The organism is Cytobacillus sp. MT66, from assembly GCF_058792595.1.
Genome location: NZ_JBXAFB010000004.1, coordinates 57,672 through 115,342, shown reverse-complemented (window position 1 = coordinate 115,342; position 57,671 = coordinate 57,672). Strand labels below are relative to the sequence as shown.

The following is a 57,671-nucleotide window of genomic DNA, read 5'->3' as shown; positions in this document are numbered from 1 at the left end:
TTCCGCTGTCATCCCTTTATTGAACCATTTGATTAGTTCCATGTTTAGCACTCCTTTTAATTGTTGCTATATTATACTTAGCCGTTGATTTCCACTCCAGGCGCTACGCTTTCCGCTGACGGTTCGGGAGCCTCCTCGTCGCTTCGCCCTGCGGGGTCTCCCCTGAACACGCTTCTCCCGCAGGAGTCTTCGCGCCTTCCGTTCCAATCAACTAGTTATTAAATCTACATTCCTTTAATATCGAAATGAGTCCTTTCCTGGGAAATAAGGCGAGTTTTTGTCGAATATTCCCCGGAATAGACGAAAAGCTGATGGAGCATCCACCAGCCATTCGGTTATCTTTTTTGTATTTCTTCCATTAGTAATTTGTTGGCCAGCTGAGGGTTAGCTTGTCCCTTAGTCGCTTTCATGATTTGTCCAACAAGAGAACCAGCTGCTTTTTGTTTTCCATTTTTATAATCCTCAATGATTTTCGGATTATTATCCAGCACTTCCGTTACAATTTTCAACAGTGCACCTTCATCGGAAATTTGCACTAGGCCTTTTTCTTTCACAATCTTTTCTGCGTCCCCGCCATTTTCAATAAGCTCTTTGAACACAGTCTTGGCAATTTTTGAAGAAATGGTGCCATTTTCAATAAGCTTAATCATTCCAGCAAGGCCATCAGGTGTTAACGCTGTTTCATGCAGCTCTTTTGATTCAGCTTTAAGGAAAGCTGACACTTCACCCATCATCCAGTTTGATGCCTGTTTAGCCTCTGCACCTGCAGCAACAACCGCTTCAAAGAAATCTGCCATTTCTTTGGTTACCGTTAATACTCCTGCATCATAGGCAGGCAATCCAAGGTCTTCTACATACCGCTTCTGGCGCTCATCTGGAAGCTCAGGAATTTCTGCTCTAACACGATCCTTCCACACTTCATCAATATGAATATCCAATAAATCCGGTTCAGGGAAGTAGCGATAATCATCCGAACCTTCCTTTACACGCATAAGAATAGTTGTATTAGTTGCCTCATCATAGCGAAGGGTTTCCTGTCCAATTGTACCGCCTTCAAGGACAACCTCTCTCTGGCGTTCTTGTTCATACTCAAGCCCTTTACGGACAAAGTTAAAGGAATTTAGGTTTTTCAATTCTGTTTTTGTGCCAAATTCCTTCTGCCCAACAGGACGAATGGAGATATTCGCATCACAGCGCAGAGATCCTTCTTCCATTTTACAATCAGAAACACCAGTATATTGGATAATGGACTTTAACTTTTCCAAATAGGCATAGGCTTCGTTTGGTGTACGGATGTCAGGTTCCGATACAATCTCAATTAGCGGTGTTCCCTGACGGTTATAATCCACTAATGAATAGCCTTTGCCATGTGTCAGCTTGCCTGCGTCCTCTTCTAAATGGATACGGGTAATGCCGATTTTCTTTTTATATCCATCGACCTCAATCTCAATCCATCCATGCTCGCCGATTGGCTTATCAAATTGGGATATCTGATATGCCTTAGGATTATCTGGATAAAAATAGTTTTTTCGGTCAAATTTCGTCACTGGAGCAATCTCACAGTTCAAGGCCATGGCAGCCTTCATTCCATATTCGACTACCTTTTTATTCAAAACAGGCAAAACGCCTGGGTAGCCAAGGTCAATAACAGTAGTATTTGTATTTGGCTCCGCACCAAAATGGTTTGGGCTGGCTGAAAAAATCTTTGAATCTGTTTTTAATTCCACGTGAACTTCAAGTCCAATTACCGTTTCAAATTCCATTCCTGCTCCCCCCTTAAAGTACCGGTTTTTGCTTATGATAGTCTGTTGCCTGCTCAAATGCATAAGCTGTTTTATAAATGGTGCTTTCATCAAAATACTTCCCGATGATCTGCAGTCCAAGAGGAAGGCCATTGCTGAATCCGCAAGGAATTGATATACCTGGTACACCGGCAAGGTTGACAGGGATTGTTAATACATCGTTTGCATACATAGTCAGCGGATCATCAATATTTTCGCCAATCTTGAATGCTGGTGTCGGTGTTGTTGGTCCAATGATTACGTCATATTTCTTAAATACTTCATCAAAGTCATTTTTAATTAAAGTACGAACCTTTTGCGCCTTTTTATAATAGGCATCATAATAGCCAGAGCTTAATGCAAAAGTTCCAAGCATGATGCGGCGTTTTACCTCTTCGCCAAAGCCTTCTGAACGGGTCTTTTTATACATGTCGATCAGGCTTTTCGCATCATCTGTACGGTAGCCGTAACGAACACCATCAAATCTTGCCAGGTTGGCAGAAGCCTCTGATGATGACAGCAAATAATAGGCTGCTAAAGCATATTTAGAATGTGGAAGGGAAACCTCTTCCCAAACAGCGCCTAATTTTTCAAGTACCTTAAGGGCATCAAGGACAGATTGTCTTACTTCTTCCCGAACTCCTTCCCCTAAATATTCTTTAGGAACTGCGATTTTTAGCCCCTTCACATCACCTGTCAGGGCTTGGGCAAAATTCGGAACTTCGACATTCGCAGATGTTGAATCCATTGGGTCTAAGCCGGATATTGCCTGCAATAAGTAAGCATTGTCTTCGACAGTTCTTGTCACTGGCCCAATTTGGTCAAGAGAAGAAGCGAAGGCTACAAGCCCATATCTTGATACACGTCCATAGGTTGGCTTTAATCCAACAACACCGCAAAAAGCTGCCGGCTGTCTGATAGAACCGCCCGTATCAGATCCTAATGAGAATAAGACCTCTCCAGAAGCAACTGAAGCTGCTGACCCTCCAGAAGATCCTCCAGGAACAGTTTCAAGATTCCAAGGGTTCTTCGTTTTCTTAAATGCTGAGTTTTCATTGGAAGACCCCATCGCAAATTCATCCATATTTAATTTTCCAATGGTTAAAGTTTCAGCATTATGTAATTTATTCATGACAGTTGCGTCATAAATTGGGTCAAAGTTATCTAATATTTTACTTGCACAGGTTGTCCGCAAGCCTTTTGTGACGATATTATCCTTAATTCCGATAGGCATGCCAAAAAGAAGGCCTTTGGCATCATCTGTTCCAAGACGATCATCCATCGCCTTCGCCGCGTTTCTAGCCTTTTCTTCATCTAAAGTTAAGAAGGCTTGTACCTTGTCATCAACCTCGTTTATGCGCTTATATGACTCTTCAACAAGGTCTGTAACCGATAATTCTTTTTTATGTAAAAGCTGATGCAGCTCCGATACACTGTTATCAAATAAACTCATATTTGTCCCCCCTTATTCAATAATTGCCGGTACTTTAATTTGTCCATCCTGATGGTCTGGTGCATTTTTCAGAACCTCAGACTGTGGCAATCCTTTTTCCGGCTTATCCTCTCTCATCACGTTCTTCATATCTAAGACATGTGATGTCGGTTCAACGTTTTCAGTATCTAATTCATTTAGCTGCTCAGCAAATGAAATGATAGAATCTAATTGTTTTGTAAACATTTCCGCCTCTTCTTCCGTTATTGCCAGCCTCGCCAAATTAGCAACATGCTTTACCTGATCTGCAGAAATTCTAGACATTCAAAACACCTCCATTATATTTATCTCCAATTAACAATAATATAGATGATATCAAACTTTCACGCGTTAAAGCAATACGCATCATTGATATATTGTGCCCTCTGCCATTTTACCATGAGTTGCGGAAAAATTCTCAAAGATACCCCTTTCAAAAATAAAAAAGAAGCCTTCAGCGGCTCTTAGGTTTGAAGACTTTTGAAAAAATGCTAAACAGCCCTTTTTTGTCTTTGTTTTTGGCTTTATGTCCCTTTATATTTTTCGTTTTTACAAAAATCTCTTCTTTATCTATGGCATAATCATAGGCCAGGGCTAACCCGATATCCGAGTTGTAGTCCTTATTGGTTACAATGGTATAGGCCACTTTATATTTTGAGGCTATTTTGGTGTATTTGGATAGCTCCGAATAGTTCATATTCCCGTTTAAGAAAAGATGAGCCTTACTATTTTTTTTAAGAGCCTCTTCAACCTGCGGGTAAATACCGGCTTCGCGGATTTGTGATTGTGTCAAGGCAATGACGATCCGCTCTCTTAGCGTACCAAGAAATTTCCGCCGTTCATCAGGTTTTGTCTGTTTCTCCCCATAGATGCCCTGTTGAATATAATCATCGAGACTTTTAGACACGATATAGACCTCCTCCAAGCTCCTTCGTGCTTTGAAAAAGCTATAATCACCTTATCTTTAAATAAAAGTGCTATTAATATGTATGTATGATTAAGTGAAACCGTGCTTAATCAAACGTTTGATTAATGTTTTTTTCGGCTGGTCCGGACTCTTTGGCTCGTTTCTTTTTCTTGTTGTCCCAAGTTCATCTTACTTCGGACTCTGCGTGTTCATTTTCTGGTCCAGCTGTCTCATGTTCTTCTTGCTTCGGACTCTGCGTACTCATTTTTCAGTTCAGCTGTCTCATGTTCTTCTTCCTTCGGACTCTGCGTGCGCATTTTTCAGTTCAGCTGTCCCAAGTTCTTCTTGCTTCGGACTCCGCGTTCGCATTTTTCAGTTCAGCTGTCCCAAGTTCTTCTTGCTTCGGACTCTTTGTGCTCATTTCCCTTTCCCGTTGTCCAAAGGGTATTTTACTTTAAACTAATATCCCTTCGTACTGTCAAACGATAAACGTTTGATCAGCTGCAATTATAGCAAATATATTTAATCAAACGTTTGATTAATAAAAATTAGCGGATTTTCTCTTAATCAATCATTTGATTAATAAAAATTAACAGATTTTCTCTTAATCAATCATTTAATTAATAAAAAAAATCCCCCCTTCTTTTAGAAGGGAGGCCAATTTGGAGAAAAAAATGGTCAAAAATCACGATAGAATGGTGAGCAGAGTAGGGATCTGCACGTTCCTTAAGCAAATGTTACAAATGATTGATTATTTGGATGGTACAAACTGTTCTTCCTCGGTTGAGCCTTTCAAGGCTGTAGTGGAAGAGGTACCGCCTGTAATGGTCATTGATACTTGGTCAAAGTAGCCTGTTCCGACTTCTCTTTGGTGTCTTGTTGCTGTATAACCAAATTGCTCGCTATCAAATTCAGCCTGCTGCAGTTTGGAGTACGCAGCCATTCCTTGGTCCTTGTAACCGCGTGCTAATTCAAACATGCTGTGGTTTAGTGCATGGAAGCCTGCTAGTGTGACGAATTGGAACTTGTAACCCATTTTTCCAAGCTCAATTTGGAACTTAGCAATGGTTTCATCATCAAGCTTCGCCTTCCAGTTAAATGAAGGTGAACAGTTATAGGCTAATAGCTTGCCAGGGAACTTCTCATGGATTGCCTCAGCAAATCTTCTTGCTTCCTCTAGATTTGGTTCAGCTGTTTCACACCATACAAGGTCTGCGTATGGAGCATAAGCCAAGCCTCTTGCAATCGCCTGATCAAGGCCTGCTGTTGTACGGTAGAATCCTTCTGGTGTACGCTCTCCTGTAATGAATTGTGCATCATACGGATCCACATCGCTTGTGATTAAATCAGCTGCATTTGCATCTGTTCTAGCGACTAGTACAGTTGGTACGCCCATTACGTCAGCAGCCAGTCTAGCTGCAATGAGGTTCTTAACAGCTGTCTGTGTTGGCAGAAGAACTTTTCCGCCTAAATGGCCGCATTTTTTCTCCGAAGACAGCTGATCTTCAAAGTGAACGCCAGCTGCTCCAGCTTCAATCATGGCTTTCATAAGTTCAAAAACGTTTAGCTGACCGCCAAATCCTGCTTCAGCATCGGCCACAATTGGAGCAAACCAATCAATGGATGTATCCCCTTCCATATGGTGAATTTGATCTGCACGCTGCAGGGCCTGATTAATTCTTTTAACCACACTTGGTACACTGTTGGCTGGGTATAAGCTTTGGTCAGGATACATTTGTCCGGAAAGGTTAGCATCTGCTGCTACCTGCCAGCCGCTTAAATAGATTGCCTTTAAGCCTGCTTTTACCTGCTGAACAGCCTGATTGCCTGTTAGAGCTCCAAGTGCATTGACAAAATCTTCTTCATTAATCAGCTGCCATAGCTTCTCAGCTCCTCTGCGGGCAAGTGTATATTCAATATCGATTGAACCTCTTAATTTAATAACATCTTCTGCTGTATAAGGCCTTTCAATCCCTTTCCACCGTTGATCCATTTCCCAGCTTTCCTGCAATTGATTCATTCTAGTTTCTGTCATTTCTTTATTCCTCCTTTATTTTCCCTAACATTTTTCTTAGAAATATGCAGTGAGTGATAAAGTTGAATTCTTCGTTGTTCTAATACAACACATCTCCTATGTTTTGTATTATATAACAGTGATTTTAAAAAGGGAATACCCATTTTTAAATTTTTCAAAGTTTTTTATAAATTTCGGACAATTTAATGGGGTTGGTATGAAATGATGGACTTTTATCGCGGTTTTCCCCTCGGACTTGTCCTTCATCCAGCTTATGATGGACTTTTCAAGGCAGTTTCTCCAAAGATTTGTCCTTCATCACTGAGAAAAAGCAAAAAAAGAGCGGCTAGATCCAGATCAATCGATCAGCCACTCTTTTTCCAATAATATGATTAGTACATTTCTGAAGTTGTTTTTGCTTGCATATGAAGAACTAAATAGTCAGGTCCTCCAGCTTTTGAGTCAGTACCTGACATATTGAAGCCTCCGAATGGCTGGTAGCCGACAATTGCACCAGTACAGCCGCGATTGAAGTATAGGTTACCAACGTGGAAATCTTCGCGTGCTTTTTCGATATGTTCGCGGTTATTAGTAATAACCGCACCAGTTAAGCCGTATTCTGTGTTGTTAGCAATTTCAATCGCTTGATCGAAATCTTTTGCTTTTGTGAATCCGACGACTGGTCCAAAGATTTCTTCCTTCATAATTTGTGCTTCAGGTGAAAGGTCAGCGAATATAGTCGGCTTAATGAAGTAGCCTTTAGAATCGTCCCCTTCTCCGCCAGTCATTAATTTACCTTCTTGCTTGCCAATTTCAATATAGCTCATGATTTTATTGAAAGCACTTTGGTCAATAACTGTAGCCATGTAGTTGCTATTATCAGCCGGGTCGCCTTGTGTTAATTGATTAGTTAATTCAACTGCACGATTTAACACTTGATCATAGACATCTTCTACAATAACTGCACGTGAGCAAGCAGAACATTTTTGGCCAGAGAAGCCAAATGCAGATGCCACAATGGATTGTGCTGCTAATTCAAGATCAGCTTCTTTATCAACAACAATGGTGTCCTTTCCGCCCATTTCAGCGATGACACGCTTCATCCAAAGCTGGCCATTATTTACTTTTGATGCACGTTCAAAGATGCGAAGACCCACATCACGAGAACCAGTGAAGCTGATGAAACGAGTATCTTTATGATCAACTAGATAGTCTCCAACTTCTGAACCGCTTCCTGGAACGAAGTTTAGTACACCTTTTGGAAGACCTGCCTCTTCCATAACCTCAACAAATTTTGCAGCGATAATTGGTGTGGTTGATGCAGGCTTTAGTAAAACAGTATTTCCTGCAACAATTGCAGCAACCGTAGTTCCAGCCATGATTGCTAACGGGAAGTTCCATGGAGAGATGATTATTCCCACGCCTAATGGTATATAGTCATAACGGTTAAACTCATTTGGACGGCTTTGAACTGGGAAACCATCTTTAATTCTTAACATTTGACGGCCGTAATATTCCAAGAAGTCAATTGCTTCAGCAGTATCTGCGTCTGCCTCGTTCCAAGGTTTACCTGCTTCTTTTGTCATTAATGCAGAAAACTCATGCTTGCGGCGGCGAATAATTGCCGCAGCTTTAAATAATACGTCTGCACGGAATTCCGGCTTAACTTTCCTCCAAGTTTTAAAAGCTTCAACAGCTGTTTGCATCGCTTTTTCAGCAAGCTCTTGATTAGCTTTTGATACGCGGCCAATCACTTCTGTTTTTTTAGCTGGATTGTAAGATACAATCTTATCTTCAGTAGAAATGCGCTCTCCGCCAATCACTAAATCGTAGTCTTGTCCTAAGTAGCCCTCAACTGTTTTTAATCCAGCTAAATAGGCTTCACGATTTGCCTCAACACTGAAATCTGTAAATGGTTCATGTTTATAAGGTTGAATCATAACTTCCGCCTCCTATGTATATGAATATCAGTAATTATTGGATAAGCTTATGTCCCATAATCAAAACACACTGTTAAAAGTGTTCCATGAGGATTTTTTATTATACAAAAAAAGAGATAGAAAAAATTCTATCTCCTCGTTTTATTGATAAATATGAACAAAAGGTTCATTTTGATCCGCTTTCCGGACAATCAGAGCTTCTGGTCCATTTACAGAATTAATATTTACCTCAATGGATAGGTAATCCGGAAAATGCTTTAAGACAAGGCCAGTTACATATTGTGTAAACCCAATTCCTTCTGCTTTTCCATAAAATTGAATAGGTATATTAATATTCAGCTCGCGTAATTGTCCGTCGATATAAAATGCTTTTCCAATAATTCCTGTGAAATTCGGAAAATATTTTTCAACATCCTGTTTAAAGTTAAGGAAGGATGTTAGATCATCCCGATGGTCCTCAGTTGCTTCGGTTGAAGGGAATTGATAGTATTTTTCATTAACCTTTTCCCATGAACCGAGTTCTGAGCTTCCCTTGGATGCTTGAGCATAGGCAAAAAAGTTTCCAGGAACGACTGACGATCTGCTCTGCTGTTCAAACAATGCAATTGTAACAGGCACATCCTTCAGCCCATCGATCCTTCGAACACGCTTTATAACCTCATCCGCTATTTTTTCGCCTTCCTTTTCAAGCTTATCGTGTGTAACCTTTGTTTCAAATGTTGGGCCATATTGCACTTTCTGATAATAATAAATCGAGTTTAATGCGATGCCAATGACAACTCCACCTAATTGGACCTTTCCATCACTGTTTTTCACAAGATAGTTCTGCTCCAAAATTTGCGCAAGATATTTTGGTGTTTCTTCCTTCCCGTTATCCACGGGATTTAGGCCAATATTGTCTTCTTCCTTCATATTGTTTTCCTTTAATTGCGCCGGCGTATACTTTCGATTTAGCCAAAGCTGAACGGTCTTTCTTTCTAAGTACTGGCCTTCCTGAAAAAGATACTTTTCGGGATCAAAGGATTTCTGGGCAATTCTCATTAGACCCGTCTCAAATTCACTAATATCATATTTTGTATTGATGTTGCCAACAACAAGGCCCCTAGACTTGCTCGGTTTAAAAGGAAAGATTGTCCTATAGTAATTCTCCGAAATTTTATAATTTGGAATAATCGCTTCCTCTTTAGAGTCCTCTTTATCCTGTACAATTTCTTCTTGCTTATTAAATTTTGGGGCACAGCCGCCAAGCAAGAGGAGAAGAGATAGAGACAGGAGTATTATTTTTTTCACGACATTTCCACCTCTACGCGTTTAATTCTTCCACCAGCTGCTCCTCGTTCCATATCTCAATGCCTAATTCCTGTGCTTTTGTCAGCTTTGAACCAGCATCTTCTCCCGCAATCACGATATCTGTTTTCTTGCTGACACTGCCAGAAACTTTTCCGCCAAGCGCCTCTATTTTCTCCTTGGCTTCATTTCTAGTTAAAATTTCCAGTTTCCCAGTTAGAACTACTGTTTTTCCTGCAAAAATAGAATCTGACTCTTCTAAAGATACAGGCATAGGCCCTTTATAATCCATGTTCAAACCATATGATTTTAATTCAGCGATTAATTCCTGCACTTCTTCCTGTTCAAAAAAGGCAGCAATAGAGTCAGCCATTTTTTCGCCAATTTCATTAATGGATGTCAGCTTTTCTCTGCCGGCAACTGCAAGCATATCCATAGTCCCAAAGACTTGTGCCAATGTTTTGGCAGCCTTTTCCCCGACATGACGGATCCCAAGCCCGAACAGCAGCCTCTCCAGGGAGTTATCTTTTGAAGCATTGATAGCTTTCAATAAATTGTTAGCCGATTTCTCGCCCATCCGTTCTAATTGAATTAACTGGTCATAGGTCAGCTTATATAGATCTGCGACATCTTGAATGAGATTCTGGGCAAATAATTGACTGATTACTTTCTCTCCTAACCCGTCAATATTCATTGCGTTTCGTGAAACAAAATGGATGAGTCCTTCGCGGATTTGCGCAGGACATTTCGGGTTAATGCAGCGAAGAGCTACCTCACCATCGAGTCTGACTAATTCACTTTCACATTCAGGACAATGGCTCGGCATATGAAATTCCTGTTCTTCCCCTGTTCTTCGGTCCAAAAGAACATTGACTACCTCAGGAATAATATCCCCTGCCTTTTTCACAATCACTTGGTCGCCAATCTTAATGTCTTTTTCACGAATTAAATCCTCGTTATGCAATGAAGCCCTTTGAACAGTTGTACCGGCAACACGGACAGGATCAAGAATGGCTGTTGGTGTAATGACACCCGTTCTTCCAACGCTTAATTCAATATCTCTTAATGTGGTAACAACCTCTTCCGCCGGAAACTTATAAGCTATAGCCCAGCGGGGACTTTTCGCCGTGGTGCCAAGCCTCTGCTGCTGTTCATAAGAATCAACCTTAATCACAATGCCATCAATTTCATAAGCAAGATTTGGCCTTTGCTCTGTCCAATGGCTGATAAAATCAAGCACCTCTTGAATACTTCCTGCTTTTCGGCGTTCCTTATTTGTCTTAAAGCCAAGTGTATCTAAATAATCAAGGGCATCACTGTGCGCATCAATGCCCTCTTTATTTATTTCAGCTAAGCCATACAAAAAGGTATCAAGATTCCTCGATGCTGCGATTCGGGGATCAAGCTGTCTTAATGAGCCTGCAGCAGCATTTCTTGGGTTAGCAAAAGGCTCTTCTCCCTTTTCAGCTTTTAGTTCATTCAATGCTTCAAAGGAACGCTTTGGCATGTAGGCTTCGCCGCGCACTTCCAGTGTTACATCCTCCTTCAGGCGAAGAGGAATTGAGCGTATGGTACGGAGGTTTGATGTAATATTTTCCCCCGTGGAGCCATCACCTCTTGTTGCCCCAAGGACAAACACGCCATTTTCATAATGAAGTGATACAGCAAGACCATCAATCTTTAATTCACAGACATAGGAAACCTCGTCCCCAACTGCCTGTCTGACCCTTCTGTCAAAATCGAGCAGGTCCTGTTCATTAAATGCATTGCTAAGGCTTAACATCTGAGAATGATGCTGAACCTTTTCAAACATCTCTAATACTTCGCCTCCGACTCTTTGCGTAGGGGAGTCTGGAGTCAAAAGCTCTGGAAATTGCTCTTCTAGATCCATTAATTCTTTCAGCAGCCTGTCGTACTCTGAATCTGGAACAGAAGGATTGTCCAAAACGTAATATTCATAGCTATATTGGTTAAGAAGGTTCTTCAGTTCCTTCACCTTTGTTTCAGCAATTTCGCGGTTCATTGATTCAACCCTTTCTAGGCTCAGAAAAGTTCTAGTTCATCATATTAATCAAATCACAATAGAAAGATTAGCCCTTAGTAATCGGTGCAAATTTAGCCAGCAGACGTTTGATGCCAACAGGTTTAGGGAATGCAATATCAAGCTCCATGCCTTCTCCTTCTCCTTTTACACTGACAACTGTCCCTGTTCCCCATTTTCCATGCTGGGCTTTGTCGCCGACTTTCCAGGCTAATTCATCCCCGCCTGTATCATTTAGTGCAGGTCTTATTACTGGCTTTCTTTGCTGAACAGAACGGGCACCAAATGGGGATGCACCGAAGGAAGCCCCAGATTTAGCCTTCATCTTCAGATCTTCGAGAAGGTCTTCAGGGATTTCTTTAATAAAACGAGATGGCGGATTCATATTTGTCCGGCCAAATAGCGTTCTGATTTGCGCATTTGAAAGATATAATTCGTTTTCTGCACGCGTGATCCCAACATAGGCTAGTCGCCGTTCTTCTTCCATTTCTGCTTCTTCCATTAATGAACGGCTGTGAGGAAAGACTCCTTCTTCCATGCCAATGAGAAAAACGATTGGAAATTCAAGACCCTTTGCAGAGTGCAATGTCATTAAAACGACCGCGTCTGCCTTTTCTCCGTCGTCATCAAGCTTGTCAATATCAGCCACAAGTGCCAAATCGGTTAAAAAAGCTACAAGGCTTTTATCTTCACTTGATTCCTCAAAGCTTTTTGTAACTGAAAGAAATTCCTCCAGGTTTTCAAGACGGCTTTGTGCTTCAATCGATTTTTCAGCGGTAAGCATCTCTGTATACCCTGACTTTTCTAATATATCCTCAACAAGCTCAGTAACAGAGAGATACTCCAGCATCTTTGCATAATTACTAATTAAATCTCTAAATTCGGCTGCCGCCTTTGTAATCTTCGGACTTAAGCCAATCAATTCAATAGATTCCAATGCCTCAAACATTGTCATGTCATGCAGAGCAGCAAAGTTTGCAATCTTATCAATAGATCCAGACCCAATCCCCCGCTTAGGTACATTGATCACCCTTTGCAGGCTAATATCGTCATCAGGATTGGCAATTAGACGCAAATAGGCAAGAATATCCTTAATTTCCTTACGATCATAGAATTTGATTCCGCCAACAATAGAATACTCAATATTGGATTTGAGAAGAACTTCCTCCATCACACGTGACTGGGCATTTGTCCGGTAAAGGATGGCAATTTCAGATAAAGGACGGTTCCCATCTTTTGTTAGTTCCTTGATTTTTCCAGCAACAAATTGGGCCTCGCCTTGTTCACTGTCTGCGCGATAGTAGCAAATCTTGCTGCCTTCTTGATTTTCCGTCCAAAGATTTTTTGCCTTGCGGTTATGGTTTCTGGAAATAACCTCGTTAGCCGCATGCAGAATTCTTTTCGTAGAACGGTAATTTTGCTCAAGCAATATCACCTTGGCATTGGGATAATCCTTTTCAAATGAAAGAATATTAGCAATATCCGCGCCACGCCAGCGATAAATCGACTGATCGGAATCACCCACAACACAAAGATTTCTAAATCGGGCAGCCATGAGCTTGACAAGCATATATTGAGCCCGGTTTGTATCCTGATACTCATCGACATGGATATACTGGAATTTTCTCTGATAGTATTCCAGCACTTCAGGGACTCTTTGAAACAATTGGATGGTTTTCATGATGAGGTCGTCGAAGTCGAGAGCCTGGTTTCTCTTAAGCCTTTTTTGATATTCGGCATAGACATCACTGACAATCTGCTGGTAGTAGTCACCTGTTGTCTTTGCAAATTCTTCAGGGGTTGTCAGTTCATTTTTTGCCGAACTGATGGATCCTAAGATTGCCCTCGGATCAAACTTTTTCGGATCAATGTTTTTATCCTTAAGAATCGCTTTTATCACAGATTGCTGATCTGTTGAATCTAAAATCGTAAAATTGCGATTGTAGCCAATTCGGTCTATATCCCTTCTCAATATGCGGACACACATCGAGTGGAAAGTGGAAATCCAGATTTCATCGGCTGTTCCGCCCATCATCTTCTTGATTCTTTCTCTCATCTCGCGCGCGGCTTTATTTGTAAAGGTAATGGCGAGGATATTGTACGGATTGACCCCTTTTTCAACCATTAAGTACGCAATTCTATGTGTTAATACTCTTGTCTTACCGCTTCCCGCTCCAGCCATAATCAGCAATGGGCCATCCGTTGCCTTCACCGCTTCCTGCTGTTCCGGGTTTAAGCCGTTTAACAGTTTATCAGTTAAAAAATTCATTTCTTCAAATCACCGCCATACAAACATATGTTCTTACTTATATAATAAATCTTTCATCGGTTTCAATCAAGCACGAACAGCCTTTACTGTTTCAAGTGCAGTCTTTATGTCCGTGTAAACAACGTTTCCTACAACAATAACATCTGCGTGTTTCGCCATTTCTATTGCCTGATCTGCTGATTCAATCCCGCCCCCGTAAAACAAAACCGTGTTTTCAAGGGTTTTGCTTACTTGAGAAACCATTTCAGGATCGCCATATTTCCCGCTGTACTCCAAGTAAAATATCGGCAGGTGAAACATCTTTTCTGCCATCATGGCATAGGCCTTCACATCATCATAGCTTAAATTAGCATTTGCTTTTGTGAGTCCCGCTGCCTTACAGTCTTCATTAAGAATACAATACCCCTGAACAAGGATTTCCTCCCAGTTCATGATTTCTCCAAATTCCTTCACAGCCTCATGATGCAGGCCGCTGATCCACTTTGTTTCACTGCTGTTCAAAACGGTTGGAATAAAATAAAAATCAAAGCCCGGCGTGATAGATTCAATAGACGAAACCTCAAGTACGCAAGGCACTGTATAGCGTCTGATACGCGCCATTAGTTCTAAAACCTTTTCAAGGGTAATTCCATCCGTGCCACCCACAATAATTGCATCTGTACCCGATTCGCAGACCTGTTCTAAATCCTCGTCGGAAATAGATTTATCCGGATCCAGCTTAAATACGTGGCGCCATTCGCGAACATCATACATCCATACTTCCCCCATTCTATCATTCCATTTCACCATTATAGCACTAGTAAAATGAATCAAAAAGAATCATACATATCCAAGGGAAATTATGGGTGGACAAGAGACCTGTCCCCCTGTCCAAAAAATAAAAACCGCAGAGGTGATCGTCTGCGGTTTACCAATTAATTTTCATTTTCTTCTTGCTCTTTAATTCTGTCAAGAGCCATTTCATAGGCATCATTGCCGTAGTTAAGGCAACGTTTTACACGGGAGATGGTAGCTGTGCTTGCGCCTGTTTCTGTTTCGATTTTGTGGTAGGTCTTTCCTTCACGGAGCATTCTGGCAACTTCCAGTCTTTGCGCTAGGGATTGAATTTCATTGACCGTACAAAGGTCATCGAAGAATCGGTAGCATTCCTCCATGTCTTTTAGAGATAAAATTGAATTAAATAATTGGTCGAGTTCTTTTCCTCTTAGCTTATCAATTTGCATCATTATTCCCCTTTAAATTTGAATACTATTCCTTTACATCAAAAGAAACGGTTTGCTCTAATCCTGGGCTCGAAGGAATGACGTTTATCCAGGTCTTCCCTGGCACAAGCCCCGCTTCCACGCCATCAATAACCGGTAAAATTCTTCCATCAATGTTGCGCCATTGAGCCTCTTTCCATTTTCCCTTCTGCAGCAAATAGGCATTTCCTCCTGAAGTTAAATCAATGGATCTTCGGCCTGCCTCATCAATAACACGATGATTGGTTTCAACTATAAAAATATTATCAAGCAGTACGGGGTCACCGGTATTTTGGTCGATAGTCAGATCACCATTTGAGTACCTTTTATACTTGTCAAGTTTCTCGTCATATTCATAGATGCTATTATAAATACTGTTATTAAAGTAATTTATCATGGCCGAATGAGCTGGCTCACCCTCTAAGTTCTGAACTTCTTCCTTTTTTAAAAAGGTCAGCGGTTCCTCATCCTCTTCCATTGAATAATTTCTTATTTCAGCACCTTTTACAATGCTGTCGTATGAAATATAAGAATTATGAGGGGCTTTTCGCGTTTGATCACGCTTAAAAAGAATGCCGTCATATACCATGCCATTTAAGTTATCAATATAGCCGTTTTCAAGCATCTTTTTTGCTTCAGGACTATAGCCGTGAGCAATATATATACTATCATATCCTTTGGCGATTTCAATATAGTAGTCTCTGGCACTTCTGACTGGGCCAATTTTTTCGGGTTTTCCACTTTGGTAAATGGCAAGGAATCTGGTTACATCCCCTTCTGCAAGTAATTCATAGACAATATCTGCTTCTTCTAACCCTGATTGCGGACGAGCTTTAGGATGATTATTAATCATTACAGCCACCGCTCGGGTCTCAGGATTTTTTTCTGTCCCTATACCAGTTAACGGAAACCGGTAGGGCATTTCTTGATCAATATTTCCATGTACTTCTTTCGTATTCTCTGTGATGTCCTTTTGAACTTCCTTATCTTCATCATCGACGGCTGTTTGATTATTATTACTGCATCCTGTAACTACAAGCATTGCCACTGATAATGCAGCCATCCATTTTTTCAGCATGAAGGCACCCCTAAAAATAACTTGAGAATTTCCTCGCACAAACTCGCACGAGCGTATCAAAGAAATAGTAGAAAAAGTCTCTCAATTCCTTTTCCTTTTATATTTTAACGCATTATCGTCGGAAAGAGAACAGTTTTATTCATGACATCGTACATTCCCTGCGGGGTGACGCGAATGTATGGCAAATGGGTGGAAGAGAAAAAGGAAAGTGAATAGATGGGATCCACATGGGAATAGCCCCTTTCAATCAAATATTTTAAAAGGACTTTCTCCTTTTCGATCAGTTCTTCCACCTTCATATCCGCCATTACACCTTTGATTTTAAGCGGAATTTCATGAACTATTTTGCCTTTTTCCGAAATACAGATGCCACCGCCCATTTCTTTCAACCGATTAAAAGCAGCAACCATATCCTTTTTGCTCTTTCCAATGATAATAATATCCCCTGTGTTTGAAAAAGAGCTTGCCAGTCCATCCAATTTATTCGCAAAACCTTTTAATGTAGTATTAATCCTCCACTTACCATTTCTGTCCATCAGCATGAAGAAACATTCATCATGGGCAGAGGAGAGAGTATTACCCGAAAGGTCAATCATGATTGAATATGGCTTTGTGATTACTGAGTTTTCCATTTGAATCCCAAATGGCATTGAAAATTGCAGATCATCCTGCTCAATTTCCCAATCTATATCTAAAGGCTCAAATCCTTGGGTCTCCCATTTAACAGCCTTATACACATCCTGTACAGCTCCATCGCGTTTTACCCATTTCCCTTTCGCAAGCACGGATACAGGTGTAGGTTCATACTCGCTTGTTAAAAAGTTAATGTTGGCCACACGCCCGGTAGCAATCATTCCATGTAAATGGTCAATATTATAATAGCGGGCTGCATTGATGGTTCCCATATTATAGGCATCGATAATTGGAACACCCTTTTCAATGGCAATGCGGATCAAATGATCTATGACCCCCTGCTCATAAAAGGAAGATGGCGATCCATCCGTTGTTAAAATAAAGCTGTCGTAATGGTGAATACCCATTTCATGCAGTTCATCCAAAATAACCGGCAAATCTGGCCGTATGGACGAATATCTCAGAGAGACCGTATATCCCTGCATCAGCCTATTATAGGCATCTTTTCCAGTCATAGCCTCATGATCACAATCAGCGCCAAGAAGCATTAATTTAGCGAGCGTCCGTTCAGATGCTCCAGGAAAGTGTCCTTCAATCGGTTTTCTCATCCGCTTGGTTTCCTGAATCCAATGAAGCATCAAATCGTCGCCATCCAGCAATTTTGGCCATCCCGTCAGCTCTCCACCTTGCAAAACAGCGTCATGCTCCAGCCAAGATTTAATATTGCTGTGTGAAAATACAGCCTCTTCATTCTGAATCTCTGTTTGTGCATCAAATCGGCACCACCAGTACATGGTTGTTGGAATCTGACGCATTTCTCTCAGGAATGAAAACGCTTTCCTTTTATCCATCTGTACAGCAAGAACCATATTGTCATTGACCAAGGTTGTCGTGCCGAACTGTGATGCATAGGCAGCAAATGAGAGGGGATTATATAACTGATGTGGATGTGCATGCGGCTCGATATAGCCTGGAACCAGCGCAAGACCTTCACAATCCACTACTTCGCATTGTCCTGTTTTTTCGGGGAGCCTTTCTCCGACATAGACAATGCGATCATCATATATCCAAATATTCGCTGTTACCCATGTGCGCAGTGCGTAATTTAGATAACGAGCGTTTTTTAGCAGCAGTGTTGGTGACAACTTGCCGTCCAATACGGAAACATGGTCACGCAAATGCTTATTTTTCCATCGGTAACGCTGTTCCAGCACAAGAACCCCTCCCCCTGTATAAAAATTTTTATCTATATTTTATTAACATTTTTTACGGCTAAATCGGAAAAGAAAGCCCTTACATTCTTTGTTTTATATTAACATATTTTACTGTTTAACGCATTAAAGAATTACAATGTTTTTTCAAAAAAAGTAAAAAAGGACTGCCTCAAAACAGGTGATTGCACCTTTTTGAAACAGCCCATTAAGAATAGGAGTGATTAGATTGTTTTATGAATATGTTTCCCATGCATCTTTTGTTGTAGCTTCGGCCGTCGGCGGCATTATTGCTTTAATTTATGCCTACACGGCAGTTACTAAGAGAAAACGCGCTCGATAGCCTTGTGGCCTATATCCTTGCGGTAAAATAGCCCCTCACACTTGATCTTTTCCAGTTCTGTGTAAACTGTTTTTTGTGCTTCACCAAGTGTATCCGCTTTTGCTGCAGCAAGGAGGACACGGCCGCCATCTGTAATAAAGCTGCCTTCGCTATCTTTATTTGTTCCAGCATGAAAAACCTGCACGCTGGTGTCAATATCTTCTAATCCTGAAATAACATAGCCTTTTTGATAATCATTTGGATAGCCGACTGATGCAGCAACGACTCCCAGCACAGCTTGTTCATCCCAAAGAATCTCAGGTGTTTCTCCTTGAATGACTGACAGCATCGTTTGCGCTAAATCTGATTTCATTCTAGGCAGAACCACCTGGGTTTCCGGGTCACCGAAGCGGGCATTAAATTCAATAACCTTTGGTCCTTGATCAGTAATAATAAGTCCAGCATATAGAACTCCGCAAAAATGTCTGCCTTCAGAAACAAGTGCCTTAGCTGCTGACTTTAGGATTTTTTCCACCGATTCCCTAATTACATCCTGGCTAATATGCGGTACTGGAGAATAAGCCCCCATTCCGCCAGTATTAGGACCTTGATCCCCGTCATAAGCGCGCTTATGATCCTGAGCTGCTTCAAGCGGAATCACATTTTCCCCATTTACAAAAGCCATCAATGAAATTTCTTCACCAGTCAAAAATTCTTCCATCACGACGGTTGCTGAAGCTTCGCCAAACTTCCCGTTTAACAGCAGCTCCTCTAACGTCTCTTGCGCTTCATCCATGGTCATTGCAACAGTAACACCTTTGCCGGCAGCTAAACCATCTGCCTTAAGAACAATAGGCGCACCCTTCTCTTCTAAATAGGCTTTCGCTTCATCATAGGTTGAAAAAACTGCGTAATCTGCCGTTGGGATATCGTATTTTTTCATTAAATCCTTTGCAAAGGATTTGCTTCCCTCGATTAAAGCAGCGGATTTTTTCGGTCCGAAAACTTTAAGTCCCTCTGCTTCAAAGCGGTCAGCCAATCCTTCAAGAAGCGGAACCTCCGGGCCAATAACGGTAAGGGTAATATCATTGTCTTTTGCAAATTGAATCAGCTTGTCATGCTCATTTTCAGAAATGGCTACAGGCACTGCGACATCCTGCATTCCCGGATTTCCAGGTGCCACATAAGTTTTAGTAACAGATGGGCTTTCAGAAAGCTTCCTGCAAATAGCATGCTCACGGCCGCCTTTGCCAATAACTAGTGTTTTCAATATAAAAACCCCCATTGGTTATTAAGTCAAAGAATCAAATGCGCCTCGGCGTATTTGCGCCCGATTTTTTTCGAGCTAGCTCGAAAAATTTCCTTTTAAAAATCGAGGCATCCGCCGGAGGCTTAACTTTATTCAGCAGGGTTTGAACCCACACTGAATTGGTTACTCTTTTTGCATTCATCCCACCACTTATAGAAGTGTGGGACTTCTGCTGAATAAAGTTAGTGTTTGAAATGTCTTACTCCCGTGAACACCATTGCGATTCCGTATTCATCAGCCTTCTTAATGGAGTCTTCGTCGCGGATAGAACCGCCAGGCTGAATAATGGCTGTAATTCCTGCCTTTGCAGCTGCTTCTACTGTGTCATCCATTGGGAAGAACGCATCCGATGCCATAACAGCTCCAGTTGCTTTATTGCCAGCTTGCTCAAGGGCAATCTTTGCAGAACCGACGCGATTCATTTGACCTGCACCAATTCCAAGTGTCATATCGGCATTATTAACCACAATAGCATTCGATTTCACATGTTTGACGATTTTCCAGCCAAACTTTAAGGCTTGCCATTCTTCTTCGGAAGGCTCTCTTTTTGTTGGAACAGAAATCGTTGCATTTTCAAGTGAATATTGATCATATTGCTGGACCAATAAACCGCCTTCGATAGAAGTTAACTTAACTTCTTCTTTGTTGTTTTTGTCGAATGGGATGGTCAATAAACGCAAGTTCTTTTTGCTTGTTAAAACGTCCAATGCTTCTTTTGAGAATGAAGGAGCAATGACAATTTCAAGGAAAATTTCATGCAGTCTTTGTGCAGTTGCCGCGTCTACTTCTCTGTTAAAGGCAATAATTCCGCCAAAAATGGAGACAGGGTCTGCAGCAAATGCTTTAGAGTAGGCATCTAAAACAGTTTTTCCGCTTCCAACTCCGCATGGATTCATATGCTTAACAGCGACAGCAGCAGGTTCAGTGAATTCCTTCACAATTTGCAGTGCTGCCTCTGCATCATTGATGTTATTATAGGAAAGCTCTTTTCCGTGCAATTGCTCTGCGTTTGCAATAGAAAATTCAGATCCTAATGGCTTGCGATAAAAAGCTGCTTTTTGATGAGGATTTTCGCCATATCTTAATGACTGCTTCAGTTCATAGGTTACTGTCAGCTTTTCTGGTGCTTCTTCGCCCGCTAAGTTCGTCATATAATCAGCAATTAAAGCATCATAAGCTGCAGTATGACGGAAAACCTTTGCTGCAAGCTTGCGGCGTGTTTCCTTTTGAACTTCACCATTTTCCTTAAGCTGGCTTAATACTGTGTCATAATCAACAGGATCAACAACAACAGTTACATATTCGTGATTTTTAGCTGATGCACGCAGCATCGCCGGTCCGCCAATATCAATATTTTCAATGGCATCTTCCACAGTTACTTCAGGCTTTGCGATTGTTTGCTGGAATGGATAAAGATTCACACAAACAACCTGAATGGGCTGAATTTGATGGTCCTCCATTTGCTTTTGATGGTCTGGATTTGCAAATTTAGCGAGCAATCCTCCATGGATCATCGGATTTAATGTTTTTACACGGCCTTCTAAAATCTCTGGAAAACCAGTTACATCACTCACCCCGATTACAGGGACTCCGCTTTCTTCAAGGGCTTTTTTCGTACCGCCTGTAGAAATAATTTCAAACCCAAGCTCGCTTAATTGTTTCGCAAATTCAGTTACGCCATTTTTGTCAGATACACTGATGAGTGCACGTTTTTTCATCGAAATTCCTCCCAATTTCCTGAATTACTCCGATAATAATTTGTTCAAAACTGCTGGATAAAGTTCATGTTCAATTTTATGGATCTTTTCCTGAAGGCTTTCTATCGTTTCGTTTTCATCAATTGTTACAGCCTTTTGTGCAATAATTGGACCCGTATCCATGCCCTCATCAACAAAATGGACGGTCACACCTGTCTGGTCCACCTTTGCTAAAAGAGCCTGGCCAATCGCATCCTTCCCTGGAAAAGCAGGAAGCAGCGATGGATGGATATTAACAATCTTTCCTTCAAATTCACGCAAAAGAACTGTTCCTATCAGCCTCATATATCCTGCTAGAACGATAAATTCAACCTGGAATTCACGCAGATTTTTAAGAATCTCATTCTCGTACTCTTCTTTTCCGGCAAAGTCTCTGGCACGAAAAGCATATTGCGGAATTTCTTCTTTTTTCGCTCGCTCCAAGCAATAAGCGCCCGGCTGGTCGCAAACAAGCAGGCTAATATTAGCCTTCAGCTCTTCTTTTTTGACCGTCTCAACGATTGCTTGAAAATTAGTTCCGCTCCCTGATGCAAATATCGCGATATTTTTCATCTTATCACAATGCCTTCCTGCTCGGTTACGATTCCGATAGAATAAGCTTTTTCTCCAATGGATTGAAAATATTCAATAGCAGCATCTGCTTCATCCTTATCCAAAGCGATAACCATGCCTGTACCCATATTAAAAATATTGTACATTTCCATTCGATCAAGGTTTCCGATTGATTCCATCAATTGAAACACAGGAAGGACATCCCAATTCTTTTCAGCAAGTTCTGCACCCAATCCCTCTGGAAGCATACGCGGGATATTCTCGATAAAACCGCCGCCTGTAATATGAGCCATGCCTTTTATATCAAATTTATTTAATGCAGATAAAATTGATTTCACATAAATTTTAGTAGGACGAAGCAGCTCCTCACCCAAGGTGCAGCCCAATTCATCCACATGGTCAGTTAATTTCATATTTGCTACTTCAAAGAATAGCTTTCTGACAAGGGAGTAGCCATTGCTGTGGATGCCGCTTGAAGCAAGCCCAATCAAAACATCGCCAGCCTTAATTTTCTCTCCGCTGATGACCTTTGATTTCTCGCAAGCGCCGACAGCAAAACCGGCTAAATCATACTCCTCTTCACTGTACATCCCCGGCATTTCAGCCGTTTCCCCGCCGACAAGAGCACAGCCAGCTTGCTCACATCCATCGGAAATTCCTTTGACAATTGCTTCAATCTTCATAGGTTCTGCTTTACCGCAAGCAATGTAATCTAGGAAATAAATCGGTTCAGCCCCTTGAACAACGATATCGTTCACACACATGGCAACCGCATCAATACCGATGGTGTCATGTTTATCCATCATGAAGGCAAGCATTAATTTTGTTCCGACGCCATCCGTTCCTGATACTAATACTGGCTCCTTTAGATTAAGAGCAGAAAGGTCAAACATGCCGCCAAATCCGCCTAGCCCGCCAAGCACCCCAGGACGAATCGTTTTTTGCACATGCTTTTTCATTCGGGATACGGCCTCATAGCCTGCCTCAATGTTCACACCTGCTTGTTTATAAGCATTAGCCATTCTGGTTCCTCCTAAAAAGTAGGGATATTATCAATCTTCACACATAATTTAACGCATTAAACTACCGGGGGACATGCCCCCAGTGCAGTAACGCGTTAAACCACCGGGGGTCAAACCACCGGGGGTCAGGCCCCCGATGCGGTGACGCGTTAAGCTAGTACTGTTTCCTCTGTCAAGGATGGGTAGATTTCTGTTGGGTATTTTCCGGTAAAGCATGCAAGACATTGGCCGCATGTGCCGTCTTCCATTTTTCTGCCGATTGCCTTTACCGTACCTTCCACACTTAGGAAGTTTAGTGTGTCCGCTCCAATGATTTGTCTGATTTCCTCAACAGAATAGTTGGCTGCAATGAGCTCTTCTTTCGTTGATGTATCAATTCCATAGAAACATGGGTGCTGGATTGGAGGAGAACTAATCAGAACATGAACTTCTTTCGCTCCTGCATCCTTAAGCATGTTAACAATCCGCTTGCTTGTTGTTCCGCGTACAATGGAATCATCCACCATGACGACTCTTTTTCCTTCAACAACACCTCTGACAGGGGAAAGCTTCATTTTGACCCCTTGCTCCCTTAACGACTGTGAAGGCTTAATAAAAGTTCTGCCGACATAGCGATTTTTGATCAGGCCTAATTCATAAGGAATGCCCGTCGCTTCTGCATAGCCGATTGCAACCGAGATGCTTGAGTCAGGAACACCCGTTACAACATCAGCTTCAAACGGAAATTCAAGGGCTAATTGCTTGCCGAGATTTTTCCGTGCTGTATGGACATTTATCCCGTTAATATCGCTGTCAGGTCTTGAAAAATAAACATATTCCATTGTGCACATCGCAATATTTGAAGCGACAGCAAACGTTTCAGAACGAACACCCTCATCACTGATGATCAGCAATTCGCCCGGCTTAACGTCACGGACATATGTGGCACCAACAAGATCAAAGGCACATGTTTCAGACGCTACAACATAGGCGTCGCCGAGCTTCCCGAGAGAGAGCGGTCTCATGCCGTTTGGATCTAGAGCAACCATTAATTCTGTTTCTGTCATGACCAGAAAAGCATAGGCGCCTTTGATCATAGAAAGCGCATTTTTTACTTTTTCTTTTAACGGCATAAGTCCGCTTCGTCTAATCAGGTGTGCTAACACCTCTGTATCTGAACTTGTCTGGAAGATGCTTCCCTGTCCTTCAAGCTGATTCCTTAAAGCATTTGCATTGGTTAAATTTCCATTATGGCAAAGGGCAAGGCTGCCGATTTGGAAGTTAAATAACAATGGCTGCACATTTTCATAGCCACCGCCGCCAGCTGTTGAGTATCTGACATGACCGATAGCTCCCTTGCCGGTCAGTTCCTGAATAGATTCGTTGGTGAAGATTTCAGAAACAAGCCCCTCACCTTTTCTTCCTTTTAGCCTTTTTCCATCCGTTACGACCATGCCTGTTCCTTCCTGGCCGCGGTGCTGCAGGCTGTGCAGTCCATAATATGTTATTTGTGACGCTTCCGGATGACCCCATACACCAAAGACTCCGCACTCTTCATTTAAACCTTTTATTTCAGCAAGCATGGAATGGCCCCTTTCCAAGCATCCTCTAATGTTTTAATATCTTCGGCTATAACAATCTCCTCTCCAGAGGCAATTGTTAATACTGGATGCTCTATCACTTCACCGATAAGTCTCGCGTCTACTAAACTTTCAAATTGCTCTTTGTTATCTTTTTTAACGGAAAGTAAAAAGCGTGATTGTGACTCAGCAAAAAGAGCTGAAACCTTATTGCCGGTAATTTGAATATTAGCTCCAAGTCCGGTGCCAAATAAACTTTCTGCTGCCGCAACTCCTAAGCCGCCTTCAGCCACATCATGTGCTGATTGAACGAGTCCCGCACGAATCGCTGATAAAACCTGGCTTTGACTGCGGTTTTCTATTTCAAGATTTAGTTCCGGAGCCTTGCCAAACACTTTTCCGTAAGTTAATTTTTGTAATTCACTGCCGCCAAATTCATCCTTCGTATCGCCTAATAGATAAATAAGGTCTCCAGTTTCTTTAAATGATTGCGTGGTGACATGCTTGATATCTTCAACAAGGCCTACCATGCCAATGATTGGTGTCGGATAGATCGCTTCACCGCTTGTTTCATTGTATAATGAGACATTTCCGCCAATAACCGGTGTATCCAAAGCCAGACATGCTTCACTGATACCATCAGCAGCCTTTTCAATCTGCCAGAAGATTTCTGGCTTTTCTGGTGAGCCGAAGTTAAGTCCATCAGTAATGGCCAGTGGTTCACCGCCAGAGCAGACAATATTTCTTGCTGCCTCTGCAACAGCAATTTTTCCACCCGTTTCCGGATCTAGGTATAGATAGCGGGAGTTACAGTCAGTGGTCATCGCAAGGCCTTTTTGTGTACCGCGGATACGAATAACAGCAGCATCAGAACCTGGCGCAACGACTGTACTAGTCCGCACTTGATAGTCGTACTGATCATAAACCCACTCTTTGCTTGCGATTGTAGGCTGCTTCAATAATTCTATTAATGTCTCTTTATAGTCATCAACAGCTGGAATATCTGTTTCCATTTCCTGAAATTCGCGGTAATAAGCTGGTTCTTTTGATGGCTTGTGATATACTGGAGCATCTTCTGCCAGCGCATCAACTGGTACGTCTGCCACAACCTCACCTTTATGGTATAGACGAAGCATTTTATCATCTGTTACCTTTCCGACAGCAACAGCTTCCAGGCCATATTTTGAGAAAAGGTCAGAAATTTCCTGCTCACGGCCCTTCTTGACAACGATCAGCATTCTTTCCTGTGATTCTGAAAGCATCATTTCATAGGCATTCATTCCTGTTTCCCTTTGCGGAACAAGGTCAAGATTCATTTCAATGCCAGATCCTGCTTTACTTGCCATTTCAGCTGATGAACTAGTCAGACCTGCGGCACCCATATCCTGAATACCAACAAGAGCATCATTATGAACAAGCTCTAGACATGCTTCAAGAAGCAGTTTTTCCATGAAAGGATCGCCGACTTGTACTGCTGGACGCTTTTCATCCGATTGATCTGTTAATTCTTCTGATGCAAAGGTTGCCCCGTGGATACCGTCACGGCCTGTTTTCGCTCCAACATACATCACTGTATTGCCAACGCCCCGCGCCTGCCCTTTTTGAATATCTTTATGATCAATTAATCCGACACACATCGCATTTACAAGCGGATTTCCTTCATAAGAAGGATCTACCTGAATTTCCCCGCCAACCGTTGGAATACCGATACAATTCCCGTAACCAGCGATGCCTGCTACTACCTCTTTAAAAAGATACTTCGTCCGTTCATTATCCAACTCACCGAATCGCAGTGAATTTAACATAGCAACAGGTCTAGCTCCCATGGAGAATACGTCACGGATAATTCCGCCAACTCCAGTGGCAGCGCCTTGATATGGCTCAATCGCTGAAGGGTGGTTATGGCTTTCAATCTTAAATACGACAGCCTGCTGGTCACCAATATCAACAATTCCGGCTCCTTCACCAGGACCCTGAAGAACTCTTTCGCCCTTTGTCGGGAATTTCCTTAAGACTGGCTTTGAATTCTTGTAGCTGCAATGCTCAGACCACATAACAGAGAAAAGACCAATCTCCGTATAATTTGGCAGTCTGCCAAGAATTTTTTCAATCATCGCAAATTCTTCATCGGTTAAACCCATTTCTTTATATACTTTTTGTTCTCTCAGCTGCTCTGGATTTGGTTCAAGCATTAACGACATGTGCTTCCCTCCAATTTTTTACGATTGATTGAAATAGCCTTAATCCATCCGCACTTCCTAGAAGCTCGTCAACAGCTCTTTCTGGATGGGGCATCATTCCAAGGACATTGCCTTTTTTATTTGTGATTCCAGCAATATTCTCTAAGCTTCCATTTGGATTCATACCGTTATAAGTGAAAACAATTTGGTTATTTTCTTTCAATTCCGCGAGTGTTTCCTCATCACAGTAGTAATTTCCTTCACCATGTGCAATTGGAACGGTGATAACTTCCCCTTGCTGATATTCAGAGGAAAACATCGTTTGGCTGTTTTCGACCTTTAATTCCACAGGGCGGCAAATAAATTTCAAGCTATTGTTTCTTCTCATTGCCCCTGGAAGCAGACCTGCTTCAAGCAGAATCTGAAAACCATTGCAGACACCAAGAACTGGCTTTCCAGCTTCAGCCGCTTTAATAACCTCTTTCATCACATTGCTAAAACGGGCAATCGCTCCGGAGCGAAGATAATCCCCATATGAAAATCCGCCAGGAAGAAGAATTCCATCAAAACTCTCTAGGCTCTCTTCGGTATGCCAAACATATTCAACATCAGCACCAAGCTCATCCTTTATCGCATGATACATGTCTGCGTCACAATTGGATCCTGGAAAAACGATAACCGCAAATTTCACTTGGAAACAGCCTCCTCAATTTCATAGCGGTAATCCTCTATGACAACGTTAGCCAACAAGCGCTCGCACATTTCTTTTACAATAACATCTATATCACGATCAGACTTTTCAATGGTCAATTCCATGTATTTTCCAATACGTACATCGTCGACTTCCTTATAATTCATGGAGTGAAGAGAACTTTTCACTGCAGTCCCTTGAGGATCTAATACACTTTCTCTTAATGTGACGAATACTTTTACTTTGTACATACCATTTGGCCTCCCAGTCTAGTCAATATATTTTCATATGCATCTGTCAGGTTTCCAAGGTCACGGCGGAAAACATCTTTATCAAGCTTTTCGTTTGTTTTAAGGTCCCACAGTCTGCATGTATCTGGCGAAATTTCATCAGCAAGCACAATTTTCCCGCTTGATTCTTTGCCAAATTCAAGCTTAAAGTCTATAAGCCCTACTCCTATTTCTCTAAAAATCTCTGATAGCACTTCATTGACCTTTAATGCCATTTGTTTAAGTGCTGATACTTCATCTGAATTTGCAAGATTTAGAATGTCAATATGGTCCTCGGTAATCAGCGGATCACCCAAAGAATCATCTTTATAGTAAAATTCAACGATTGGTCTTGAGAGCTTTTTGCCTTCTTCAATTCCGAGTCTTTTTGAAAAGCTGCCGGCAGCTACATTGCGGACAACCGTTTCTAAGGGAATAATTTGCAGCTTTTTAACTAGCTGTTCTGTTTCTGAGATTTTGCTGATGAAGTGAGATTCTACCCCATGCTCTTTAAGCTTTGAAAATATCAGACTAGTAATCTCATTATTTAAACGCCCCTTGCCGGTAATGGTTGCTTTCTTTTCTCCATTAAAGGCTGTTGCTGAATCTTTATATTCAACCCAAACGATATTTTCATCATCTGTTTGGTACATTTTTTTCGCTTTGCCCTCATATAAAAGTGTTCCTTTTTTCATACCAGCAGCTCCTTCATTGAAGTTCAAGATTTTTATAAAAGGATAAAGAATATCTTTACCCTTTTATAAGCCTAACCGTTCAAAAATGGTGTCTACGTGCTTTAGGTGATAGTTATAGTCAAAGCAATCATCAATCTCTGCTGCTGAAAGCTTCGATGTAATTTTTTCATCTTGTTCGATCAGGCTGCGGAATGGCACCTGTTTCTCCCAGGCTTCCATTGCACGCGGCTGAACAGTATCGTAAGCCTCTTCACGAGGCAGCCCCTTATCGATAAGAGCTAAAAGAACTCGCTGTGAATAAATTAAGCCTAATGTCCGATCCATGTTTCGTTTCATGTTCTCAGGGAAAACCGTTAAATTCTTAATGATATTGCCGAAACGGCTTAACATATAGTTCAAAGCAATCGTTGCATCTGGAATGATGACTCTTTCTGCTGAGGAATGTGAGATATCGCGTTCATGCCATAAAGAGACATTTTCATAGGCAGTCAGCATATAGCCGCGGATGACTCTTGCCATTCCTGTCATGTTCTCAGATCCGATCGGATTTCGTTTATGCGGCATTGCCGATGAACCCTTTTGCCCTTTTGCGAAAAATTCTTCCACTTCACGTGTTTCGCTTTTTTGCAACCCGCGAATTTCTGTGGCAAATTTTTCAATAGAAGTTGCGATTAGTGCAATGGTGCTCATGTAATGCGCATGGCGATCACGCTGCAATGTCTGTGTCGAAATAGGTGCAGGCTTTAGGCCAAGTTTTTCGCAAACATATTTTTCAACAAATGGGTCAATATTGGCATACGTGCCGACTGCACCGGAAATTTTCCCGAATTCAATTCCAGCTGCAGCGCTTTTGAACCGTTCAAGATTTCGCTTCATCTCTTCATACCAAAGAGCTAGCTTTAAGCCAAATGTCGTAGGCTCTGCATGAACGCCATGAGTACGGCCCATCATGACCGTATATTTGTGTTCTTGCGCCTTGTTTTTTAAAATTTCGACAAATGCCTCTACGTCCTTCAACAGAATGCTGTTTGCCTGTCTAATCAAGTATGAAAGGGCTGTATCAACCACGTCCGTTGAAGTTAACCCGTAATGAACCCACTTACGCTCCTCACCAAGCGTTTCGGAAACCGCACGTGTGAAAGCTACGACATCATGGCGGGTTTCTTCCTCGATTTCTTTAATGCGCTCAATATCAAAGGATGCTTTTTCACGAAGCTTTTGCACATCCTCTTTTGGAATTACGCCTAACTCTGACCAAGCTTCACAAGCAAGGATTTCAACCTCAAGCCATGCTTGAAAACGATTTTGTTCTGTCCAAATGGCACCCATTTCAGGTCTTGTATAACGTTCAATCATGAGATGTGTCCTCCGATCATTTCTGCTTCTTTTTCCCAAATCTTGCTGTTTTCTGCTTCAGCCAATGCCTCTTCTACAGAGTCTCTCAGCAGTGTGACATGCCCCATTTTTCGTTTGTATTTTGCATCCTTTTTGCCGTATAAATGAATCTTCCAGTCTGGCAAGGAAGGTATTTTCTCCATTAATGGTTCAACATGCTGCCCTAATATATTGACCATTACAGCAGGTTTTAATAACGTTGTTTCTCCTAATGGCCAATCACAAACGGCTCTGATATGCTGCTCAAACTGAGAGGTCATGCATGCTTCTATGGAATAGTGTCCTGAATTATGAGGTCTTGGTGCAAGCTCGTTAATATAAATCGTATCATCCTCATTCAAGAACATTTCTACGGCAAGTGTTCCAACCACATTTAGAGCATTGGCAATCTGCTTGGCCGCTTCTATCGCCTTTTCTTCTGCATTTTTAGTAATTCTCGCAGGAACGATGGTCTCGTGTAGGATGTTTTCTTTATGAATATTTTCTCCCACCGGTAAGACAGCTGTTTCTCCTGAAACACTTCTGCTGACAATAACGGAAATTTCCTTTTCAAAAGGAACCCATTTCTCAAGAACACATAAGCCATGGTCAAGCAGCTTTATTGCTTCTGATACATCCTGTTTGTCGTTTATGACATATTGCCCTTTTCCATCATATCCGCCCCTGGCAGTCTTCAAAACTGCTGGAAGTCCAAGCATTTCAATTCCTTCATATAATTCAGCAGGACTACTAATTACGAAGTATGGCGCAACCTGTGCCCCAGCCTGCTGAATGGCTTCTTTTTCTGTTGAACGATCCTGCGTAATTTTCAATACTTCAGACCCTTGAGGTACGTAAGCATTGGCACAAAGCCAATCCAGACATTCAGCATTAATATTTTCAAATTCATAGGTGATCACATCGCTCACCTTAGCCAATTCCTTTATTGATTCCATATCGTTATACTGCCCGACAATTTCAATATCAGCGATTTGCCCGCAGGGTGAATCTGGTGTAGGATCAAGCACTGCAATTCTAAAGCCTTGTGCTTTGGCTACCATTGCCATCATTTTGCCTAATTGGCCGCCCCCAATAATTCCTATTGTCTGACCTGGATAGATTACTTTTTTAGACAAGTTCATCACTGCTTTCTATCACTTCTTGTTTCGTTTTTTCTCTTCTATTATTTAAACGATCTGCAATTGCGGAATCATAAGATCCGAGGATTTGTGCTGCTAAGAGGCCTGCATTCACTGCACCTGCTTTCCCAATAGCAACGGTTGCTACAGGAACTCCCCCCGGCATTTGCACGATGGATAATAATGAATCAAGGCCATTTAAAGCTCTTGACTGCACTGGAACTCCAATGACAGGCAGTGTTGTTTTTGCGGCAACCATACCTGGCAGATGGGCTGCCCCGCCTGCACCGGCAATAATCACCTTTATCCCTTTTTCTCTAGCATTCTCGGCATATTCAAACATGAGATCCGGAGTCCGATGGGCAGATACTACCTTCTTTTCGTATGAGATCTCGAGTTCGTCTAATATTTCACAAGCAAATTTCATTGTTTCCCAATCTGATTTGCTTCCCATGATCACTCCTACTTGTGCCAACACTTTCTCCTCCAGTTCAAAGCTTTTTATTATATAAAAAAACCTGGACAAACACCTTCTGCAATGAGAGAAAGTGAAATGTCCAGGCTGTTTAAAAAAGGCGGCAACAAAAAATAAGATAAGCCCCTTTTTACTGTGCCAGTCTATTTACTTTCCCTCATAGTCCAATAATTTACGGTTATCGGGTAGATACTTATGGGCCATATTCCCATTATTATACGAGGGTTCATATTTGATTAATTTATTTTCTAACCTCATCTTAACAGCAAAAAGGGGATCATGTCAATCGTATTCTCGAACGTTTATGACTATCTCGTTAACAATGTTCGTGTATTTAGTCAACTGCAACTGCTTCAAAAATAATTTTCCTTCCGGCCGGCTCATAGGTGATTTCTCCGTCCTTTTCAATTTCCTGAAAGATGGGCTTTTCAGTTCTTTTTATTGGAAAAAACCCTGCCTTATTCATTCTATCCAGGCACATATCAATCGTTTCATTATCCTGCACCTCAAATATGGCTTTCTTTTTTCCCTTACTCATGAATATAACTTCCCTTTCTTAACAGACTTAACCCAGAACCCGCCATATATCGTTTTCGGCTCGTAGGCGATAATAAATGCCTTAGGGTCCAGCTCCTTGATGGTTTGATAAAGCCTTAATTCGTATTTCCTTGGCGTTAGAATTTGCAGTGCCATCCGATTCCCCTCAAGCCCGTTGGCAGCCCAGGTCGTTACTCCATAGCCCTTATTTCGCAGCTCTTTCGGGAGATCCCGATCATATTCTTTAGTGATCACATTAACAGTAATATAACCAAGAGCCAGCTTCTCCTCAATTTTCATGCCAACAATAACACCAATTCCATATCCAACAGCATAGGCGATTAGATTCTGGATTTGATTTAAGTTATCTAAAACGAGACCAAGACCGACAACATAAATAACCACTTCAATCGTGCTTATGAATGCAGCTAAATACCGCTGTCCTTTTAAAGTAAGAATCATTCTTATCGTAAAAAAAGACACATAGACAATATTAATAATAAGAATGATGGATACCATCACGAAACTATTTTCAAGCATGGCAAAACCCCTCCTTCATCGTATACCATTCTCTACCCTAAATATTATCATTCTTATACTTAGTCTAGGTAAATATTCAGAAACAAAAACAATAAAAAAAGGAGACCCGCATGACGCGAATCCCCAAGTTTTTATTTTAGGCTTTGTTAAATTTGGCCGTTGATTTCCACTCCAGGCGCTTCGCTTTCCGGGGGGCGTTTTGCGAGCCTCCTCGGAGCTCACGCTCCTGCGGGGTCTCGCTTCAACGCTGATCCCCCAGGAGTCTACGCGCCTGCAGCGAAGATCAACTAAGCGGTTAAATTCAACATTAGCTTTTAGCACAGCTTATTTCAAGAAAATAAAGTATAGAACGAAGATAACAAACAACAAGTACATAATTGGATGAATCTCTTTTCCGCGTCCTTTTACTAGCATTGTAATTGGATAGAAGATAAAGCCAATCGCAATTCCTGTCGCAATACTGTAGGTTAATGGCATTGCAATGATGATCAGAAAAGCTGGAACGGCAATTTCGAACTTATTCCAGTCAATTTTCCCTAAGGATGATACCATTAACACCCCAACAATAATTAAAGCAGGTGCTGTGACAGGTGAAGTAATAACAGATAATAGCGGTGCGAAAAATAATGATAATAAGAATAGTCCTGCTACGACAATGGCTGCAAATCCTGTTCTCGCTCCTGCAGCAACTCCAGCTGTTGATTCAACATAAGAAGTGGTCGTAGATGTTCCAAAAATAGCTCCTGTTACTGTAGCACATGAATCCGCAAGCAGCGCCTTTCCAGCACGAGGAAGCTTGTCCCCTTTCATTAGCCCCGCTTGACTTGCAACGCCTACAAGTGTACCGGCTGTATCAAAGAAGTCTACGAAAAGAAAAGTTAAAACAACTGCCAACATTTGCGTAGTGTAAAATGAGCTGTCACCAAAAGACTCAAAAGCTGCTCCGAACGTTGGTGCCACACTTGGAATTGAACCGACAATCTTTTCTGGGGCATCAATTAAATTGAAAACCATGCCAACAATTGCTGTAATTACAATTCCATAGAAGATTCCGCCCTTGATTCCGCGTGTCATAAGGATAACTGTTAAAATAAGACCAAAAATCGCTAGTAATGTATTTCCATTCGTTAAATCGCCTAAGCCAACTAGCACTGCATCATTATGAACAATAATTCCCGCATTTTGAAATCCTAAGAAAGCAATAAATAACCCTATCCCAGCAGCCACAGCATATTTCATTTCCGCAGGGATCGCATTAATAACTATTTCCCGCAAGCCTGTCAGTGAAAGAACAATAAAAATAAGACCAGAGATTAATACACCGCCAAGGGCATGCTGCCAGGGAATTCCGTATGTTAATATCACCGTATAAGCAAAAAACGCATTTAACCCCATACCTGGAGCCAAGCCTATTGGATATTTTGCAATCAGCCCCATCATCAATGATCCAACCGCTGCAGCCAGTGCCGTAGCAACAAATACTGCTTGAGCGTCCATTCTCATGGCGTCTGGAAGATCTGGTATCGATTGCAACGAAAGAGTAAGTGGGTTAACAATTAAAATATATGCCATCGATAAAAATGTTGTCAGACCGCCAATAATTTCACGTCTGTAATTAGTGCCAAGTTCTTCGAAGTTGAAGTACTTTTTCATCTTTCTTCCTCCTTATTTCACTGCTTTGCAAAATAAAAATGCTTCGGTTAAAGTACCGAAGCGCTGACAGAGGAGATTAGCACAATAATTAGGATCCGTTGGAATCCCTCATTATTGCACATACCTCGTAGTCAAGCTATTTACGGTAACTTGGTAGAGACTTTTGGGCCATATTCCCAAGAATTATACGACGTAGTACCTATATTTAATTTCAATTTTATTTTAACAGCCATCTCTCACTTCGTCAATAAAAAAACGAACATTTCCTGTTATCTTTTTGGAAATGTTCGTTTTTGCCTATTTTCCTTTGGATTTGTCCAGCTTCAGCTTACTTATTCCCACTCAATGGTTGCTGGCGGCTTGCTGGTAATGTCGTAAACCACCCGGTTGACATGACCCACTTCATTCACGATACGTGTTGAGATGATTTCAAGAACATCCCAAGGAATTCTTGCCCAGTCAGATGTCATTCCATCAATAGAAGTAACCGCACGGATTCCAATCGTATAGTCATACGTTCTAGCATCACCCATTACACCGACGCTGCGGATATTTGGAAGAACAGTAAAGTACTGCCAGATATCACGTTCAAGTCCAGCTTTTCTAATTTCTTCGCGCAGGATAAAATCTGATTCACGAACAATCTCAAGCTTTTCATCAGTAATTTCACCCAAAACACGAATACCAAGACCAGGTCCCGGGAACGGCTGGCGCCATACAATTTCATCCGGTATGCCAAGCTCAGTGCCTAGTGCACGAACTTCGTCCTTAAAAAGTGTATTTAACGGCTCAATGAGCTTAAATTGCATATCTTCTGGAAGACCGCCAACATTATGGTGTGATTTGATTGTCTGGGCAGTTGCTGTGCCGCTTTCAATAATATCTGTATATAAAGTTCCTTGTGCTAAAAATTCTATTCCTTCAAGTTTTGTTGCTTCATCATCAAATACATAGATAAATTCATTGCCAATGATTTTCCGTTTCTTCTCTGGGTCAGAAACACCTTCAAGCTTGCTTAAGAAACGGTCACGGGCATCAACTTTAATTACATTCATATGGAATCCATCAGCAAAGGTCTTCATGACACTGTCAGCTTCACCTTTACGAAGCAGCCCATGATCAACAAAAATACATGTCAATTGATCACCGATTGCTTTATGAATAAGAACAGCTACGACGGATGAATCAACTCCACCGCTTAATGCACAAAGAACTTTTTTATCGCCAACGGTCTGACGAATTTTTTCCATTTCAATTTCAATAAAGTTTTCCATTGACCAGTCGCCTTTGCATCCGCAAATTTCAAATACAAAGTTTTTCAGAATTTCATTGCCGTGCACAGTGTGCTGAACCTCTGGATGGAATTGAACAGCGTATAGTCCCTTTTCTTCATTGCTCATTGCCGCAATTGGACATGACGGGTTTGTTCCATCTACTGTAAAGCCCTTCGGTGTTTCAACAACTAAATCACCATGGCTCATCCAGACTGTTTGTTCTGTTGGCAGGTTTTTGAATAGCTTTGACTCATGTTCAAGCTTTAATGTAGCTTTTCCATATTCACGGTTCTTTGCCTTTTCGACCTTGCCGTCAAAATGCAGGGTCATAAGCTGCATGCCGTAGCAGATTCCAAAAATCGGCAGGCCAAGATCGAAGATTGCTTCATCACATTTGAAGGCATTTTCGCCGTAGACGCTGTTTGGACCGCCTGAAAAAATGATGCCCTTTGGATTCATTTCTTTAATTTCTTGAGCGGTAATGGTATGAGGATGCAATTCACTATAAACGCCAAATTCTCTGATTCTGCGTGTAATTAATTGGTTATACTGACTCCCAAAGTCTAATACAACGATCATTTCCTGGTTTTGCATGTTTGTTTTCCCCATCTAATCAGTTCACCTCAAATGTTTATAATAACCATAGTGTTTTCATAAGTATAACTTTTAACGCATGAAACAATATCTGAATACTCTTTTTAAATAAAAAAAGCCAGATTTCCCCCTCCGAAAATTGGCAAGGGCAGAAATCTGGCTGTTGTGCTTGGCAGTTGAACTTTCTGCCCTTCATAGTCAGATCATTTTCGGTGATCCGGTAGAGACTTTCGAACCGTATTTTCGAGGATATATGAAGGTTTATTCATTTATTTCATTTCGTAATTATCTAAACTGACTAGACTATTGTAACAACAGTAGAATTTAGCGGTCAAGCTATTGTTTTCTTAATTAAATTTTCCCATAATTCCTTCATTTCCACCCAGCTCCCTTGCTTCAGGTCCCCTTTATAGATAAGCCTTTCATACCTGGAAGTAAGCTGGCTCATTTCGCTGGATTTAAAATAACTGTCAACGTATTGGGCATAATCTCTTAAAGTTTGGCCATTCTGTCGCTTAAGTCCATATCGATCAAGCTCTTTTAATAAAATCATATAAGCTGTTGGAAAGTTCTCATCTTTGCTGGTCCATTTAAATTTCCATGTAAAGTAATATGGAAGCCAGCGTCCACGAAGAAAGTAACCTGCAAGAACTAATATTAATACCCCTGCAGCACTAATGGTCATCCACTTCCATTGGTTTTGGATAAAGCCTTTTGCAGATTGGATCAAGGCCATAAAGGAATTGGAGGAATTCTCTTCTTTTACGTCCTTCTCTTCCATTGTTGTTTCTGCCGGTTTTTCTTTTTGAGTTTCTTCAGGAATTTCAGACTGGACAGTACTTTGTCCTTCATCATCATAATTTATTTGAACATTGGCGGAGTAGCCCAGTGTTGGTTCAAATGGAACCCATCCGATGCCCGGAAAATAAATTTCTACCCAGGAGTGTGCGTTGTTATTTGTTATCTCAAAAACATTCCTGCCTGATTCCCCGACACCTTTGTACTCGCCCTGATTATATCCTTTTACCCATCTCGCCGGGATACCCAATGATCTTGCAAGAACAACCATGGATGTCGAAAAGTTATCACAGTAGCCTCGTTTGGTTTCAAATAAAAACTGATCAACATAATCGTCCTCGGCCCCTGGAACTGCTACATTCTTTTGATCATAGGCAAAGCCTGCTCGCTTAAAATAGTATTCTAATTCCTTTGCTTTTTCGTACCATGTATTTTTATCTTTTGTTATTTCAGCAGCAAGTTCACGAACACGTTCGGGGAGGCCTGCCGGCAGCTGTGTATACCTGTCAAACAGCCCCTTATCCATAGTCATTTGTCCATTTGGCCCAGCGTTCATGAGTGCTGTAACACTGTATCTCGGAACATCCTGAACAACAGAGTAATGAAACACGGAAGTTGGATATCCATCTTCAACCGTGCGAATTTTTTCTGTTGATTTCTCTATTTCAAAGGAAACGGCCCCCTGAAGAGGCACATGAATTTCTTTGATGCCTAAAGGATAAACAATATGAGAATACTCAATAAAAGAGGAAATAAAGCTTGTTTCTTCTTCTTTCTCTACACCTTCGCCTTCGGAAAATGAAAATATTGGAACCTGCCCTTCGGAATCAAAGGCAGTCCTTTCTTCACGGGAGCTAGATGTGATCCAGCCCTTTCCCGTATATACATCCTTGGTTTCAACCTTCCAATATTGACGCGACTCTACTTCAGCTTTCAGAACAAGCTGATTATCGCCGACAAAAGGACCGCCAAGCTGAGAATCATCAACGCCATATCCAATTTTTTGAACCTTGCTTGCCCTATCCTCATTATCTAAACTATAAGATTTAATGTAAGGAACGGGATCCGGCCAGATGGGCGCAGCCTTCGGAACAGCAAGCCCAATACCCACGCTAACCGCCAGAAACAGGGCTACTGGAGTGACCCATTTTCGCAAAAGGGTAAAGTCCCTCTCTATTCCCTCTTTTTCAATCAGCCGATAAAAATTCAGCAATCCCATTATAATGAACCCAAGAACCACTGTCCGAATGATGGCCCAATCAGCCTTATAGGGCGTAAAGGTATCAAGTACAGTAATATAGGCCAATGTCATAAAGAAAAAGATAAAAATCTTCCTGCGAATAATCAGCCAGTATTGAATCAAATACGTCATCAGCCAAAGAAGGACAAAAAACAAAAAGCTTCTAAAAAAATTACTCAGATGCTGCCAATCCCTCTCAATAAGAACAGAAAGGTTTGCCTGAAACTCCCCAAAAAACGGTGAAATCCAGCCAAACTGAAAAAATCCTCCGTTCATATACAAAAGGTTTAAAGCAAATAAAATCAATACAGTCTTAATGCTTCCGCTTACTGCTATCGGCACATGAATAAATTCAAGCAAAAAAGATGCCATAATGAACATTAAGAAAACCCATACGTTGGATGTATCTGTCAGCTGCTCAAGAGGGCGTATCCATTCCCAAAGCAGGAAAAAGCCAATTACATATAACAAAAAAGCCGTAAGATCCCTTTTTTTATTTTGAGATGTCAAGGTTTACCACCTCCGTTAATCCAGAGGAGAAATGACCTTCATGAACTAAAGCGATTTTTATTCCTCTGCTGTTTGCTGCGCTTTTTAGCAAAAGCTCTTGCTGGGTAAGAGATTCATTTTTACTTTTTACCAAACAAATCGTTACTGCCTTCTTGCTTAAGACAAGGCTGCCGGCTTTATCAACCAGATCCCGTGTGATGTTTGCCGTAACAATTGTTAAATGGGTTGCTTTATGCAGATTAGAGCTTTCAGCCTCAATCACCTTATCAATGGAGAATAAACTGTTGTCCTGAACCTTCGCCAGGTGATAAAACAGCTGCAGCAGCTGAGTTTCCCCTCCCTTAACGGGAAAAGCAGTCCTTTCTTTGCCTGCAGATAAAAAACCTATTTGTGCACCGTGATGCAAGACTGCCCGGATAAAGGAGGCCGAAAAAGAAACAGCCGCCTCAAAACGAGGATTTTCTTCACAATCTAAAATTAGATACATTTCATGTGATTGCCTTTGTTCAAATTCCTTTGTCATAAAATCATTTCGCTTAGCGGTAGCTTTCCAATTGATCCAGGAAAAACGGTCTCCCGGCTGGTATTCTCTTATACCGACTGCCATCGATGTATCCCTTTGGATGCGCTCTCTTGAGGCAGCCATCCCTTGATCATATCGGCTATCTGACGGACGATAAATTAGCTCTTCGTATGCAGGATATACAAGAACTTTATCCATGATTGGAATAACTCGTTCCTTTTCGATCAAGCCTAGCGGATCACCAGTAACAATACGGACCGCTTCAAATACAAACTCTCCCCTTGGCAGTTCAGCAATCTCATACTCCCAATTTAATTCCCTTTTAAACCCTGGGAATTGAAAGCTTTTTACAGAACCATTTTTCCTATGAAGCTTTTCACTGCTGTAATCCTCAATAATGAAAAACAGCAATGGAAATACCGATTTCCTTTTTATTGTGATGGATACCTTCAGTCTCTCGCCGGCGATACTTTCGTTTCTGGAAAGAGTTCGCACAGCCTCTATTCGTTTTAGAGGATAAAAGGATAACAAAAGTGCATATAGAGCAAAAGGGAGAAAGCTGTAAAATAAAAACCAGCTGACAAATCCCCCTTGAAACATTGCATATGAAAAAGTAATGGCTATGAGCAATAACAGGACAATTAATTTCCATACCTCTTTCATGGCAGTAAGAAACGGTTTCATTGCTTCACAACCTTTGTACAGGAACAGGAACCCTATGCAGGATTCGTTCCGCCACTTCATCAGCAGTAATTCCATCAAATTTAACCTCAGATTTGAGGATAATCCGGTGAGCAAATACCGCTGGAGCCAAATACTGAATATCATCCGGGAGAACATAATCCCTTCCATACATAAAGGCGTAAGCCTGCGCTGCTTTCATTAGGGCAATCGATCCCCTCGGACTAACACCAAGGTAGACGCTTGAATGTGATCTTGTTTCATGGGCTAAGTCCACAATATACCTCTTAATGGTGTCATCTACATGAACCTCTTTCATTTGATCCTGCAGATCAAGCAATTCTGCAAGATCAATTACAGGTTCAATTTCATCAATTGGCTTTACTCGCTGTACACGATTTAATACTTCAATTTCCCCTTCTACATCTGGATATCCCATTTTCATTTTTAAAAGGAATCGATCTAACTGTGCCTCTGGAAGCGGATAGGTTCCTTCATAGTCAATCGGATTTTGCGTGGCCATAACAAAAAAGGGCTTTTCTAGAGGGTAGGTTACACCATCAATGGTCACACTGCTCTCTTCCATCCCTTCCAAAAGAGCAGATTGGGTCTTAGGGGAGGTTCGGTTTATTTCATCTGCCAGGATAATATTACCCATAATCGGGCCCGGCTTGAACTGAAATTCCATTTCCTTTGGATTGTATATGGAAACACCTGTAACGTCTGAAGGCAAAAGGTCAGGTGTAAATTGAATCCTTTTAAAATTAGCGCCGACAGATTTAGCGAGAGCGCGCACCATCATCGTTTTTCCAACCCCAGGGACATCCTCAAGGAGCACATGGCCCTCGGCTAATAAGGCAATCATACTTAGTTCTGCTACCTTCCTTTTTCCAATCATTACCTTTTCAATATTTTCTATTACTCTTCTGATTTTTGGGTGCATGTTCCTGTCTGTCATACGAACCCTCCTACGTCTATATCAAACAAGCATCTCATTTGGATTATTTAATTGTAAAATAATATCCATTACCATATTAATTCGATAAACTCTGTCAAATTCCTGTGCTAGCAAATACAAATGCCCCTAATAAACATTTTATATGAAGCAATCTTTTTGGCTACAACCTTTTCCTGCCAAAAAAAAGGAACACCCTATAAAAAATAATAGGATGTTCCAGTTTTATCGCCTAAACCGCCTTCCATCTCTGATACACATTTGTCAGGATGATGGTCTGCAAGGGCAGCAGCAGCATCAATAGAATGATTTTTATTAACAGCAAAGTGAAATACACATTTGTGTAGAATGATAATAAGAATAGAACGATATTTTCAAAGGATAATTGAATCACGGTCAGCAAAATAATAATCAGAAAGGCCTTTATATAATGTCTTTTGAAGAACTTGGCTGATTTCCTGACTGCAGCTTTAAACCCTTTTGTTTCATCCGCAATAAAATATGGGACAAAATAGAGCAGAAGCAAAATAACCAGACCTGGAATAACAAACAAAAGCCCGCCAACAAATACTAGCAGGGCATAAATACAGCCGTAAATGTAGAACGGTAAAGCCTTAGCCATCGAGAAGGAAAGGGACCTTTTCAGCGCATGTTCCTCACCTTCCATCTCAAGAAGGGTGAATTTTATAAAAGGAACCTGGGCAATGGTTATAAAGATCAGCATAAAAATGCCATTTGCCGCATCCCCAATCAGTCCAGGATATTGTGCAAATCGGGTTTGCATATAAATATAGTTAACAAGAAACGCATGGATGAGCAGCAACGGAAGATAAGTCATCACAGAAAGCAGCAAGATCTTTGTAAATTCCCGTAAATACACACCAATTGATTCTGAAATAATACTTTTCATCTTTTCTCCTGCTTTTTTATGGATTTCTTAATTTTATAATCATATGTTCCTCAAAATACATCTTTCCATCATTGTCGAATTTTTCTTCTAAGGATTCCTCTAGCCTGCTTTCATCAATATAAACTTTATTTCCCTTTTCATCCCATTCAAATTGTCTCATAGACTTTTCCAAAGCACCTTGGTTTGAATCTTTCCCAGTATTTAAAAGCTTCTTTATCTTCTCACGGTCTCTGGATGGAATGTTTTCACCAGCCCGATCAATGACGTTCACGACTGCATCATAATCTTTATTTAGCGATCTTTCCCGCAATCCATATGTGTACATTAGAACACGATTTTGGTTAAAGGTGTCCCTGACTTTATTCAATAGGTTAAGGTCAATGTAGCCAAGTTCATTTTTAATTTTTTTCTGATAATCAGCTAAAGTATAGTAGATATCATTTAAAATCTTAGGATTTTCAAGCGTTTTACTCGTTTCAAAAATAATCCGATCAACAGAAGCGGACTCGATAGGGAAAAGCTCCCTGAACGTCTGCTGATACTGTTTTAATAGTTTCGCTCTCTCTTCAAATGGACCCATTGGCTTTTTCATTTGCGGTAAAATACCGGAAATGGCTTGGGACATCATGGTATTATAGTTAACTAAATGTCTGAAAGGCTCTTTTGCCTTGGATGCAGGAATTACATCACCTGCATGATTTAAAATTAAATACCCGCTAATTCCTTTAACCGGTGCTGAATATTGCACTAAAAAGTAATATTCAGCACCGTCAAAAAAGGCAAAGTCCCACATATCCCACTTCTCAAAAAGCTTTTTATACTTTTTAATGCTGTCTGTATGTCTTGGTGTCGGTTTTGTATTTATCATTGCCAATTACCTCATTTGCCGAAGATTGATTTAAAGAATCCAGTTACCTTTTCTTTTGCTTTATTGTACTTTTGCTTAACGTCTGCAACAATTTTTTCTCGATTTCTCCAAACCTTATGACCTAAGCTTACTAAGCTTAATGCACCGCCGACAGCCAGCATACCAGCAGCAATTGGCTGTGCTCCCGGAATCAGCGCCACACCTGCAGCCGCACCGGAAATGATCGAACCAGCGTTGCCGACTAAGTCCATGCCTGATGCCCATTTCTCGTCAGAAGTTTTGGCATCATTAAATTTACCGACATTTTGTACCGTATCATAGATGGTAAATGGCATCGCAATTGCCGAAACAACCGCATTTCCTGACGAAAAGGTTTTCCCAGCCTGCACGAGCTCATCATATTTTGCCTCTGAAGCAACCAAGTCTCCAGCCTTTTTCAAGTCAGCTACCGCTTTATAGCCTTTATAGGTATTGTAGTTGTCGTAGATGCCCTTCGCACCGGTTGCAATATCCTTTGAATCATAGAGGAAATCAACCGTTGGATCTCCCTTTGTTAAGGCTTTAAAGCCCGCACCATAAATTCCCGCTCGATTTTGCAAAAAGTCCTTTACGGTAATTTCACCATTATTGTTGCCCACAACCTTCATGGCTAATTCTGTTGTTCCTCCAATAACATCCTTAACCGCAAACTCCAAGCCGTCTTTCATGCCTACATCTTCAAAATTGAAGAACGGATCGTCATTTGGAGCAACTTTATTAAGGTTTGTTGGAGGATTTACATTTTCACGAAGCTCATTTAATTTTTCAATACCTGGGTTTGTATAGTCTGGGTTGTAGGGTGGTTGTATATCTTGAATTGGCTGCGGTCCGTCTGGGGTGACATTAGCATTGCCCGAGCTTCCATCTGGGCCATTTTGATTCGGATTATTGGTGTTCGGGTTATTTTGATCTAAATTCCATTCTGGTGCATTCTGCCATGGAGGATTGCCCCACTGCATTTGGTTATTCCACTTAGGTGAGGTTTGCCATGCAGGGTTTTGCCACTCTGGTGATGTTTGCCATGCAGGGTCTTGCCATTCCGGCGGTGTCTGCCATGTTGGGTCATTCCAATCCGGCGTTGTTGTCCAAGCTGGATCATTCCATTGAGGCTGCGAATTCCAGCTTGGCTGGTTCCATGACGGCTGACTCCATTGAGGCTGTGAATTCCACGTACCCCAAGCATAGGCCTGAACGGCAATGAATCCCGGATTCATCAGCAAAAGAAAACAGATAGCAATTAAAGAAAGAAAGACTCTCTTTCCTCTTTTCACAGTTTTTCACTTCCTTTCAACGCGGGACACAGGGACAGGCACCTTGTCCCAGAACTCTATCCTTCTATTCTTTAAATAGGAAATTATAGTTCGATATCCAAGCTAAAGCCCATCGCCTCTGCAAATTCAAACGTTGGTCCTTTGCCTTTTTGTTTCAGCCGGCGCTGTTCATCAGAAAAATATTCATCAAATTTAAAAGACTTATATTTAGTAGAGGTCTCCACTTCAATTCGATAATCGCTGCTGCTATTAAGTACTATTTTGGATTGAGAGACAATTCCGTTATTGGCAATAATATTATTGGTTACCTGTTCGCGAATAGCTGCTTCGGCACTTCCTAGCTCCCCGCTGACAAATCCGGGAAGAAAAGGGTTATGGCCCAATTCACCCCTTAATACTTGATTAACAGCTCTCTGCCTTTTCTCTAATTCTGTTAATCTATTTGGAAGGGAATTTTTTACGCTTTCGACCTGATCCCCCAATGGCCTCAGATGCTCGATATCAGGATCCACAGGGATTTTCGCAAGTTGCAGAATCAGCCAGCTATCATACTCACTGATTGCTTCCTCAAGGCTATCTAGCAGAACTCCTGAGGCGACTATGCTTGCTTGTTCTGCGTTATTTGATGCGTGCTGTTTTTCAATAAAGACATTTGCAAGACTAAGTATAAGCACAAACATTAAAGCAAAAATACCAAACAAGCTAATGACAAAAATTGTTGTATTTCCATTCTCATTATTAAACATTTTCACTTTAATCCATCACCCTGCCGCTGACTGATCTTTCAAAAGCCACTGGGGGCAGAACACCAACAATTTTTTCCGGAACAAAGTTCAGTTCCAGGTTTACATTTAGTGTAAGTCCGAAATTATTGCCGCTCCGGCTAGATTCATACAGGTTGACAAACTCAAGATTCCCGCCGACATCATCAATAAAATTGCTTGCAGCAAGACTTGCTTCAGCTATGTTATTTGTCACTGCATATGTTTTGGCTGCCTCATTAACTGCAGACTGAGCAACAATCGCGGAGTAGCCAGCAACAAGAAACTGCCAAAAGATCATCATGATAAAAAAGACTAGGGGCACCATTGCAAGAAATTCAATAGTGGCTGACCCTTCCTCGCGGCGTAATACTTTAATAATCTTCACAATGGTACCTCCCTTACCAAACTTTTATCCTATGAAACATTTTCATCGTAAATTTTGTCTATCTTTTCCAGTGTCTTATTTAAATCTTCCTTGGTTGAATTTATTAATACATCCTCAAGATCTCCAAGGGCGTCCCATTGATTTTGATAGAATGTCTCGGCCATTTCAAGAATTTTAAGGTTTTGGTCATTCGTAATTTTATTTTTTAATTGCAAATCATCTAAGGCAAAAGTAATCATAGCCTTCTCTGAAGATGAATCAAGCTCCCAGTTATTCGTGATATTGTAAATATCCAACGTTTGTGTATTTGATTTATCAATTGCATTTAATGTCTGTTCATTGGACCATTGCACCCATTTTGCAGATTCTTCAACTGTTTTTTCAAATTCATTTTGCAGCTGCTCCTGATTTTTGACATTTACATAAGTGCCGCCAGCTGCCTGTGCAACCTCTTGAAGCTGCTGCTGATCCTTATTGTTTAAATCGAAACCGATAATGTTCACTACTGGGGCTACTCCATCCTTTAGACTTTTTGCTGCCTTAATCGGATCTCCCCCGCATGTTTCAATTCCATCACTGACAATATAAACAATGTTCTTATTGTTTTCGCCTTTATACTGGCTAAGATCTTTTTGTGCTTCAATGATGGCCTGGGCGAGCGGTGTCCATCCTGCAGGCTTAAACTTGCCTAAAGCCTCATCTAACCCTTGCTGATCATACGGCTGCAAGGGATAGACAAGTTCGTTAGATGAACAAGATAGCTTTTTATCTTCATTAGACCCTGTACCCTTGTGGCCATAAACCCGCATACTGATGTTTGCCTCTTCTGGAAGAGAGGAAGCAAATTTTTTAATTGAATCCTTTGCCAACTCCATGCGGGTTTTGGAACCCATATAATTACCCATACTGCCGCTAGAATCAAGAACGATTTCGACATTAAATGTACCTTTTTTTTCTTTGGGAGATTCAGACTGATCTGGACCGTCTATTGACTGGCCGGTTAAGACCTTTTTAGGATCCGTATATTCTTTTTTAAATAGCGAATAAAGATGGCCAAAGAGCATTTCTAGATCTTCATCTGAAGCATCTTCAGGAAATGCCGGAATAGAATCTAATACCTTTTGTACAGTTTCATCTTGTATTTGAATACCATCAGCGGAGAATTCACCTACTGGATAGGCAATAATATCCTCAAGTGTACCCGGCAGTTCAGGACTATCTAATGTGACTGCTGTTTGCGCATCTTTTTCTGCGTTTGCTTCTTCGCTTTGCGTAATATCCTTTTTAGTGTTTTCTGCATCGGTTTCATCATTTGCTTTAGGAGAACACCCTGTCATAATTACAAAACATAAGACAAGGGCTAGACCCCTTTTTATATGGACTGACATGAGGACCTCCTGATAAAAAGTAGTGTCGGGATGGGGAAGAACCCCCTGTCCCTACTTGTTGATGCTTTTAAGCATTTCTGAAATCTTTGAGACAATTGTTCCTGCAAGATTAGCGCCTTGGTCTTTCATAGCACCTGCAACAGCAAACATTAAAGCAACAACAACTGCGGCCAATCCAACCCATTCAATAGTTGAAACTCCTTTTTCGTTTTCAATGCTTCCCTTTGCTCTAACATACAGAGCAGCCATACCATTGTTCACCTTGTTCTTGATACCTTCAAAAAACTTCATCATTTTACATTCCTCCTAAAATTTTGTGTATGCTGAATTTTTATTAAAAACCTTACTTAACTACTAAAGAACTGAAAAAGACCGTCATCTGCATAGATCATGTTTAATACAACGAGACCTATAATTAATAGCATAATAAGCGGTGCAATAATGAATGACGTAATCATAGTGACCTTCGGCGATGCCTTTGCAGCTTTTTCCTTCACCTGCTCGAGGCTGATCTTTCGAATATCCTCGGCTTGAGTCTTGAATGTTGCTGCCATCGGAACACCCAGCCTTACTGCTTGAATAAGAGATTTGATAAAGCTCTGAAAATCCTCATTATCATTGCGCTGCAGCAGCTCTGCATAAGCCTTTTCTCTTGGGACACCGAGTTCAATCTGCTGAAGAAACTTTGAAAACTCCTCCCTGATCGGACCGGAAAAATACTTAATGACTTCTTTAATCGCACTATCCAAATTTGAACCCGCCTGAAGACTGATACTGACTGTATCTAAGAAGTCTGGCAGATCGCTTCGCAGCTGTCCTTGACGTTTCTTAGCTTTTGATCTTACAAGCATGATAGGAACAAAGAATCCTAGGACTGGCAAGGTAACAAATGCGATGTTCGCCAAAGGAAAACCAATAATAACCATAAATGCGCCAACCAGAAAGCCAATTAAAACACAAACAATTTTAAACCCCTGAAACCGCGAAACACTCATGTCATAGGGATTCCCCGCCTTCCTTAAAAGAGATTGGACTTCATCAGATTCACTGAAAAAGTTAATTCTTTCCCCAAGGGATGAAAAGTCATCCGCATATCTTGATAAGAAGGCAATTAGTCTGTCCGTTAATGTTTTCTTCTGTCCTTTTGTAAAGGAAGCTGTAACCGCAATTTCACTAATGTGCTTCGTTAAGCCTTCTTTTTTCTTTGCAAAAACATATAAATTCCCTATGCCAAAGATAAATGTCAGCCAAAATAAAATGATTGATATAAGTATGATTGTGTCCATGGGCTACACCTTAATATTAGTAACTGCCCTGACAAGCAGGAGGGCAATGACCATTCCAATCGTAAATATCGTCATCAGGATGGCACCAGGAATAGTGAAAATTAATTCTAAAAAACCATCCATTATACTGTTCAGCATAAATAGCAAAAATATGGGCATAGCAGGCAAAATATAGGAAACAAATCGCTGTTCGGCCGTTGCAGTTCTGATAGTTTGCCGCAAGATTTTTCTTTCTTCCAAAGTATGGGCCATTTCATGGAGCACTTTCGTTAAATTTCCTCCGGCCCGTTTTTGAATTAATAGAGCTGAAATAAATAATTTATATTCCCGTGTAGGAATCCGCTTTTCCATCTCAGCCAGCGCCTTTTCAAAGTCAACCCCCAGCCTGATGTTATGGGTAAGCATTTTAAATTCTTCCCTCGCTGGAGCATCTACCTCAGACGCGACAACCTCCAGACCTTGAATAATCGTCATCCCTGCCTTTGTACTATTACCAAGGAGTCTGCAAACCTCTGAAAGCTGATTGTTTAGTTTATCGATATATTTGTTTTTCCTGATAAGAAAAAGCATCCAATAAGAAAATAGACAAATAATTAATGAAATAAATAAGCTATAGGAAAAGGGAATACTAAAAAATCCAAAAAGCAAAATTGTAAAAGTAAAGGCACAAAATAATAAAATGGCATAGAATTCAGACGGAAGCAGCGATATATTTGCATATATGAGCTTCTTTTTAAATTCACTGGCATATTCCGTTTGATCGAAACGATCGCCTATTTTTGCTATAAAGCTTTTTCGTTCATTCTTATTTTGAAAAAGCCTTTCATGCTTCTTCTTTACTTCCCGCTTCTCCTTTCTATATCCAAGGTAGTTGTACATCCCCCAAATAAAAAGGAGAACTGCTGCGCCAAAAAGCGCTGCCGCAATTTCCATGAGGTTCACCTCCTATGCGGTGAATAATTTTTCCGGCAGATCAATGCCAAAGACGCTTAATCTTTCTAAGCATCTCGGGATAACTCCCGTTGGGGTGAAATGCCCCTCAACCTGACCGCCGCTTTTCATTCCTGTCCGTTTAAATGTGAAAATTTCATTAATCTCAATTTCACCATCATTATTTCTATAAACCTCACAAATAGAAGTAATCTTTCTTGTTCCATCTGTTAAACGAGAGGCTTGAACAATAAAGTCTAATGCACCCACGATATACTCCCGAATGATATGTGAAGGGAGATCCATTCCTGCCATGATAACCATCCCTTCCACTCGGCGTAAAGCATCAAAAGGAGTATTTGCGTGAACAGTTGTAATGGATCCTTCATGACCGGTATTCATCGCCTGAAGCATATCGAAAGCCTCTGCTCCGCGGACCTCCCCGACAATAATTCGGTCAGGCCGCATCCTTAAGGAGTTTTTTACTAGGTGACGAATGGTAATCTCCCCTTCGCCTTCAACGTTTTCCGGCCTTGCTTCCATGCCAACAACATTTGGTTTATCCAAACGGAGCTCGGCGGAGTCCTCGATTGTAATAACCCTTTCCTTCGCTGGAATTGAATTGCCGAGCACATTAAGCAATGTGGTTTTACCGCTGCCGGTTCCTCCAGAAATAAGAATGTTCAATTTCGATTTTACAATTGCATCAAGAAAGACCGACATGCTCTCATTTAATGTTCCGAAGTTCAGCAGATCAGTCATTTTAAAAGGATCTTTACGGAACTTACGGATGGAGACGAGTGTTCCATTAAGACTGATTGGCGGAATAACCGCATTGACACGGCTTCCATCTGGCAATCTTGCGTCTACCATTGGAGAACTCTCGTCAATCCTTCTGCCTAATGGCGCAACAATCCGGTCAATGACATGGCGGACATGATTATCATCCCTGAACCGGATCGGGACCTGCTGCAGTTTCCCTAATTTTTCTATATAAATCTCTTTATAGCCGTTAATTAAAATTTCCGTAATGGTTGGGTCATTCAGCAGCGGCTCAAGCGGACCGAAGCCAACAGATTCATCAATAATTCTTGTTAATAAAATTTCTTTATCATGTCTTGGAAGAATAATTTTCTCTTCGCTCATAAATTGGCTGATTAGCTGTTCAATCTTCAGCCGCATTTCGCCCTGCGGCAGACTTGTCAGCATTTCGAGATTTGCCTCTTTTAGGATTCTCGTTTTATAGTGTTCTACCAATTCATTGATATATTGATTCTCCAGGGCCATCCTGCTTCTTGCTTGGGAATCACTGTGATTCCCCCCTGCTTTTTTAACGAACAATGACACGAGTCATCAATCCTTTTATATTATTCTAGAATTTGCCCAACCCACTTTTTGATGCTTTTGGCAAACGGAACGAGCTTCTTTTCCCCGATTTCTTTTCGAAATGGTTCGCTCTTATTGATATGGGCCTGAACCCCTTTAATATCCCTTGGGATTTTATAAGCGATTGGATAGGATAGTACATCCTTCAAATCATTTGGTTTAATCTCGTTCTCCCGGCCCACTTCATTGAAGACGAGTTCTAATCTCCCTTCGGTTTCCATCCGAAGCCTTGCGAACAATTCTTCCACTTGCTTCAGCATGCTGATAGAAGGAGAATCAAGGTTTAAGCAGTAATATATTTTATCTGACTCCTCCAGCGCTGCATATGTATGCACGTTCATCACCACTGGGAGGTCAACAAGAACAAAATCATAACTTCTCCGGCAAGTACGAAGAAGTTTTGAAACAAATCCTTCAGGTAAATTCTCTGCCACTTCGGCATCCCTAGGGCTTAAAAGCACCTCTAGCTTGGAATACCTTTCTTTCTCCGAGACATTGCGAATATGGCTTTCGTTTAACTCTTCAATAACCGGAAGCAAATCAGCAAGAGAACGATTGGATTCAATGGAAAGATAGGTTTCCGCACCGCCAAACTGAAGGTTCAGGTCAATGAGGAGAACCTGTGCTGTCGATTCAAGCTTCAGCGTTTGTGCAAAAGCGCTGGAAAGAATCGTTCTTCCGCTCCCGCCCTTCCCGCTGTAAAAGGAGAAAATCCTTCCTCTCCCACGTTTGAAGGATTGGCTTGTGGAAGCTGTTTCAGCCATTTGCAGTTTTCTTTGCACAGCCATTTGCACGATACTATCCATTCGTCCATAAAGCATCGTCATTTCATCCGGCAGCACAAAGTAATCAACAACCCCTGCTCTTGTCACATTCCGCAGGACATCAAAATCCTGTGAAAACGCAATATATACGATTGGAAGGTAGGGGCTGACTGTATGGATATAGTCAATCGAATCCACCGATGAATCCTTATTATCAGACTCAATCAGAAAAACAAGATCAGGCGCCAGACGGTCTAATTCTGATCTTAATTCCTGGTAATCGACCGTCTCTACATCTTTAAAATCAATGAAGAGCCCTTTTAATTGATTGAGTGATTGCTCTTCGTCACTAACTAGTAAAATTTTAATTTTCTCACTCATACTGTCCTCCAACTTTCCTGTTGAACATTGATATTATTTCTTTTGCTGATCAGCCGGTTTTTGTTCGCCTGGCGGCTGTTCGGCTGGCTTTTTCTCTGCTGGTTTGGCTTCAGCTGGCTTTGCTTCAGCAGGTGCAGGTTCCTTAGCTGGCTCCGCTTTAGGCTGCTCTGGCTTAGGCTGTTCGTTTTTTCCTACATTCGCTTTTAGGATCCGCATGCTGTCTGCGTAGTTTTCCATGTGGATGATGCGCGGGGCATCTTCTAGAGATACTTCTACAATGACTCCTTTAAAATCATTTTTCCCTAAAGAACTAGTAACTTTGACATCTTTCATAAAAATTTCCGTTATTGGTTTATTATCAAACTTATGAGAAACAATAATATCAGCTCGATCTAATGATGTTAATTCCTCGTCAAAACTTATTCTGTCCGTTAATGGGATAACGACAAGACGATTGTTTTCATCCCTTGTATTGACTACCCGCTTAATCATCTCTTGTGTAATAATATCTCCCTCACTAAGCGGGACAACCAGCACACTGCCCATTAAATCTTGTTCTTTTATCACATGGGATTGTTCATTTACAAATTTAGTCGGGATTTCCATCGTTGTTACTTGCTTTTGCTGGATCAATGTCCGTGAAGGTATCTCACTAGCAGCCACATAGATTTTTGTCATCCCGCCCAGGTCGGAATTCAGCTGACTTACCTTTTGTAAAACAAAAAAGCCTGCCCCGACTGCTAGTAATAAAGATATAGTTAAAAAAATGATAGCTCTTCGTTTTGACTCTAACATCCGATCTCTTCTCTCCTAAAATAGGTAATTAGTAAAATATCGAAGCAATAATCTTCCTTTAAATTTCCAATAATAGCTATATAATATCTATCACGCGTTCACATTTCCGTCAAACTTACGAAGGAGTTTGTCGAATTTTGCCTGTAATTAATTACCCACCAAATCTTGAAATTGAGATTTTTTTCCGGGACAAAAGGATGATTCAGAAACAGGCTATGAGAAGGATATTCATATTTTTATTGTTAAAATTTTATAGCTAATTTTACAAATATTACATTTTATAGGTCCAAACACCTGTTTTTTGAACCATTTCACCCATGACTCTGGAAACAAAAAATGATCACGCTTTCACTAAAAATAAAAAAATAGCCTGCCATCATTTTTATGATGGCAGGCTATCTTCTTAAGATAATATTTTTTTACTCTCCAACAATGACTGCATCCTTTAGCAAATCATCTGTTAATGTTACACCTTGTTCTTCAGCTGCTTTTTTATTGATCACAAGCTCAAGATTTTCAGGGAAACCGACAGGGATTTCACTTGGCTTTTTACCGTTTAAAATTTCGACCGCCATTTTTCCAGTTGAGTAGCCAAGGTCAAAGTAATCAAGGCCATAGGAAGCAAATCCGCCGCGTTTCACGGAATCCCCTTCACCGACAAATAACGGAATATCTTTGTCATTTGCAACGGTAACTACAGACTCAAGAGCAGAAACGACTGTGTTGTCCTTTGGAACATAATATACATCTGCACGGCCAACTAATGATTCAGCAGCCTGTTTTACTTCAGAGCTTGTTGAAATAGTTGCTTCTACTGATTCTAAACCATTTTCTTCAAGTGCCTTTTTCGCATTTTCGACGTTAACAACAGAGTTAGGCTCACCTGAATTATAAATAATACCTACTGTTTTTGCGTCTGGTACAAATTTCTTAATAGAGCCGATTGTATTTTTAATGGCATCAGGATGTGTATCTGATGTACCTGTCACATTTCCTCCTGGGCTTTCAAGACTTTCCACAAGCTTTGCGCCAACAGGATCAGTGATCGCTGTGAAAAGAACTGGGATATCCTTTGTAGCTTGGACTACAGCCTGTGAACTAGCTGTTGCAATCGATAGAATAATATCATTCTCATCTGCAACAAGATTCTGAGCAATTGACATGTTATTGTTCATATCAGCCTGGGCATTTTGATAATCCAGCTTCATATTTTTCCCATCTTCATATCCAGCATCCTTTAACGCAGCAACGAATCCTTCTCTGGAAGCATCCAATGAAGGGTGCTCTACTAGCTGAATAATCCCGACTTTTACTGTTTTTTCTTCTTTAGCATCGCTATCACCTCCGCTTGAACTGCTGCTTGATTCCTCGCTGGTGCCGCTTGAACCACATGCAGTCAGCATAAGCAATGCTCCGCATAAAATTGCGAACAAAAACTTCTTCATTTTCTTCATCCTCCTGCTTGTCTGCTATTTTCTCTGTTAAACACTTCTATTTGCCTAGTAGTCCTAAAAATCCCAAAGGTCTTTTGTCTTGCTTCCTATTAACTTTTAGGTATTTTCAGTAATTTCTAATATTTCGATAATACCATGTTCATAGGGTAACTTCAACACTTTTTAGCTTTAAAGGGGTGATAACATTATTTATGTAAAAACAAGGTCTTCTCATCGTTATGAAACAGAATTTCTAGAGTTAGGACTTCTACTTTAATAGGTTTTCTGCTTCATCTGATCTAAAGTTCACCCAGCTAGATAAATTGTTAGCGCTATCGGACACAGAACATCCTGAAACTGGGGAGGGCGTCCATTAGCAGGGGCCTCACGGACATCACCCTTGTAAAAATCAGGGGCAGTGTCCATAAGAAGCCGTCTCATGGACATCACCCCTGCTAAAATCAAGCCAGGTGTCCGTTAGAAGCACCCTCATGGACATCACCCCTGCTAAAATCGAACCAGGTGTCCGTTAGAAGCACCCTCATGGACATCACCCCTGCTAAAATCGAACCAGGTGTCATGTCCGTTTGAAGCACCCTCACGAACACCAGCAACACAAAAATCCGGCCACCCCTAAAGAGGTAGACCGGACTTTAGATACATTTTTATTCTGTTTATACTCCTAGCTTATTGACCGCCGACTATTTCATCACAATCGCCAATGAATGTTTCAGGATTATCTTCAACTTGTGCAGTAAATGTTGTTGAAAAAGTGTTGCCATCGCCATCATCTGCATTAACAGTAACTGTCGCAGTACCGTTATCAATGATATACGAGAAGCTAACAGTATACTCTCCCATCGGCAATACATTTCCTGTTGCTTGTGCAGTACCGTTGTCTAGGAAAGCAGCTGTGTTATCTTCGCAGTGAATTGTGCCGCGTCGGCCTTGTGTGAAATTGATTTCCTGCCCGCCAGATCCAAAATTCACTTCAAAGTTATCAACAGCTGGATTACACATCGCTGCACCAGTAAAACATTGTTCCGCAGAGAAATTGATTGTACCTTGAAGAGATTGTGTTTCTCCACCGTTTACTGTAAAAAACACTTCAGCATCAGCTTGGTTTCCTTCAATTCCTAAGCGAAACTTACATGGACATTGTAGACCCATAGAATTCCCCCCTTTCTTTTGAGAGTAATGTATTGTATGAGACCTTCATACCGTGTGATTGGACAAGTGTAATAATGACTAACAACCATTTTAATTAACCTAAACAAAAAAGCCCCCTTACTTGGGAGCAATCGAACTTTACACATATAAAACTTTGTGACTATCCTTATAAATTTCCAGAAAATCCTCCCACATGGAGAGGAATAAGTCAGCGATCTTTGGATCGAAATGGCTGCCCCGATTTTCTAGAATGATGCCTTTTACCTTTTCCGGAGGAAAGGGGTCCTTGTAAGCACGCTTTGATAATAAGGCATCAAAAACATCTACAATCGAAACAATTCTCCCTTCAAGCGGAATTTCTTCTCCTTTTAAATGATTAGGGTAGCCATTTCCATCCCAATGTTCATGATGTGTTTTTGCTATGCGTGCCGCCATTTGAATAACCGGCAATTCAAGCTTAGCCAGAATTTGATGGCCAATCTGCACATGCGTTTTCATAGATTCCCATTCTTCCGGGGATAGCTTCCCTGGCTTATTCAAAATAGAATCAGGTATCCCAACCTTGCCAATATCATGAAATTTTGCAGCTATTTTAATATCCTGTATAAATTTTTCATCGCATCCGAGCAGTTCAGCTAGCTTTCCCGATAAAAATCCTATTCGATCAACATGCTGGCCTGTTTCATCATCTCGAAATTCTGCAAGATCTAAAAGGCTCTCAATTGTTGTAAAGATTACCTTGGCATCTTCAGTTATATCCTGACTAACTATTAAACTATGATTTAATTCGGCTAAGGATGATTGATGATAGCGCCAAGTTTTGTAATAAGAGGATTCAGGACCTTCATTAAAGGTTATTAGGGCCGGTTCACTGCTATTCGATAAAGCTGGGCATCCTAGACAAGGCAAGGCTCTATTGTAAAAGACTTCATAACAGCGTCCGCCTAATTTCTCCTTAGCATTAATCCCTCTTGAGCTTAAAAGCTTGCCGGCATTTTCATCCAACCACGTTAGTTTTCCAAAATCGGTTCTGCTTATTTCATAAGAATATAGGTTCAAAAAGCTATATGTATGCAAAAAACGGTACGGCTGAAGAAACTCTTTTAAAATGGCAAGGAAAAATCTCGTGTATCTTTCAAATGAATTCAAGTATACGGGGATATCGCTTTCAACGATTTCATTCTTTGACAAAAATATATCCCTTAATACCTCATTCATTGTATCAACAAGCGCAGTTAAGGTATGATCGGTAATTTTGTGGTCAATTAATTTTCGAGTCAGGTCACGAATAATTCGATAACAGGCAGCTTCATCACGGTATATTCTCTCTTGAAAAAACTGCTTGAAAAAGTGTCGAAAGCCCGCAGTAAACTGATGAATTCAGCCAGACTTGTTCAATAAACCCGGGAGGCGTTTAAATAACTCTTTCTCATACCTATCCATAATCTCTGTTATCCGAAATCTTAAAAACCCGCTAAAGGAATCCAGCACATTAAAGTCTTCTTCCGTCAGCCCTGATTTTTTCACTAAATGTAAAAATTCATATCTTAATGGATAATGAGCCTTGTCTACTTCAATTTCATTATAAGCAGCCACAATAATCTGCATATCAAAATTGAATAACGCTTCTATTGCTTCTATTAAATGAAAGGCTTTTTCAAACGGAAGCAGGCTTGCAAGGTGTTTGGATATGATTTGACAATATCGATGATTAGTGGAAATGTACCATGGTAATTCCAGACCTATTCTTGAATGTACCCTTCCAATTAAAAACCGGTTTTCTATATAACTATCATCTATAATGGGTGTGAATATTTGGGTTAGATATCTTCTTTGAGCGATTTTTAACCTTTCTAAACTAGAATGCCGGTCAATAATTTTATTTAATTGATCCGTTTTATATATTTCATCATAAAGTTCTTCTACAATATCTTCTGTTAAGGGAATTAATAACTCCTTATGAAGGTGAATGAATTCCAAAGAGGATTCCGATACTCCTGTCAAAGCCATTTGTGATAAGTACTTTTGATCTTTTATTATTATATATGCCACCTGATGTCACCCTTCCCTTTTATTTGCACCAATTAAGAATGGGCTCTTTTGTTTAAATCAAAAGTATAGCTTATTTGGTTTCTGCCGTTTCTTTTGGAGGTATAAAGCAATTCGTCAGCTTTTTCAATCGCCTGATCCAAAATCATAGTGTCATTAAACTCGGAGACACCTATTGACACTGTAAGATGAATCTTTTGCCGTTTATTTTCAATAGAATAAGAAGTGCTTTCTATTCCCATTCTGATAGACCTGACAGTTTCGTATAATTCATCTGCTGTATTAGCAGCTATAAAAAGAATAAATTCTTCACCGCCATATCTTCCCAAAATACAGCTGACGCCATCATTCATAAATACATGTTCTAAAATGGTTTGAGCCACCTTCTGTAATATCTCATCCCCATTTAAATGCCCATAGGTATCATTAATGGACTTGAAGTGGTCAATATCAATCATCACAATATAGCTTTTCTTTTCTGATATAGTAAAAAGTTTCACCTTATCTCTAAAAGAACGCATATTATATAATCCAGTTAATGGATCCCTCTCAGCATAGAATTGCAGCTGCTCCTTTAACTGCATTTGCTTAGAAGCATCACGGATAAAGAAATATAAAATATAGCCCGTGCCCATTATAGATAAAATACGAATGATAAATATTTCCTTGAACACATTCCAGCCATCTGGAACCAGCTTAATAATTGGGATGTCTGAGATAAACCAGCACATAAATAACAAAATGAACAAAGACAACGGCTGCGGCAATTTCTTCTTATGATGAAAAAAGAGTAAAGTAATCATGACCGGTGCAATCATTCCAAAAAGAACACCTGGCACAGCACCATCTCCGCCCATGCCTAGCCGCCAGCTCACGGCCAGAAATAAGGCTGGGATTGCATATTTCCATCCCCACCTTAAGGAAAAAAAGACAAGCGGTATAAGTCTTAGATCAAATTGATAACCAGCATACTTTATTGGCAAATAAAATAGCGAAATAACAATGACTGATGTCAGAGCAATTGAGACAACCTTAAATAAATACCCAGGCAACTCCCTTTTATTTTCCAGTAAAACAATAAGACAAAGGTGCATAAAAAGGATAATCGCCATATTCGAAAGGCTTGATTGTATAATTTCCTTCATTCTCAGTTCCCATCTCGTAAATTTGGCTTATCTGCCGGGAATTCCTCAAAAAATTTATGCTAAGTGCGATAAAATGATTTCAAGCGCTTATACTTCTTTTCAATTGAAAAATATGTTCTATCCAATTTCAAAGCTATTTCTTGGTAGGAAAGACCCTTTTTTGCAAGAGCCAAAAGCTTCTGTTC

The 57,671-nt window shown here is 40.9% G+C and carries 53 protein-coding genes and 3 riboswitches (2 of these 56 cut by a window edge); of the genes, 1 reads left to right on the top strand and 52 read right to left on the bottom strand.

The genetic code is table 11. From position 1 onward, the window contains the following. From AC1Q59_RS09020 to AC1Q59_RS08955, 14 genes are all read right to left on the bottom strand, one after another. Nucleotides 1-42 carry the beginning of a thioredoxin family protein gene (locus tag AC1Q59_RS09020; RefSeq protein WP_492365483.1) on the bottom strand. Its footprint begins 513 nt before the window's first position, so 42 of the gene's 555 nt are visible here — the first part of the coding sequence; the start codon lies at nucleotides 40-42; the stop codon falls past the left edge of the window. 293 nt (nucleotides 43-335) lie between these two features. Further along, complete coding sequence (gatB, locus tag AC1Q59_RS09015) at nucleotides 336-1,763, bottom strand: Asp-tRNA(Asn)/Glu-tRNA(Gln) amidotransferase subunit GatB (RefSeq protein ID WP_492365482.1); 1,428 nt, start codon at nucleotides 1,761-1,763, stop codon at nucleotides 336-338. Between the two features lie 13 nt (nucleotides 1,764-1,776). After that, on the bottom strand, nucleotides 1,777-3,234 hold the full coding sequence (gatA, locus tag AC1Q59_RS09010) for an Asp-tRNA(Asn)/Glu-tRNA(Gln) amidotransferase subunit GatA (RefSeq protein WP_492365481.1): 1,458 nt from the start codon (nucleotides 3,232-3,234) through the stop codon (nucleotides 1,777-1,779). 12 nt (nucleotides 3,235-3,246) lie between these two features. After that, nucleotides 3,247-3,537, bottom strand: a complete 291-nt coding sequence (gatC, locus tag AC1Q59_RS09005) for an Asp-tRNA(Asn)/Glu-tRNA(Gln) amidotransferase subunit GatC (RefSeq protein ID WP_492365480.1) — start codon at nucleotides 3,535-3,537, stop codon at nucleotides 3,247-3,249. 169 nt (nucleotides 3,538-3,706) lie between these two features. After that, nucleotides 3,707-4,162, bottom strand: coding sequence for a YueI family protein (locus AC1Q59_RS09000; protein WP_492365733.1), 456 nt, complete (start codon nucleotides 4,160-4,162; stop codon nucleotides 3,707-3,709). Nucleotides 4,163-4,910: 748 nt separating this feature from the next. Next, nucleotides 4,911-6,194, bottom strand: coding sequence for an isocitrate lyase (aceA, locus tag AC1Q59_RS08995; protein ID WP_492365479.1), 1,284 nt, complete (start codon nucleotides 6,192-6,194; stop codon nucleotides 4,911-4,913). Nucleotides 6,195-6,565: 371 nt separating this feature from the next. Then, entirely contained in the window at nucleotides 6,566-8,113 is a 1,548-nt protein-coding gene (gene pruA, locus AC1Q59_RS08990) for an L-glutamate gamma-semialdehyde dehydrogenase (protein WP_492365478.1), read from the bottom strand. Nucleotides 8,114-8,254: 141 nt separating this feature from the next. Further along, entirely contained in the window at nucleotides 8,255-9,403 is a 1,149-nt protein-coding gene (locus AC1Q59_RS08985; protein WP_492365477.1) for a CamS family sex pheromone protein, read from the bottom strand. 13 nt (nucleotides 9,404-9,416) lie between these two features. Continuing rightward, the gene (gene ligA, locus AC1Q59_RS08980) at nucleotides 9,417-11,423 is read right to left on the bottom strand and encodes an NAD-dependent DNA ligase LigA (RefSeq protein WP_492365476.1); all 2,007 of its coding nucleotides are present in this window, start codon (nucleotides 11,421-11,423) and stop codon (nucleotides 9,417-9,419) included. A 67-nt stretch (nucleotides 11,424-11,490) separates the two neighbouring features. Next, entirely contained in the window at nucleotides 11,491-13,710 is a 2,220-nt protein-coding gene (pcrA, locus tag AC1Q59_RS08975) for a DNA helicase PcrA (protein ID WP_492365475.1), read from the bottom strand. 66 nt (nucleotides 13,711-13,776) lie between these two features. Continuing rightward, nucleotides 13,777-14,463 (bottom strand): heptaprenylglyceryl phosphate synthase, encoded by a 687-nt coding sequence (pcrB, locus tag AC1Q59_RS08970; RefSeq protein WP_492365474.1) that lies wholly within the window; start codon nucleotides 14,461-14,463, stop codon nucleotides 13,777-13,779. Nucleotides 14,464-14,624: 161 nt separating this feature from the next. Beyond that, nucleotides 14,625-14,933 carry a YerC/YecD family TrpR-related protein gene (locus AC1Q59_RS08965; RefSeq protein WP_492365732.1) on the bottom strand — a complete coding sequence of 103 codons (309 nt, stop codon included), beginning with the start codon at nucleotides 14,931-14,933 and terminating at the stop codon, nucleotides 14,625-14,627. Nucleotides 14,934-14,958: 25 nt separating this feature from the next. Continuing rightward, nucleotides 14,959-16,029 (bottom strand): DUF3048 domain-containing protein, encoded by a 1,071-nt coding sequence (locus AC1Q59_RS08960; RefSeq protein WP_492365473.1) that lies wholly within the window; start codon nucleotides 16,027-16,029, stop codon nucleotides 14,959-14,961. A gap of 104 nt (nucleotides 16,030-16,133) precedes the next feature. Next, nucleotides 16,134-17,876: an adenine deaminase C-terminal domain-containing protein gene (locus AC1Q59_RS08955; RefSeq protein WP_492365472.1), complete on the bottom strand. Its 1,743-nt coding sequence runs from the start codon at nucleotides 17,874-17,876 to the stop codon at nucleotides 16,134-16,136. Nucleotides 17,877-18,093: 217 nt separating this feature from the next. Here AC1Q59_RS08955 and AC1Q59_RS08950 point away from each other — a divergent pair, with 217 nt between their 5' ends. Continuing rightward, nucleotides 18,094-18,216 (top strand): EYxxD motif small membrane protein, encoded by a 123-nt coding sequence (locus tag AC1Q59_RS08950; RefSeq protein ID WP_492365471.1) that lies wholly within the window; start codon nucleotides 18,094-18,096, stop codon nucleotides 18,214-18,216. Here the strand turns inward: AC1Q59_RS08950 and purD are convergent. From purD to AC1Q59_RS08760, 38 genes are all read right to left on the bottom strand, one after another. After that, entirely contained in the window at nucleotides 18,194-19,465 is a 1,272-nt protein-coding gene (gene purD, locus AC1Q59_RS08945) for a phosphoribosylamine--glycine ligase (RefSeq protein WP_492365470.1), read from the bottom strand. The genes AC1Q59_RS08950 and purD overlap by 23 nt on opposite strands. Nucleotides 19,466-19,686: 221 nt before the next feature. Continuing rightward, nucleotides 19,687-21,222, bottom strand: coding sequence for a bifunctional phosphoribosylaminoimidazolecarboxamide formyltransferase/IMP cyclohydrolase (gene purH, locus AC1Q59_RS08940; RefSeq protein ID WP_492365469.1), 1,536 nt, complete (start codon nucleotides 21,220-21,222; stop codon nucleotides 19,687-19,689). Nucleotides 21,223-21,246: 24 nt separating this feature from the next. After that, the gene (purN, locus tag AC1Q59_RS08935; protein WP_492365468.1) at nucleotides 21,247-21,813 is read right to left on the bottom strand and encodes a phosphoribosylglycinamide formyltransferase; all 567 of its coding nucleotides are present in this window, start codon (nucleotides 21,811-21,813) and stop codon (nucleotides 21,247-21,249) included. Then, a complete protein-coding gene (gene purM / locus AC1Q59_RS08930; RefSeq protein WP_492365467.1) occupies nucleotides 21,810-22,835 on the bottom strand; it encodes a phosphoribosylformylglycinamidine cyclo-ligase in 1,026 nt (341 codons plus the stop codon). The genes purN and purM overlap by 4 nt, the downstream gene beginning before the upstream one ends. 149 nt (nucleotides 22,836-22,984) lie before the next feature. Next, nucleotides 22,985-24,397, bottom strand: a complete 1,413-nt coding sequence (gene purF, locus AC1Q59_RS08925; protein ID WP_492365466.1) for an amidophosphoribosyltransferase — start codon at nucleotides 24,395-24,397, stop codon at nucleotides 22,985-22,987. Further along, complete coding sequence (gene purL / locus AC1Q59_RS08920) at nucleotides 24,382-26,595, bottom strand: phosphoribosylformylglycinamidine synthase subunit PurL (RefSeq protein WP_492365465.1); 2,214 nt, start codon at nucleotides 26,593-26,595, stop codon at nucleotides 24,382-24,384. Before purL ends, purF begins: the two co-directional genes overlap by 16 nt. Then, nucleotides 26,579-27,265, bottom strand: a complete 687-nt coding sequence (purQ, locus tag AC1Q59_RS08915) for a phosphoribosylformylglycinamidine synthase subunit PurQ (protein ID WP_492365464.1) — start codon at nucleotides 27,263-27,265, stop codon at nucleotides 26,579-26,581. Before purQ ends, purL begins: the two co-directional genes overlap by 17 nt. Further along, nucleotides 27,262-27,516, bottom strand: a complete 255-nt coding sequence (purS, locus tag AC1Q59_RS08910; RefSeq protein WP_492365463.1) for a phosphoribosylformylglycinamidine synthase subunit PurS — start codon at nucleotides 27,514-27,516, stop codon at nucleotides 27,262-27,264. Before purS ends, purQ begins: the two co-directional genes overlap by 4 nt. Next, nucleotides 27,504-28,229: a phosphoribosylaminoimidazolesuccinocarboxamide synthase gene (gene purC / locus AC1Q59_RS08905; RefSeq protein ID WP_492365462.1), complete on the bottom strand. Its 726-nt coding sequence runs from the start codon at nucleotides 28,227-28,229 to the stop codon at nucleotides 27,504-27,506. The genes purS and purC overlap by 13 nt, the downstream gene beginning before the upstream one ends. Nucleotides 28,230-28,292: 63 nt before the next feature. Further along, a complete protein-coding gene (gene purB / locus AC1Q59_RS08900; protein ID WP_492365461.1) occupies nucleotides 28,293-29,585 on the bottom strand; it encodes an adenylosuccinate lyase in 1,293 nt (430 codons plus the stop codon). Further along, complete coding sequence (purK, locus tag AC1Q59_RS08895; RefSeq protein WP_492365460.1) at nucleotides 29,582-30,745, bottom strand: 5-(carboxyamino)imidazole ribonucleotide synthase; 1,164 nt, start codon at nucleotides 30,743-30,745, stop codon at nucleotides 29,582-29,584. The genes purB and purK overlap by 4 nt, the downstream gene beginning before the upstream one ends. Continuing rightward, nucleotides 30,732-31,220: a 5-(carboxyamino)imidazole ribonucleotide mutase gene (gene purE, locus AC1Q59_RS08890; protein ID WP_492365459.1), complete on the bottom strand. Its 489-nt coding sequence runs from the start codon at nucleotides 31,218-31,220 to the stop codon at nucleotides 30,732-30,734. The genes purK and purE overlap by 14 nt, the downstream gene beginning before the upstream one ends. Nucleotides 31,221-31,357: 137 nt before the next feature. Then, nucleotides 31,358-31,459: riboswitch (purine riboswitch) on the bottom strand. A gap of 92 nt (nucleotides 31,460-31,551) precedes the next feature. Further along, on the bottom strand, nucleotides 31,552-31,755 hold the full coding sequence (locus tag AC1Q59_RS08885; protein ID WP_492365458.1) for an NETI motif-containing protein: 204 nt from the start codon (nucleotides 31,753-31,755) through the stop codon (nucleotides 31,552-31,554). Further along, complete coding sequence (locus AC1Q59_RS08880; protein ID WP_492365457.1) at nucleotides 31,752-32,294, bottom strand: DUF2179 domain-containing protein; 543 nt, start codon at nucleotides 32,292-32,294, stop codon at nucleotides 31,752-31,754. Before AC1Q59_RS08880 ends, AC1Q59_RS08885 begins: the two co-directional genes overlap by 4 nt. A 324-nt stretch (nucleotides 32,295-32,618) precedes the next feature. Then, on the bottom strand, nucleotides 32,619-33,947 hold the full coding sequence (locus AC1Q59_RS08875; RefSeq protein ID WP_492365456.1) for an NCS2 family permease: 1,329 nt from the start codon (nucleotides 33,945-33,947) through the stop codon (nucleotides 32,619-32,621). 108 nt (nucleotides 33,948-34,055) lie between these two features. Next, nucleotides 34,056-34,158: riboswitch (purine riboswitch) on the bottom strand. Between the two features lie 121 nt (nucleotides 34,159-34,279). Continuing rightward, complete coding sequence (gene guaA / locus AC1Q59_RS08870; RefSeq protein ID WP_492365455.1) at nucleotides 34,280-35,830, bottom strand: glutamine-hydrolyzing GMP synthase; 1,551 nt, start codon at nucleotides 35,828-35,830, stop codon at nucleotides 34,280-34,282. 160 nt (nucleotides 35,831-35,990) lie between these two features. Beyond that, a riboswitch (purine riboswitch) is annotated at nucleotides 35,991-36,092 on the bottom strand. A 54-nt stretch (nucleotides 36,093-36,146) separates the two neighbouring features. Next, a complete protein-coding gene (locus tag AC1Q59_RS08865; protein WP_492365454.1) occupies nucleotides 36,147-38,363 on the bottom strand; it encodes a DUF4129 domain-containing transglutaminase family protein in 2,217 nt (738 codons plus the stop codon). Continuing rightward, nucleotides 38,347-39,570: a DUF58 domain-containing protein gene (locus tag AC1Q59_RS08860; protein ID WP_492365453.1), complete on the bottom strand. Its 1,224-nt coding sequence runs from the start codon at nucleotides 39,568-39,570 to the stop codon at nucleotides 38,347-38,349. Before AC1Q59_RS08860 ends, AC1Q59_RS08865 begins: the two co-directional genes overlap by 17 nt. Before the next feature lie 4 nt (nucleotides 39,571-39,574). Then, on the bottom strand, nucleotides 39,575-40,525 hold the full coding sequence (locus AC1Q59_RS08855; protein ID WP_492365452.1) for an AAA family ATPase: 951 nt from the start codon (nucleotides 40,523-40,525) through the stop codon (nucleotides 39,575-39,577). Between the two features lie 229 nt (nucleotides 40,526-40,754). Continuing rightward, nucleotides 40,755-41,432, bottom strand: a complete 678-nt coding sequence (locus tag AC1Q59_RS08850) for a hypothetical protein (protein WP_492365451.1) — start codon at nucleotides 41,430-41,432, stop codon at nucleotides 40,755-40,757. A gap of 16 nt (nucleotides 41,433-41,448) precedes the next feature. Next, complete coding sequence (locus AC1Q59_RS08845) at nucleotides 41,449-42,300, bottom strand: hypothetical protein (protein ID WP_492365450.1); 852 nt, start codon at nucleotides 42,298-42,300, stop codon at nucleotides 41,449-41,451. Between the two features lie 11 nt (nucleotides 42,301-42,311). After that, nucleotides 42,312-43,610 (bottom strand): hypothetical protein, encoded by a 1,299-nt coding sequence (locus AC1Q59_RS08840; protein WP_492365449.1) that lies wholly within the window; start codon nucleotides 43,608-43,610, stop codon nucleotides 42,312-42,314. Between the two features lie 83 nt (nucleotides 43,611-43,693). Further along, nucleotides 43,694-44,362, bottom strand: a complete 669-nt coding sequence (locus tag AC1Q59_RS08835) for a hypothetical protein (protein ID WP_492365448.1) — start codon at nucleotides 44,360-44,362, stop codon at nucleotides 43,694-43,696. A gap of 1 nt (nucleotide 44,363) precedes the next feature. Further along, entirely contained in the window at nucleotides 44,364-44,759 is a 396-nt protein-coding gene (locus AC1Q59_RS08830; RefSeq protein WP_492365447.1) for a TadE/TadG family type IV pilus assembly protein, read from the bottom strand. Between the two features lie 29 nt (nucleotides 44,760-44,788). After that, on the bottom strand, nucleotides 44,789-46,147 hold the full coding sequence (locus AC1Q59_RS08825; RefSeq protein WP_492365446.1) for a vWA domain-containing protein: 1,359 nt from the start codon (nucleotides 46,145-46,147) through the stop codon (nucleotides 44,789-44,791). A 51-nt stretch (nucleotides 46,148-46,198) separates the two neighbouring features. After that, nucleotides 46,199-46,441 carry a hypothetical protein gene (locus tag AC1Q59_RS08820; RefSeq protein ID WP_492365445.1) on the bottom strand — a complete coding sequence of 81 codons (243 nt, stop codon included), beginning with the start codon at nucleotides 46,439-46,441 and terminating at the stop codon, nucleotides 46,199-46,201. Nucleotides 46,442-46,494: 53 nt separating this feature from the next. Further along, a complete protein-coding gene (locus AC1Q59_RS08815) occupies nucleotides 46,495-47,433 on the bottom strand; it encodes a type II secretion system F family protein (protein ID WP_492365444.1) in 939 nt (312 codons plus the stop codon). 3 nt (nucleotides 47,434-47,436) lie between these two features. Continuing rightward, nucleotides 47,437-48,366 (bottom strand): type II secretion system F family protein, encoded by a 930-nt coding sequence (locus AC1Q59_RS08810; RefSeq protein ID WP_492365443.1) that lies wholly within the window; start codon nucleotides 48,364-48,366, stop codon nucleotides 47,437-47,439. A 12-nt stretch (nucleotides 48,367-48,378) separates the two neighbouring features. Next, nucleotides 48,379-49,710 (bottom strand): TadA family conjugal transfer-associated ATPase, encoded by a 1,332-nt coding sequence (locus AC1Q59_RS08805; protein ID WP_492365442.1) that lies wholly within the window; start codon nucleotides 49,708-49,710, stop codon nucleotides 48,379-48,381. Nucleotides 49,711-49,730: 20 nt separating this feature from the next. Continuing rightward, nucleotides 49,731-50,894 carry a CpaE/TadZ family protein gene (locus AC1Q59_RS08800; protein ID WP_492365441.1) on the bottom strand — a complete coding sequence of 388 codons (1,164 nt, stop codon included), beginning with the start codon at nucleotides 50,892-50,894 and terminating at the stop codon, nucleotides 49,731-49,733. Between the two features lie 33 nt (nucleotides 50,895-50,927). Next, nucleotides 50,928-51,689 (bottom strand): Flp pilus assembly protein CpaB, encoded by a 762-nt coding sequence (gene cpaB / locus AC1Q59_RS08795; protein WP_492365440.1) that lies wholly within the window; start codon nucleotides 51,687-51,689, stop codon nucleotides 50,928-50,930. 419 nt (nucleotides 51,690-52,108) lie between these two features. After that, nucleotides 52,109-53,134, bottom strand: a complete 1,026-nt coding sequence (locus AC1Q59_RS08790; RefSeq protein ID WP_492365439.1) for an ABC transporter substrate-binding protein — start codon at nucleotides 53,132-53,134, stop codon at nucleotides 52,109-52,111. 449 nt (nucleotides 53,135-53,583) lie between these two features. After that, a complete protein-coding gene (locus AC1Q59_RS08785) occupies nucleotides 53,584-53,718 on the bottom strand; it encodes a hypothetical protein (protein ID WP_492365438.1) in 135 nt (44 codons plus the stop codon). A 91-nt stretch (nucleotides 53,719-53,809) separates the two neighbouring features. Next, entirely contained in the window at nucleotides 53,810-54,292 is a 483-nt protein-coding gene (locus AC1Q59_RS08780; RefSeq protein WP_492365437.1) for a hypothetical protein, read from the bottom strand. Between the two features lie 138 nt (nucleotides 54,293-54,430). Next, the gene (locus AC1Q59_RS08775) at nucleotides 54,431-55,483 is read right to left on the bottom strand and encodes an HD-GYP domain-containing protein (RefSeq protein WP_492365436.1); all 1,053 of its coding nucleotides are present in this window, start codon (nucleotides 55,481-55,483) and stop codon (nucleotides 54,431-54,433) included. A gap of 189 nt (nucleotides 55,484-55,672) precedes the next feature. After that, a complete protein-coding gene (locus AC1Q59_RS08770; RefSeq protein ID WP_492365435.1) occupies nucleotides 55,673-56,344 on the bottom strand; it encodes a protoglobin domain-containing protein in 672 nt (223 codons plus the stop codon). Between the two features lie 32 nt (nucleotides 56,345-56,376). Further along, entirely contained in the window at nucleotides 56,377-57,486 is a 1,110-nt protein-coding gene (locus AC1Q59_RS08765; RefSeq protein WP_492365434.1) for a diguanylate cyclase, read from the bottom strand. A gap of 59 nt (nucleotides 57,487-57,545) precedes the next feature. Further along, a protein-coding gene (locus AC1Q59_RS08760) for a DNA-binding protein (protein WP_492365433.1) crosses the window boundary here: on the bottom strand, nucleotides 57,546-57,671 show its final stretch. Its footprint extends 444 nt past the window's final position; 126 of the gene's 570 nt are visible here — the last part of the coding sequence; its start codon lies off the right edge, out of view; its stop codon occupies nucleotides 57,546-57,548.

Coding starts and splice junctions, on each gene's coding strand:
- purF (WP_492365466.1), bottom strand. CDS start 24,397: ATGCTTGCTGAAATAAAAGGTTTAAATGAAGAGTGCGGAGTCTTTGGT.
- AC1Q59_RS08960 (WP_492365473.1), bottom strand. CDS start 16,029: ATGCTGAAAAAATGGATGGCTGCATTATCAGTGGCAATGCTTGTAGTT.
- cpaB (WP_492365440.1), bottom strand. CDS start 51,689: ATGTTAGAGTCAAAACGAAGAGCTATCATTTTTTTAACTATATCTTTA.
- purM (WP_492365467.1), bottom strand. CDS start 22,835: ATGGCTAATGCTTATAAACAAGCAGGTGTGAACATTGAGGCAGGCTAT.
- guaA (WP_492365455.1), bottom strand. CDS start 35,830: ATGGGGAAAACAAACATGCAAAACCAGGAAATGATCGTTGTATTAGAC.
- purK (WP_492365460.1), bottom strand. CDS start 30,745: ATGAACTTGTCTAAAAAAGTAATCTATCCAGGTCAGACAATAGGAATT.
- AC1Q59_RS08780 (WP_492365437.1), bottom strand. CDS start 54,292: ATGGGTCTACAATGTCCATGTAAGTTTCGCTTAGGAATTGAAGGAAAC.
- AC1Q59_RS08860 (WP_492365453.1), bottom strand. CDS start 39,570: ATGAAACCGTTTCTTACTGCCATGAAAGAGGTATGGAAATTAATTGTC.
- purB (WP_492365461.1), bottom strand. CDS start 29,585: ATGATTGAACGTTATACAAGACCTGAAATGGGTGCCATTTGGACAGAA.
- AC1Q59_RS08855 (WP_492365452.1), bottom strand. CDS start 40,525: ATGACAGACAGGAACATGCACCCAAAAATCAGAAGAGTAATAGAAAAT.
- ligA (WP_492365476.1), bottom strand. CDS start 11,423: ATGAACCGCGAAATTGCTGAAACAAAGGTGAAGGAACTGAAGAACCTT.
- AC1Q59_RS08820 (WP_492365445.1), bottom strand. CDS start 46,441: ATGATGAAGTTTTTTGAAGGTATCAAGAACAAGGTGAACAATGGTATG.
- purC (WP_492365462.1), bottom strand. CDS start 28,229: ATGAAAAAAGGAACACTTTTATATGAGGGCAAAGCGAAAAAAATGTAC.
- aceA (WP_492365479.1), bottom strand. CDS start 6,194: ATGACAGAAACTAGAATGAATCAATTGCAGGAAAGCTGGGAAATGGAT.
- AC1Q59_RS08885 (WP_492365458.1), bottom strand. CDS start 31,755: ATGAGTAAGGGAAAAAAGAAAGCCATATTTGAGGTGCAGGATAATGAA.
- purH (WP_492365469.1), bottom strand. CDS start 21,222: ATGAAAAAACGTGCACTCATCAGTGTATCTGACAAAAATGGCGTAACT.
- AC1Q59_RS08765 (WP_492365434.1), bottom strand. CDS start 57,486: ATGAAGGAAATTATACAATCAAGCCTTTCGAATATGGCGATTATCCTT.
- pcrB (WP_492365474.1), bottom strand. CDS start 14,463: ATGTATGATGTTCGCGAATGGCGCCACGTATTTAAGCTGGATCCGGAT.
- AC1Q59_RS08815 (WP_492365444.1), bottom strand. CDS start 47,433: ATGGACACAATCATACTTATATCAATCATTTTATTTTGGCTGACATTT.
- gatC (WP_492365480.1), bottom strand. CDS start 3,537: ATGTCTAGAATTTCTGCAGATCAGGTAAAGCATGTTGCTAATTTGGCG.
- gatA (WP_492365481.1), bottom strand. CDS start 3,234: ATGAGTTTATTTGATAACAGTGTATCGGAGCTGCATCAGCTTTTACAT.
- AC1Q59_RS08810 (WP_492365443.1), bottom strand. CDS start 48,366: ATGGAAATTGCGGCAGCGCTTTTTGGCGCAGCAGTTCTCCTTTTTATT.
- AC1Q59_RS08800 (WP_492365441.1), bottom strand. CDS start 50,894: ATGAGTGAGAAAATTAAAATTTTACTAGTTAGTGACGAAGAGCAATCA.
- pruA (WP_492365478.1), bottom strand. CDS start 8,113: ATGATTCAACCTTATAAACATGAACCATTTACAGATTTCAGTGTTGAG.
- purS (WP_492365463.1), bottom strand. CDS start 27,516: ATGTACAAAGTAAAAGTATTCGTCACATTAAGAGAAAGTGTATTAGAT.
- AC1Q59_RS08825 (WP_492365446.1), bottom strand. CDS start 46,147: ATGTCAGTCCATATAAAAAGGGGTCTAGCCCTTGTCTTATGTTTTGTA.
- purL (WP_492365465.1), bottom strand. CDS start 26,595: ATGTCGTTAATGCTTGAACCAAATCCAGAGCAGCTGAGAGAACAAAAA.
- AC1Q59_RS08790 (WP_492365439.1), bottom strand. CDS start 53,134: ATGAAGAAGTTTTTGTTCGCAATTTTATGCGGAGCATTGCTTATGCTG.
- AC1Q59_RS08845 (WP_492365450.1), bottom strand. CDS start 42,300: ATGATAAATACAAAACCGACACCAAGACATACAGACAGCATTAAAAAG.
- pcrA (WP_492365475.1), bottom strand. CDS start 13,710: ATGAATTTTTTAACTGATAAACTGTTAAACGGCTTAAACCCGGAACAG.
- AC1Q59_RS08965 (WP_492365732.1), bottom strand. CDS start 14,933: ATGCAAATTGATAAGCTAAGAGGAAAAGAACTCGACCAATTATTTAAT.
- AC1Q59_RS08850 (WP_492365451.1), bottom strand. CDS start 41,432: ATGAAAAGTATTATTTCAGAATCAATTGGTGTGTATTTACGGGAATTT.
- AC1Q59_RS08875 (WP_492365456.1), bottom strand. CDS start 33,947: ATGAAAAAGTACTTCAACTTCGAAGAACTTGGCACTAATTACAGACGT.
- gatB (WP_492365482.1), bottom strand. CDS start 1,763: ATGGAATTTGAAACGGTAATTGGACTTGAAGTTCACGTGGAATTAAAA.
- purN (WP_492365468.1), bottom strand. CDS start 21,813: ATGAAAAATATCGCGATATTTGCATCAGGGAGCGGAACTAATTTTCAA.
- AC1Q59_RS08880 (WP_492365457.1), bottom strand. CDS start 32,294: ATGCTTGAAAATAGTTTCGTGATGGTATCCATCATTCTTATTATTAAT.